We start from the raw sequence: 57,671 nt of genomic DNA on the forward strand, positions 1-57,671 counted from the left end.
CGCGGCCCTGGCCGGGGCCCTGGTCAACGTCGACGGTGAGGACCAGCTCGCCGTCCGGGAGGCCGGCGTGCACACCCGGCGGCTGGTCCGCGACACCGGGCTGCCGGCGGCGGGCGACGGCTACCGGCCGAACGGCACCGTCCTGCTCACCGGCGGGACCGGCCCCCTCGCCCGGCACACCACCGACTGGCTGGGCCGCCACGGCGCCGAGGTGCTCCCGCTGGCCGAGCCGGCCACGGGCAAGCTCGGCGACCTGATGGAGCGGCTCGCCGCCGAGGAACGGCCGGTGACCGCGCTCGTGCACGTCCCGGCCGAGACCGGCTCGGTGCCGCTGACCGAGCTGACCCTCGCCGCCCTGGCCGCCGACCTGGCCGCCACCGTCGGCGACGTCCCGAGGTACGCCGACGAGCTGGCCCACCGCCCGCTCGACGCGTTCGTGCTGTGCACCTCGACCACTGGGGTGTGGGGCGCGGGCGGCCGGGCCGGCCAGTCCGCCGGCGACGCGCTGCTGCACGCGCTCGCGGCGAGCCTGCGCCACGGGGGACTGGCGGCCACCGCCGTGGCGTGGGGACCGTGGCGCGACGATCCCGAGTCGGCGGAGCAGACGCAACTGCGCCGGCGGGGCCTGCCGGGCCTGCCCCCGGAGCTGGCCGTCGAGGCGTTCGGGCAGGCGCTGCGCGCGCAGGGGGCGCTGATCGTCGCCGACGTGCGCTGGGACCGGTTCGTGCCGACGTTCGCGTCGATGCGGCAGTGCCCGCTGCTGACCGGCGTCCCGGAGGCGGGCGCGGCGATGCCCGCCGACGACGAGCGCCGGCCGGCTGACGACGAGGCGGCGACCGCGCTGCGGGAGCGGCTGCGTCCGCTGAGCCCCGCCGACCGCGAGGGCGTCCTCGTCGACCTCGTGGGCGGCCTGGCGGCGACCGTGCTCGGCCACGGCGGCGACGCGGGGCTGGAGCCCGACCGGGCGTTCCGCGAGGTCGGCTTCGACTCGATGACGGCCGTGGAGCTGCGCAACCGGCTCCGCGCCGCCACCGGCGTCCATCTGCCCGCCGCCGTGGTGTTCGACTACCCCACGCCGGCGGCCCTCGCCCGGCACCTGCGCGACCGGCTCGCCGAGGACGGCGCCGCCGCGGCGGCGCCGCTGCTCGCCGAGCTGGAACGGCTCGACGGCGCCTTCGCGGCCGAGGCGCCGGACCGGCTGACCCGGCAGAAGCTGCTGGTGCAGCTGCAGGCGTTCGTCGCCCGGTGGGGCGACGACCGTGGTCCCGCCGAGGAGAAATCGGCCACGCACACCCTCGACGACGCCACCGACGCCGAGATCTTCGATTTCATCCACCGCGAGCTGGGTGGCCCCGGCGGCAATTTGCCAGGGATCTAGAAATGGTGTCGTACGACCGTTGTCGGCGGTCGTGACACGCCGGGCCGGGCGGGTCCGCGCACTCGCCCGGCCGCACCCCGCGAGGGCGGTGCGCCGCACCGCTCGCAGGGCGGGTCGGCCCAGCCTGCGCCCCCGCCACCTAGGGGCACCCGTAGGGGCACGCTAGGGGTTGTGACCGCCGTCCGGCGACAATTACCTTTCGTCCGGCGCGTAAGACCTGGTGGGGGGCTGAAACGCCATTTTGTCTGGCAATTCGTGGTCGGCTGAATGGGTTTGGATCTTCGCGGCTTGTGGCGTCCGTGGACGGTATTGGGTCGCTGTTTCTCTCCGACCCGAAGAGGTGGCGTCAATGGCGACTGAAGATACGCTCCGGGAGTACCTGAAATGGGTGACGGCGGACCTTCACCAGACCCGGAGGAAGCTCGGCGAGCTTGAGGCGGCCAGCCGCGAGCCGATCGCCATCGTCGGCATGGCCTGCCGCTTCCCGGGCGGGGTGGGCTCGCCCGAGGAACTGTGGGAGCTCGTCGACTCCCGCCGCGACGCCTACTCCGCGTTCCCCGCCGACCGCGGCTGGGACCTGGCGCGGCTGTTCCACCCGGACCCCGACCATCCCGGCACGTCGTACGTCGCCGAGGGCGGCTTCGTCGACTCCGCCACCGAGTTCGACGCCGCGTTCTTCGGCATCTCGCCGCGCGAGGCGCTGGCCATGGACCCCCAGCAGCGGCTGCTGCTGGAGACCTCGTGGGAGGCGTTCGAGCACGCCGGCATCGACCCCTCGACGCTGCGAGGCCACCAGGTCGGGGTGTTCGCCAGCACCACCGGCCAGGACTACGTGGGGCTGCTTCAGCAGCCGCCACCCGGCACCGAGGGCTACATCCTCACCGGCACCGCGGCCAGCGTCGTGTCCGGCCGGATCTCGTACGCGCTCGGCATCGAGGGGCCCGCCGTCACCGTCGACACCGCCTGCTCGTCGTCGCTGGTCGCGCTGCACCTGGCCTGCCAGGCGCTGCGGCAGGGCGAGTGCACCCTGGCGCTGGCCGGCGGCGCCACCGTCATGTCCACCCCGTCCGCGTTCATCGGCTTCAGCCGCCAGCGCGGCCTGGCCCTGGACGGCCGGGTCAAGTCGTTCGCCGCCGCTGCCGACGGCACCGCCTGGGGCGAGGGGGCCGGCCTGCTGCTCGTCGAGCGGCTCTCCGACGCCCGCCGCAACGGCCACCCCGTGCTCGCGGTCGTACGCGGCAGCGCCGTCAACTCCGACGGCGCGAGCAACGGCCTGACCGCCCCCAACGGCCCGTCCCAGCAGCGGGTAGTGCTCCAGGCGCTGGCCAGCGCCCGGCTCGCGCCCGAGCAGGTCGACGTCGTGGAGGCGCACGGCACCGGCACCACCCTCGGCGACCCGATCGAGGCGCAGGCGCTGCTGTCGACGTACGGGCAGGGCCGGCCGGCCGACCAACCGCTCTGGCTCGGCTCGGTCAAGTCGAACATCGGCCACACCCAGGCCGCCGCCGGCGTGGCCGGCGTGATCAAGATGGTGATGGCGTTGCGGCACGACACCGTGCCCGCCACCCTGCACGTCGACGAGCCCACCCCCAACGTGGACTGGACGGCCGGCGCGGTCGCGCTGGCCACCGAGCCGCGGCCGTGGCCCGCCGGGGAGCGGCCCCGCCGCGCCGGCATCTCCTCCTTCGGCATGAGCGGCACCAACGCCCACGTGATCATCGAGGAGGCACCCGCCGCCGACCCGGCCCCGGCGGACGCCCCGGACGGCTCCGCCTCCGAGACCGACCCGGTCACGGCGCCCGGCACCGCCCCGGTCGACGGGGCCGGACTCGTGCCGGTGCTGGTCTCCGCCCGCGACGCCGGATCCCTGACCGCGCAGGCCACCCGCTGGGCCGACTGGCTCGACGACCGCCCCGGGCTGCGGCTGACCGACGTCGGCTGGTCGTCGGCGAGCACCCGGGCCGGCCTGGAGCACCGCGCCGTGCTGCTCGCCACCGACCGCGCCGACCTGGCCGCCGCCCTGCGCGCGCTGGCCGCCGGCGGCGACGCCCCGGGCCTGGTCACCGGCGCGGGTCCGCGCGGCGGCAAGCTCGCGTTCCTCTTCTCCGGCCAGGGCGCGCAGCGCAGCGGCATGGGCCGCGAGCTGGCCGCCGCGTTCCCCGTCTTCGACCGGGCACTGGCCGAGGTCTGCGCCGAGCTGGACCGGCACCTGCCCCGCCCGCTCGCCCCGGTGCTCTTCGCGCCCGAGGGCGACGAGGCGGCCGGGCTGCTCAACCAGACCCTCTACACCCAGGCCGGTCTGTTCGCCGTCGAGGTCGCGCTGTTCCGGCTCCTGGAGAGCTGGGGGGTCGTCCCGGACGTGCTGCTCGGCCACTCGATCGGCGAGCTCTCCGCCGCGCACGCGGCCGGCGTGCTGTCGCTGCCCGACGCCGCCACGCTGGTGGCCGCCCGGGGCCGGCTGATGCAGGCCCTGCCGGCCGGCGGCGCGATGCTGGCCGTCCAGCTCCCCGCCGACGCCGTCCGGTCCGCTCTGGCCGACGTCGAGGACCGGGTCGCCGTGGCCGCCGTCAACGGGCCCACCGCCGTCGTCGTCTCCGGCGCCGCCGACGCCGTCGAGGAACTCGAACGCCGCTGGGCCGACCAGGGCGTACGCACCAGGCCGCTGCGGGTCAGCCACGCCTTCCACAGCCCGCTGATGGAACCGATGCTCGCCGAGTTCGCCGCCGTGGTGCGCCGGCTGGAGCTGCACCCGCCGGCGCTGCCGATCGTGTCGAACCTGACCGGCGCCGTCGCCGACCCCGACGAGATCCGCACCGCCGAGTACTGGGTGCGGCACGTGCGGGAGGCGGTCCGCTTCGCCGACGGCGTCGAGCAGCTACGCGCCCTGGGCGTGCGTACGTTCCTGGAGGTCGGCCCCAGCGGAGTGCTCACCGCGCTGACCCGCGACGTCCTGGCCGACGACGAGACCTCCGCCGTGGCGCTGCTGCGCCGCGACCGCCCCGAGCCCACGTCGGCGCTCACCGCCCTCGCCGAGCTGCACGTCGGCGGGGTGGAGGTCGCCTGGACGAGGCTGTACGCGGGAGCCGACACCGCGCGGGTGCCGCTGCCCGGGTACGCCTTCCGCCGCCGGCGCTTCTGGCCCGAGCCGCCGCCCGCCGGCCCCGGCACCGCGTCCTCCGACGGCGACGACGAATTCTGGACCGCCCTGGAGCAGGCGGACGTCGACACGCTGCGCGGCGAGCTGGGCGACGACGAGCAGGTACGGGCGCTGCTGCCGACCCTGCCCGCGCTGTCCTCCTGGCGTCGGTCCCGGCGGGAACGCTCCCTCGTGGACGGGTGGTCGTACCAGGTGAGCTGGCAGCCCGTGCCGGTCGAGGACGGCGACGCCCCGGCGGGCCGCTGGCTGGTTGTGCTGCCCGCCGAGGACGCGCCGGCGTGGGCCGACGGCCTGGCCGGGCTCTTCGGCGACGCCGAGCCGCTGGTGCTGCGCGTCGGCGCCGCGGACCTGGACCGCGCGGCGCTCGCCGCCCGGCTCCGGATGCTGACCGGCGACCGCGGTGTCGACGGCGTGCTCGCCGTCGTCGCCGGCCAGGACCGGCTGCTGCCCGAGCACCCCGGCGTGACCCTCGCCGCCGCCGGCACCCTCGCCCTCGTCCAGGCGATGACCGACCTGGACCTGGTGGCGCCGCTGTGGTGCGTCACCAGCGGCGCGGTGGCGGCGGCCCCGGGCGACCGGGTCGCGCACCCGCTGCAGACCGAGGTCTGGGGCCTCGGCCGCGCGGCGGCCGTCGAGCAACCGCACCGCTGGGGCGGCCTGGTCGACGTGCCGGCCACCGTCGACGCCGCCATCACCCGGCGGCTCGCCGCCGTGCTGGCCGGCCACAGCGGCGAGGACCAGGTGGCCGTGCGCCCCGGCGGAACCTGGGCCCGGAGGCTCACGCCGGCCCCGCCGACGACCGACGAGAACCCCGCCGGCGACTGGTGGTCCGGCGCCGTCCTGGTCACCGGCGGCACCGGCGCCCTCGGCGGCCACGTCACCCGCTGGCTGCTCGACCGGGGCGCCGGGCGGGTGGTCCTGGCCAGCCGCCGGGGCGCCGCCGCCCCCGCCGTGGCGGACCTGCTCGACCGGTACGGCGCCGACGGGCGGGTCACCGCCGCCACCTGCGACGTCACCGACCGGCGGTCCGTGGCGGACCTGGTCGGCTCGCTGCCCGACCTGACGGCGGTCGTGCACGCCGCCGGCACCGACCAGCTCACCCCGATCACCGACACCACCCTCGACGAGTTCTCCCACGTCGTCGCGGGCAAGGTGCTCGGCGCCCTGCACCTCGACGCCTGCCTCGCCGAGCGCGACCTCGCCGCGTTCGTCATGTTCTCCTCCATCTCCGGCGTGTGGGGCAGCGCCGGGCAGTGCGCGTACGGCGCCGGCAACTCTCTGCTGGACGGCCTGGCCGTCAACCGGCGCGACCGGGGCCTGCCGGCCACCGCCGTGTCCTGGACGGCCTGGGGCGGCGCTCACGGCATGGCCGCCGAGAACGTCGCCACCGAGCAGCTCAACCGGATGGGCCTGCCGCCCGTCGACCCGGAGAAGGCGCTCGTCGCCCTCGACCGGGCGCTGCGCCGGCCCACGCCCTGCGTGACAGTCGCCGACGTCGACTGGAGCCGGTTCCACCCCGCGTTCACAGTGGCCCGGCCCAGCCCGTTCCTCGGCGACCTGCCGCAGGTGCGGGCGCTCGTCGCAGAGGAGGAGGCCGCCACGCCGGCGGACGGGGTCGCCGCGCCACTGCGCCACCTCGCGGCGCTCCCGGCCGCGGAGCAGGAGCGGGAGCTGCTGCGCCTGGTCAACGAGCAGACCGCGGCGGTGCTGGGCCACGCCACCCCCGACGAGCTGCGCGGCCGCCCGTTCAAGGACCTCGGCTTCGACTCGCTGACCGCCGTGGACTTCCGGGGACGGTTGAACGCGGCCACCGGCCTGCGGCTGCCCACCACACTGGTCTTCGACTACCCGACCCCCGCCGAGCTGGCCGCGCACCTGCGCGAGCTGGTCTCCGGCGCCGCCCCGGCCGCCGCCCCGCAGACCGTCGTCGTCGATGCCGACGAGCCCGTCGCGATCGTCGGCATGGCCTGCCGCTACCCCGGCGGCGTCGACGGGCCGGAGGCGTTCTGGCGGCTCGTCGCCGACGGCGTGGACGCCATCTCGCCGTTCCCCACCGACCGGGGCTGGGAGATACCCGAGCCGGCCGAGGGGACGCACCCGCCGGCGGGCGGCTTCCTCCACGACGTGGCGGACTTCGACCCCGCCTTCTTCGAGATCTCGCCCCGCGAGGCCCTCGCCATGGACCCGCAGCAGCGGCTCACCCTGGAGACGTCCTGGGAGGCACTGGAGCGGGCCGGGGTGGACCCCGCGTCGCTGCGCGGCAGCCGTACGGGCGTCTTCGTGGGCGCTTCCACCTCCGGCTACGGCACGGGCCTGACCGAGGTCCCCGAGGGCGTCGAGGGCTACCTGATGACGGGCGCCGCGCACAGCGTCATCTCCGGCCGGGTCGCGTACGCCCTCGGGCTGGAGGGCCCCGCCGTCACCGTCGACACCGCCTGCTCCTCGTCGCTGGTGGCGCTGCACCTCGCCGGGGCGGCGCTGCGGCGCGGCGAGTGCGACCTGGCGCTGGCCGGCGGCGTGGCCGTGATGGCCACCCCGACGGCGTTCCAGGAGTTCTCCCGCCAGGGCGGCCTCGCCTCCGACGGGCGGTGCAAGTCCTTCGCCGCGACGGCGGACGGCACCGGCTGGTCCGAGGGCGTCGGCATGCTGCTCGTGCAGCGGCTCTCCGACGCCCGGCGGCAGGGCCGCCGCGTCCTCGCCGTCGTCCGCGGCTCCGCCGTCAACTCCGACGGCGCGTCGAACGGCCTGACCGCCCCCAACGGCCCCTCCCAGCAGCGGGTGATCCGGCAGGCGCTGGCCGGCGCCGGGCTGGCGGTCACCGACGTGGACGTCGTCGAGGCGCACGGCACCGGCACCGTCCTCGGTGACCCGATCGAGGCGCAGGCGCTGCTGGCGACGTACGGGCAGGACCGGGGCGACGCCGGCCCGTTGCTGCTGGGCTCGGTCAAGTCGAACATGGGCCACGCGCAGGCCGCGGCCGGTGTGGCCGGCGTGATCAAGGTGGTGCTGGCGATGCGGGAGGGGACCGTACCGGCGACGCTGCACGTGGACGAGCCGTCGCCGCACATCGACTGGTCGGCCGGCGACGTGGAGCTGGTGACCCGGTCCCGGCCGTGGCCGGCCGCCGACCGGCCCCGCCGCGCGGCGGTCTCCTCGTTCGGCATCTCCGGCACGAACGCCCACGTGGTCGTCGAGCTGCCCACCGACGCGCCCGCCGACGCCGAGCCGGGCGACGCACCGATGCCGCCCGCAGCCGCTGCGGAGGGGGAACGCGCCGCCGGGCTGCTCACCGCCGACGTGGTGGCCTGGCCCGTCTCGGCCCGCTCCACCTCGGCCCTGGCCGCGCAGGCGTCCCGGCTGGCCCGGCACCTGCGCGCGCACCCCGGCCTCGCCCCGGCGGCGGTCGGCTGGTCGCTCGCCGCGACCCGCTCGGCGTTCGACCGGCGCGCCGCCGTGCTCGGCGCGACCCCCGGCGAGCTGCTGGCCGGCCTGGACGCGCTCGCCGCCGGCACCCCGGCCGGCAACGTCGTGACCGGCACCGTCGCCAACCACGGCGCAGGCCCGGTGTTCGTCTTCCCGGGCGCCACCCCGGCGGGGGCGGTGACCGCACTGGTGGGCCGCTGCCCGGTCTTCGACGACACCCTCGCCGAGTGCCGGCAGGCCCTCGCGCCCTGGGTCGACGTCGATCCGGCCGCCCTGCTCACCGGCGCGGACGCCTCCTGGGGCGAGCGGCCGGAGCTGGCCCGGCCCGTGCTGTTCGCCGTCGGGGTGGCGCTCGCCGCCGTCTGGCGGCACGCCGGCGTCACCCCCGCCGCTGTCGTCGGCACCGGCGACGGCGAGGTCGTGGCCGCGTACGTGGCGGGCCTGCTGTCCCTGCCCGACGCCGCCCGCACGGTGGCGTTGCGGGCCCGCGCCGCCGCCGGCCACCTGGACCACGACGGCCTCCGCGCCGCCCTCGCGGGGCTCGCCCCGCAGCCGGGGACCGCCCGGCTGGCCTCCACGTTCACCGGCGACTGGGCCGATTCGGCCCGCCTCGGTGTCGACCACTGGGCCGACCTGAGCGGCCTTGGTGTCGACCGGGCGGGCCCCGGTGCCGACCCGGCCGGCGTCGGAGCGGCGCCGACCGCCTCCGGTGCCGACCGCCCGGCCGATATCGCCGGGGGACCGGAGCGGCTCGACGCCGCCCTGCGCGCCGCCGTCGCGGCCGGACACGTGACATTCGTGGAGATCTCGCCGGAGCCGGCGCTGACCGACCGGGTCGCCGCCGTCCTCGACGCGACCGGCGTCACCGGCCACGTCCTGGAGACCCTCGCCGGGTCGGACGACGCCGCCACCCGGCTGCTGACCGGCCTCGCCACCGCGCACACCCTCGGCCTGGCGGTGGACCACCGCCGGCTGCTGCCCGAGGCCGAGCCCGTCGACCTGCCCACGTACGCCTTCGACCGGAACCGCTTCTGGCTGGAGCGCACCGGCGCGCACCGCTCGGTCCTGCCCGCAGTGGGCCTCGACGTGGTCGACCACCCGCTGCTCAGCGCGGTGGCCGACCTGCCCGGCGACGAGGGCCTGCTGTTCACCGGCCGGATCACCCTCGCCACCCACCCCTGGCTCGCCGACCACGCCGTGCTGGGCACGGTGCTGCTGCCCGGCACAGCCCTGGTGGAGCTCGCGTCCTGGACCGGCCGGCAGGCCGGCACGGCGACCGTCGCCGAGCTGAACCTGGAGGCGCCGCTGGCGATCCCCACCGAGGGCGGAATCGACCTGCGGGTCCGCGTCGGCCCGCCGGACGAGACCGGGCACCGGCCCGTCGCCGTCCACACCCGGCGCGACGACGACACCGGACCCGACGGTTCCCGGGCCTGGCAGCGGCACGCCTCCGGCCAGCTCGCCGACACCGTCGACCCGGACCCCGTGCCGGCCGCCGTGTGGCCGCCCGCCGACGCCGAGCCGATCGCCCTCGACGGGCTCTACGCCCGGCTCGCCGCCCAGGGCTACCACTACGGCCCCACCTTCCGGGCGCTGCGCGCCGCCTGGCGCTCGGGCCGGGACATCCTCGCCGAGGTCGCCCTGGACGCCGACGCGTCCACCGACACCACGGCCTTCTCCGTGCACCCGGCCCTGATGGACGCGGCGCTGCACGCCATCGGCGCCAGCGCCACGGACGGCGCCACCGACGCCACGGCCGGCGACCCCGCCGGTGGCGCGTCGGGCACCGAGGGCGGCCCCGACATCCGCCCGGGCCTGCCGTTCACCTGGTCGGGCGTCACCATCCGACCCACCCGCGCCCGCGAACTGCGGATCCGGCTGCGCGCCACCGACGCCGGCTCCGTGGCCCTGACCGTGACCGACACCGGCGCCACCCCGGTCGCCTCCGTCGACGGTCTGGTCCTGCGGCCCATCTCCGGCGAGCAGCTCAGCGCCGCCCGCCGCTCGGCCAGCCGGTCCCTGCACCGCCTCGACTGGGTCGCCCCCGCCACCGGCCGCGCCGACGCCACCTCCCGGCTCGTCGTCCTCGGCGCCGACTGGCCCGGCGCCGACCGGCACCCGGACCTGTCGACGCTCGTCGCCGACGTACGCGCTGGTGCCGCCGCACCCGACGCGGTGGTGGTGACCTGCGCCGGAACCGCCGCCGGCGAGCCACACCCGGCCGCCCAGGCGCACCGGGTCGCCCACCGGATGCTCGCGCTGGCCCAGCAGTGGCTCGCCGAGGAGTCCCTGACCGCCGCCCGGCTGGTGGTGGTCACCCGCGGCGCGGTCCGGGTCGACCCGGACGAGCGGATCGCCGACGTGCCGGCCGCCACCGCCTGGGGCCTGCTGCGCTCCGCCCAGTCGGAGAACCCCGACCGGATCGTGCTCCTCGACGTCGACGACGACGCCCCGGCCGCCGCGCTGCTGCCGGCGGCCCTGGCCACGGGCGAACCCCAGCTCGCCGTACGTGCCGGGCAGCTCCGGGTGCCCCGGCTGACCCGGCTCGGCCCGCCCCCGGCCGAGGCGCCCGGCCCCGACCTGGCTGCCGGCACCGTTCTGGTGACCGGGGCGACCGGTCTGCTCGGGCGGCTCGTGGCACGGCGGCTCGTCACCCGCCACGACGTACGGCACCTGCTGCTGGTCAGCCGCAGCGGGGCGGACGCACCGGGCGTCGCCGCGCTGGTCGACGACCTGGCCGGGCTGGGTGCCACCGCCCGGGTGGCCGCCTGCGACGTCACCGACCGCGACGCGCTCGCCCTGCTGGTCGATGAGCTCCCCGCCGACCAGCCGCTGACCGGCGTGGTGCACGCCGCCGGGGTACTCGACGACGGCGTCCTGCCCGCGCTCACCCCGGAGCGCTTCGACGCCGTGCTGCGTCCCAAGGTCGACGCGGCGTGGCACCTGCACGAGCTGACCGAGAAGCTGGACCTGGCCGCGTTCGTGCTCTTCTCCTCGGCGGCCGGCCTGTTCGGCGGCCCCGGGCAGGCCAACCACGCGGCGGCGAACTGCTTCCTCGACGCCCTCGCCCAGCACCGGCGCGACCGGGGACTCCCGGCGCTCTCGCTGGCCTGGGGCCCGTGGGTGAACGACACCGGCGACGGGCGGACCGGGCACGTCGACGAGGCCCGGATGAACCGGGGCGGCTTCGTGCCGCTCGGCGCCGAGGAGGGCATGGACCTGTTCAGCGAGGCCCTGCGCTTCGCCGAGCCGGTGGTCGTACCGGTCAACCTGGACCTCGCGTTGATCGGCCGGCACGGGCCGGCGGCGGTCCCGCCGGTGCTGCGGTCGCTGGTCCGGCCGGCGACGACCGGCGCGGTACGGGCCGCCGAACGCGATCCGGCCGAGGCGCTGCGGGAGACCCTCGCCGCCACGGCGGAGGCCGACCGCGACCAGGTGCTCTCCGATCTGGTCCGCACCCACGCCGCCGCGGTCCTCGGCTACGCGTCGATCCGCTCGATCGACGTCGAGCGCGGCTTCGTCGAGCTGGGCTTCGACTCGCTGACCGCGGTCGAGTTCCGCAACCGGCTCAACGCGGCCACCGGGCTGCGGCTGCCGTCCACGCTGATCTACGACCGGCCGACCACGGCCGCGCTGGTCGAGTACCTGCGGGGCGCGCTGCTGGCGGAGCGGAGCACCTCCGCGCTGACGGTGCTCGGCGAGCTGAACAAGCTGGAGCACGCCATGCGGGCGGTGGCCTCTGCCGACACCGACCGGGCCGCCGTCGGCGCCCGGCTGCGTGAACTGCTCTCCCTGTGGACCTACACCGAGTCCGGTGCGGACTCCGCCGCCGACGAGGGCGCCAGCCTCGAGTCGGCCTCCGCCGAGGAGATCTTCAGCCTGCTGGACGAAGAGTTCGGCTCGGCCTGACCGGCATGTCGCACACCTCGAACCCCGATACGGAGTGGCCCGATGCCCACTGAGGCAGAGTTCCTCGACTACCTCCGGCGTGCGACTGCCGACCTGCGCGACGCGCGTCGGCGGGTGCGAGAGGTGGAGGCCAAGGACCGCGAGCCGATGGCAGTCATCGGCATGGCGTGCCGGTTCCCGGGCGGCGTGTCCAGCCCGGCGGAGCTGTGGGACCTCGTCGACCGGGGCGGCGACGGGGTGGGCGACTTCCCGGCCGACCGGGGCTGGGACCTGGAGCGGCTCTTCGACGTCGACCCGGACAACCCGGGCACGTCGACCAGCAGCCAGGGTGGCTTCCTCTACGACGCGCCGCAGTTCGACCCGGGCTTCTTCGGCATCAGCCCCCGCGAGGCCCTGGCGATGGACCCGCACCAGCGGCTGCTGCTGGAGACCTCCTGGGAGGCGTTCGAGCACGCCGGCATCGACCCGCAGGCGCTGCGCGGCAGCCGGACCGGCGTCTTCGCCGGGGTCATGTACCACGACTACGCGTCGCGGGTGCTGGACCTGCCCGACGGCGTCGAGGGCTACATCGGCACCGGCAACTCCGGCAGCGTGGTGTCCGGGCGGGTGGCGTACACATTCGGGCTGGAGGGCCCAGCGGTCACTGTGGACACGGCGTGCTCGTCGTCGCTGGTCGCCGTGCACCTCGCCACGCAGTCGCTGCGCCAGCGGGACTGCGACTTCGCCCTCGCCGGCGGCGTCACCGTGATGTCCACCCCTGGCACGTTCGCCGACTTCTCCCGCCAGCGTGGCCTGGCCTCGGACGGCCGCTGCAAGTCCTTCGCCGCCGCCGCCGACGGCACCGGCTGGTCCGAGGGCGTCGGCGTGCTGCTCCTGCAACGGCTCTCCGACGCTCGCCGCGACGGCCGCCGGATCCTCGCCGTCGTGCGGGGCAGCGCCGTCAACCAGGACGGCGCCAGCAGCGGGCTCACCGCGCCCAACGGACCGTCACAGGAGCGGGTCATCCGGCAGGCTCTCGCCAACGCCCGGCTCTCGCCGGCCGACATCGACGTGGTCGAGGCGCACGGCACCGGCACCACCCTCGGCGACCCCATCGAGGCACAGGCACTGCTGGCCACGTACGGGCAGGACCGGGGCGACGGCGGGCCGCTCTGGCTGGGCTCGGTCAAGTCGAACCTGGGCCACACTCAGGCTGCCGCCGGTGCCGCCGGCCTGATCAAGATGATCGAGGCGATGCGGCACCGCACCATGCCCGCCACCCTGCACGTCGACGAGCCCTCCCCGCACATCGACTGGTCCGCCGGGCAGGTCTCGCTGCTGACCGAGGCACGCACGTGGTCGGCCACCGACCGGCCGCGCCGGGCCGCCGTGTCGTCCTTCGGCATCAGCGGTACGAACGCGCACGTCATCCTGGAGGAGGCGCCCGTCGACGACGCCCCGTCCACGGAGGAGGCCCCGTCCGCCGCCGACGCGCCGGTGGCGCTTCCGCTCGCCCCGGTGTTCCTCTCCGCCCGTACGCCCGAGGCGCTCGCCGGGCAGGCCGGCCGCTGGGCCGACCACCTCGCCCGCGTCGACTCCCCGCGCCCGGTCGACGTCGCGGCCTCCTCGGTCAGCCGCGCGGGACTGGAGCACCGCGCGGTCGTCCTGGCCGGCGACGCGGACGACCTGCTCGCCGGGCTGCGGGCCCTCGCCGCAGGCGAGCCGGCCGGCACCGTCACCACCGGTGCGTCGGCGCCGCGCGGCCGGGTGGCCTTCCTCTTCTCCGGTCAGGGCGCGCAGCGCGCCGGTATGGGTCGTGAGCTGTACGGGGCGTTCCCGGTGTTCGCCGCGGCCCTGGACGAGGTGTGTGCTCACCTGGATCCGCTGCTGCCGCGTGCGCTGCGGGAGGTGTTGTTCGCCGGGGCGGGTACGCCTGAGGCGGGGCTGCTGGACCAGACGGTGTTCACCCAGGCGGGGCTGTTCGCGGTCGAGGTGGCCCTGTTCCGGTTGGTCGAGTCGTTGGGTGTCGTGCCGGACCTGGTGGCCGGGCACTCCATCGGTGAGATCGCGGCGGCGCATGTGGCGGGTGTGTTCTCCCTGGCCGACGCGTGTGCGCTGGTCGCGGCGCGGGGTCGGCTGATGCAGGCCCTGCCGGCGGGCGGCGGCATGCTCGCCGTGGCGGCCGACGAGGCCGCGGTGGCCGCCTCCCTGGCGGGGCTGCCCGGCCGGCTGGACGTGGCCGCCGTGAACGGCCCCGCCGCCGTGGTGGTGGCGGGCGACGCCGAGGCCCTCGACGAGGTGCAGCGGGTGTGGTCCGAGCGGGGCGTGCAGACCCGCCGCCTGCGGGTCAGCCACGCCTTCCACAGCGCGCGGATGGACCCGATGCTGGCCGAGTTCGCGGCCGTCGCCGAGGGGCTGACGTTCCGGCCGCCGACGATCCCGGTGGTGTCGAACCTGACCGGCCGCGTCGCCGACGCCGACCAGCTCTGCGACCCGGGCTACTGGGTGCGCCACGTACGCGGCACGGTGCGCTTCGCCGACGCCGTCGACTGCCTGCGCGCCGGGGACGTCGACACCTACCTCGAGGTCGGACCGAACGGCGTCCTGACCGCCATGGCGCAGAACTGCCTCGCCGAGCGCTCGGACGACGAACCGGCGCCCCTGCTGGTGTCCGCGTCGCGCCACGACCGCCCCGAGCCGCAGGCCCTCCTGGAGGCCCTCGCAGCGCTGCACGTGCATGGCGTGACCGTCGGCTGGGCGGACCTGCTCGGCCGGGCCGGCGGCCGGCACCTGGACCTGCCGACGTACGCCTTCCAGCACCAGCGCTACTGGCTGGAGCCGGCGGGCCGCTGGACGGACGTGTCCGGGGCGGGCCTCGGCGTGGCCGGGCATCCGCTGCTCGCCGCGGCCGTCTCCGTGGCCGGCGCGGACATGGTGGTGCTGACCGGCCGCCTGTCGACGTCGACGCACGCGTGGCTCGCCGACCACGTCGTCTCCGGCGCGGTGATCGTGCCGGGCGCCGCCCTGGTGGAGTTGGCGGTGCGGGCGGGTGACGAGGTGGGTGCGTCGCGGGTGCGGGAGTTGACCGTGGCCGCGCCGCTGGTGCTGCCGCAGGCGGGTGCGGTGCGGGTGCAGGTGCGCGTCGGCGCGGCCGACGAGACCGGCGTGCGATCGGTGACCGTGCACTCGCAGCCCGAGGAGGCCGCCGACCCGGAGTGGGTCCGGCACGCGGAGGGTGTGCTGGAGCCGGCGTCGGCCGACGAGCCGGGCGTGGGGGAGTGGCCGCCGGTCGACGGCGTCGAGGTGGACGTGGCGGGCTGGTATCCGGTGCTGGCGGAGCACGGCCTGTCGTACGGGCCGGTGTTCCGGGGGCTGCGCCGGGTGTGGACCGTCGGCGAGGACGTGTACGCCGAGGTGGCGTTGCCGGACGAGGTGGCCGGTGACGCCGCGGGGTTCGGCGTGCACCCGGCGCTGCTGGACGCCGCGCTGCATCCGATCGGGTTGCTGCCCGGCTTGGAGGGCTCGGGTGGGCCTCGGGTGCCGTTCGCGTTCGAGGGTGTGCAGGTGTATGCCTCGGGCGCGCGGGTGCTGCGGGTGCGGTTGTCGCGCGCGGGTTCGGCGGTGCGGCTGGTCGCGTGCGACGAGTCGGGCGCGGCCGTGGTATCGGTGGACACCCTCGCCCTGCGCGAGCTGACCGGGGTGTCGTCGTCCCCGGACGCGTCGGCCCGGTCGCTGTTCGAACTCACCTGGCAGGCCCAGGAGGTCGCCCCAGCCGGGGACGCCTCCGGGTGGGCGCTGCTGGGCTCGCCCGCCGCCGCCGCCGCCGACCTGCCGGCCGTCGCTGAGCTGCCGGTGTACGCCGACGTCGAGGCGGTCGCCGTGGCGTCGGGTGTGGCGCCGCGTCTGTTGCTGGTGCCGGAGGGTGGCCTGCGCCGGGCCCTTCACGTCGGGACGGAACCTGCTTCGGCCCCCGGTGAGATGCCCGCCGCCGCCGTCGACAACGGCCCCGAGTCGGTGCGGGCGGCGACGTCGCAGATGCTGGCGACGGTGCGGTCCTGGCTGGCGGCCGACGCGCTGGCGGAGTCGCGGTTGGTCGTGGTGACCCGGGGTGCGGTGTCGGTCGGGGACGGAGACCGGGTCACCGACCTGGCCGCAGCGGCGGTCTGGGGTCTGCTGCGCTCGGCGCAGTCGGAGCACCCGGGTCGCATCGTCCTGGCGGACGTCGACGGTGACGTGGACGCCGGGCTGCTGGGTGTGCTGACCACGGTGGCCGACGAGCCGTCGACGCACGGTGGTCAGGTCGCGGTGCGTGCGGGCGAGGTGTTCGTGCCGCGTCTGGTGCGTGCGGTCGCTGCGGCGTCGGTGGAGACGCCGGTCGTGGGTGACGGTGCGGTGCTGGTGACCGGTGGTACGGGTGCGCTCGGGGCGTTGGTCGCGGAGCATCTGGTGTCGGCGTACGGCGTGCGGTCGCTGGTGCTGGTGTCGCGTCGTGGCGCGGCGGCTGCGGGTGCCGGTGAGTTGTCGGAGCGGCTGACCGCGCTGGGTGCGTCGGTGCGGGTGGTCGCCTGCGACGTGACGGACCGGGATCAGGCGTCCGCCCTGGTGGCGGAGGTTTCCGCTGAGGGCCGGCTGGCGGGTGTGGTGCACACCGCCGGTGTCCTGGACGACGGCGTAGTCGAAGGGCTGACCGCCGAGCGGCTTCGTGCGGTGCTGGCGCCGAAGGTGTCGGCGGGTTGGTTCCTGCATGAGGCGACGGCGGGTCTGGGTCTGGATCTGTTCGTGGTGTTCTCGTCGGTGGCGGGTGTGCTGGGTTCGCCGGGTCAGTCGGCGTACGCGGCGGGTAACGCGTTCCTCGACGCCCTGGCGGTCTACCGGCGGCAGCTCGGGTTGCCTGCCGTCAGCCTCGCCTGGGGCATGTGGGACACCGCCGGCATGGCCGCGTCCCTCGACGACGCCGACCGGGCGCGATCGGCGCGGGGCGGCCTCACGGCGATGAGCGCCGAGACCGGGTTGCGCCTGTTCGACGCGGCGCTCACCGCAGACCGCCCCGCCCTGGTGCCCGCCGTGATCGACCTGGCCGCCCTCCGGGCCGCCGTCGGCGCCGGCCCGGTGCCGCCGATGCTCCGCAACCTGATCGGTACGACCACGATCCGGCGCCAGGCGGGACAGGGCACCACCTGGGCGACCCGTATCGGTGGCCTGACCGCCGATGAGGCGCGCGCCCAGGTCGACGTGCTGGTACGCGGCCTCGTCGCGCAGGTGCTCGGGCACGGCGGGGCGGAAGCCGTGCCTGCCGACCGGGCGTTCCGCGAGCTGGGCTTCGACTCGCTGACCGCCGTCGACCTGCGCAACCGCGTGAACGCGGCCACCGGCCTGCGGCTGCCCTCGACGCTGGTGTTCGACTACCCGACGCCGCAGGCGCTCGCCGTCCACGTGCACGCCGAACTCGCCGGTGCCGCCGGCGGTCCCGCCGCGCCGGGCGCGCGGACCACCACCCGCGCCGACGAGCCGCTCGCCATCGTCGGCATGGCCTGCCGCTACCCGGGCGGCGTCGAGACGCCCGACCAGTTGTGGGCGCTGCTGGCCGCCGGCGGGGAGGGGATCGGGGAGTTCCCCACCGACCGTGGCTGGGACCTGGAGAGCCTGTTCGATCCCGATCCGGACCACCCCGGGACGTCGTACACCCGGCACGGCGGCTTCCTGTATGACGCGGGTGCGTTCGACCCGGCGTTCTTCGGCATCTCGCCGCGTGAGGCCCTGGCGATGGATCCGCAGCAGCGGTTGCTGCTGGAGGCGTCGTGGGAGTCGTTCGAGTCGGCGGGGCTGGACCCGCAGCGGTTGCGGGGCAGCCGGACGGGTGTGTTCGCCGGTGTGATGTACCACGACTACGCGACGCGGCTGATGGAGCTGGCCGGCGAGGTGGAGGGCTACGTCGGCACCGGCAACTCGGGCAGCGTGCTGTCCGGGCGGGTGGCGTACACGTTCGGCCTCGAAGGCCCGGCGGTCACCGTCGACACGGCCTGCTCGTCCAGCCTCGTCGCGCTGCACCTCGCCGCGCAGGCGTTGCGGTCGGGTGAATGTGACCTCGCCCTGGCCGGCGGCGTGACGGTGATGGCGACGCCGGGGACGTTCATCGAGTTCTCGCGGCAGCGTGGTCTGTCGCAGGACGGCCGGTGCAAGTCGTTCGCCGCCTCGGCCGACGGCACCGGCTGGAGCGAGGGCGTGGGTGTCCTGCTCGTGCAGCGGCTCTCCGACGCCCAGCGGGAAGGCCGGCGCATCCACGCCGTCCTGCGTGGTACGGCCGTGAACCAGGACGGCGCGTCCAACGGCCTGACCGCCCCGAACGGCCCCTCGCAGCAGCGCGTGATCCACCAGGCCCTCGCGAACGCCCGCCTGACTCCGGCCGACGTGGACGCCGTCGAGGCACACGGCACGGGCACGACCCTCGGTGACCCGATCGAGGCGCAGGCTCTGCTGGCGACGTACGGGCAGGAGCGTCCGCAGGATCGGCCGTTGCTGTTGGGGTCGGTGAAGTCGAACATCGGGCACACGCAGGCGGCTGCTGGTGTGGCTGGTGTGATCAAGATGGTGTTGGCGATGCGGCACGGCGTCGTCCCGGCGACGTTGCATGTGGACGAGGCGTCGCCGCATGTGGACTGGTCGGCGGGGGCGGTGGCCCTGGCTACGGAGGCGACCCCGTGGCCGCGGGTGGACCGGCCGCGTCGGGCGGCGGTGTCGTCGTTCGGGATCTCCGGCACGAACGCGCACGTGATCATCGAGCAGCCGCCCGCCGAGGCGGTCGACGCACGCGCCGCCGACGGGCCGCGCGCCGGACTCGTACCCCTGGTGCTCTCCGCCGTGGACGCCCCGGCGCTGCGCGACCAGGCGGCCCGGCTGGGCGCGCACCTCGCGGCACACCCGGAGCTGGCGCCGGCCGACGTCGCACACGCCCTGGTCACCACCCGGACCGCGTTCGCGCACCGCGCCGTCGTCCTCGGCCGCGACACAGTCGGCCTGACGCGCGCCTTGGAGTCGTTCCACCTCGGCGGGGCCACCGCCGTCACCGGCGTCGCCGCGCGAGGCACCGACCCGATCCTCGTCTTCCCCGGCCACGGCGACCCGTGGCCCGCCGCGACGGTCGAGCTGCTGGACCGGGCACCGGAGTTCGCCGCCGTGATCGCCGCCTGCGAGGCGGCCCTCACCCCCCACGTGGACTGGTCGCTCACCGCCGTGCTGCGCGGTGCCGACGGTGCCCCGCCCGCGACGGACCCCCGGGTGACGCACCCCGTCCGGTGGGCCGTGGCGGTTTCGCTGGCCCGCTGGTGGCGTTCGCTCGGCGTCCGGCCCGCCGCCGTGGTCGGGCACGCCCACGGCGAGGTCGCGGCCGCCTGCGTGGCCGGCGCGCTGTCGCTGGAGGACGCGGCGAAGACGATGGCCCTCGCCAGCCGGGCGGAGGACGGCCCGGACGCGCCGGCCGGGATCACCCTCCGGGCGGCCGAGATACCGCTGTACTCGGCGATCGGCGGCCCGGTCGACACCGACGGCCTCGACGCCGCCCGGTGGTACCGGGAACTGTCCGCCGACGCCGACGCCGACGCCGACGCCGACGCCGACGCCGACGCCGACGCCTTACGCGTCCTGCTCGACGAGGGCCACCGGGTCTTCCTCGAGGCCGCTCCCGCGTCCGTGCTCGCCGCCGGCATCCGCGAGAGCGCGCGGGCCGACGACGCCGTCGTGGTGGCCGCCGAGGACACCCTGGCCGGTGGCTGGCAGCGCATGCTGACGGTCCTCGCCGGGCTGCACGTGCACGGCGTGCCGGTCGACTGGACGGCGATCCTGGGCGCCCCCACCGGCCCGCCGGTCGCGCTGCCCACGTACGCCTTCCAGCGCCAGCGCTACTGGCCGCAGCCGACGTCAGCGACCGCCCCCGCCCTCGCCGTCGCCGACGAGGCGGACCGGAAATTCTGGGAGGCCGTGGAACGCGCCGACGCGCAGGCGCTGGCCGCCGCGATGCGCATCGACGAGGCCACGGCCCGCTCCCTCGACCCCGCGCTGCCGCTGCTCTCCTCGTGGCGCCGGCGCCGCCGCGAAGAGTCCACCGTCGACTTGTGGCGCTACCGGGTGACCTGGAAGCCGCTGACCGTCGCGGAGGCCACCCTCGCCGGCACCTGGCTGCTGGTCGTGCCGGCCGCCGGCGTCGAGCACCCCCTGGTCGACGTCGTCGCCCGGGTGCTGGGCGAGGGCGGGGCCGAGGTCGTCCGGATCGACGCGACGGAGCCGGACCGGCAGGCGCTTGCCGACCGGCTCGCGCGTACCGGTGGGCCCGTCGCCGGCGTGCTCTCGCTGCTCGGCCTTGACGACGCGCCGCACCCGGCCCACCCGGTCGTCCCGGCGGGCCTCGCCGCCACGTACGCCCTGGTCCAGGCCCTCGGCGACGCCGGAATCACAGCGCCGCTGTGGTGCGCCACCGCCGGCGCGGTCTCGACCGGCCGGGCCGACCAGCTCGACCGCCCCCGGCAGGCGATGCTCTGGGGGCTCGGCCGGGTGGTCGCCCTGGAGCACCCGGACCGCTGGGGTGGCCTCGTCGACCTGCCCACGAAGCTGGACCCCCGGGACCGGGCCCGGCTCGTGGCGGTGCTGGCCGGCGTCGACGCCGAGGACCAGCTGGCGCTGCGCCCCTCCGGGGTGTTCGCCCGGCGGCTGGTCCGGGCCCGCGCCGACCGGACGGCGACCGGGGACTGGCGTCCCGCCAGCGGCGCCGTCCTGGTCACCGGCGGCCTCGGGTCGATCGGGGCCCAGGTCGCGCGCTGGCTGGCCCGCGAGGGCGTCGGCGAGCTGGTGCTGACCGGCCGCCAGGGGCCCGCCACGCCCGGCGCCGACGCGCTGGCCGACGAACTGCGCGCCGCCGGCGCCACCGTCACCGTGGCCGCCTGCGACGTCGCGGACCCCGCCGCCGTACGGGCCCTCGTCGAGCGGCTGGCCGGGCAGGGCACCCGCGTCGGGGCCGTGTTCCACACCGCGGGTGTGGCCCACGCCGCGCCGGTCGCGGCCACCGACGTGGCCGACCTCGCCGACGCCCTGCGGGCCAAGGTGGCCGGCGCGGTGAACCTGGACGAGGCGTGCGGCGACGACCTGTCGGCGTTCGTGCTCTTCTCCTCCGGCGCGGGCGTCTGGGGCGGCGGGCACCAGGGCGGCTACGCCGCCGCCAACGCCTTCCTCGACGCGCTCGCCGAGGACCGGCGACGGCGCGGCCGGGCCGCCACCGCCATCGCCTGGGGCGCCTGGGACGGCGGCGGCATGGTCGACGCCGAGGGCGCCGCCGATCAGATGTTCCGCTCGGGCGTCCGGGCCATGCGCCCCGACCTCGCGGTCTCCGTGCTGGCCGGGGCGCTCGACGACGGCGACACCACGCTCACCGTGGCGGACATCGCCTGGGACCGGTTCCTCCAGACCTACACGCTGGCCCGCCCCCGGCCGCTGATCGCCGACGTCCCCGAGGTGGCGCAACTGCTCGCCGCCGGGCAGCGCGACGCCGACCCGTCCGACACGGCCTCGCCGCTGCGCGGCCGGCTGGCCGGCCTCGCCGCGCCGGAGCGGCGCCGGGTCCTGCTCGACCTCGTACGGGTCCACGCGGCGGCGGTGCTGCGGCTGGCCTCGCCGCAGGCGCTCGCTGCGGACCGGTCGTTCCGGGAGATCGGCTTCGACTCGCTCAGCGCCGTCGAGATGCGCAACCGGCTCGCCGAGGCGGTGGGGCTGAACCTGCCGGCGACCCTGGTGTTCGACCGCCCGACGCCCGACGCCCTCGCCGAGCACCTGGCGGGCAGGCTCGCGGGCGACGACAGCCCGGCGGCGGTTCCCACCCGGGCCGCCACGGCGCTGGACGAGCCGATCGCCATCGTCTCGATGAGCTGCCGCTACCCCGGCGGCGTCGCCGGCCCCGAGGACCTGTGGCGACTCGTCGCCGAGGGGCGCGACGGCATCGCGGAGTTCCCGGCCGACCGGGGCTGGGACCTGGCGGCCATCTACGACCCCGACCCCGACCGGCCCGGCACCTCGTACGTGCGGGAGGGCGGCTTCCTCACCGACGCCGCCGGCTTCGACGCGGCCCTGTTCGGCATCTCCCCGCGCGAGGCGATGGTGATGGACCCGCAGCAGCGGGTGCTGCTGGAGAGCGCCTGGGAGTTGTTCGAGCGGGCCGGCACCGCGCCGGCCGACATGCGGGAGACCAACACCGGCGTCTTCGTCGGCACCAACGGCCAGGACTACGCGACGCTGCTGATGGCCGCCCGGGTCGAGACCGAGGGCTACCAGGCCACCGGCAACGTCGCCGCCGTCATCAGCGGTCGGCTGGCGTACCACTTCGGGTTGCGGGGCCCGGCCGTCAGCGTCGACACCGCCTGTTCGTCGTCGCTGGTGGCGCTGCACCTGGCCTGCCAGTCCCTGCGGCAGGGCGAGTGCGACGTCGCGGTCGCCGGCGGCGTGACGGTGATGGCCACCCCCGGCCCGTTCCTCGAGTTCGCCCGGCAGCGTGGGCTCGCCCTCGACGGCCGGTGCAAGTCGTTCGCCGGGGCCGCCGACGGCACCGGCTGGGGCGAGGGCGTCGGCCTGGTGATGTTGCAGCGGCTCTCCGACGCCCAGCGCGACGGCCGGCGGATCCTTGCCGTCGTCCGCGGTTCGGCCATGAACCAGGACGGCGCCAGCAACGGCCTGACCGCGCCCAACGGGCCCGCCCAGGAGCGGGTGATCAACCAGGCGCTGGCCAACGCGCGGCTGACCGCCGCCGACGTGGACGCCGTCGACGGGCACGGCACCGGCACCCGGCTCGGCGACCCGATCGAGGCGCAGGCGCTCCTGGCCACGTACGGGCGGGACCGGCCCGCCGACCGGCCGCTGCTGCTCGGCTCGGTCAAGTCGAACATCGGCCACACCCAGGCCGCCGCCGGGGTCTCCGGCGTGATCAAGATGGTGCTGGCGCTCCAGCACGACCTGCTGCCGCCCACCCTGCACGTGGACGAGCCGTCGCCGCACGTGGACTGGTCGGCGGGTGCCGTCGCGCTGCTGACCGAGGCGCAGCCGTGGCCGGACGTGGAGCGGCCTCGCCGGGCCGCCGTGTCGTCGTTCGGGGTCAGCGGCACCAACGTGCACGTCATCCTCGAACAGGCGCCGGCCGCGCCGCCGGCCGGCACCGGCACGCCCCGCCCCGCCGCCGGGCCGCCGGTGCTGCCCTGGGTCGTCTCGGCCGACACCGCCGACAGCCTGCGGGCCCAGGCGGCCCGGCTGGCCGACTGGCTGCCGCAGACCGCCGCGTCCGCCGCCGACGTGGCCCGGGCACTGGCGACCGGACGTTCCCCGCTGCGGCACCGCGCGGTGCTGCTCGCCGAGGACGCCGACGCCGCCCTCGGCGGCCTGCGGGCCCTCGCCGCCGGGCAGGAGCACCCCGGGCTCACCCGGGGCGTCGCCGAGCCCGGCGGGGCGCTGGCGATGCTCTTCTCCGGCCAGGGTGCCCAGCACGCCGGCATGGGCCGCCGCCTGTACGAGGCGTTCCCCGTCTTCGCGGCGGCCGTCGACGAGGCGTGCCAGCACCTGGACGCGTACCTGCCGCGGCCGCTGCGCACGGTGCTGTTCGCCGAGCCGGGCACCGCCGAGGCCGACCTGCTCGACCAGACGGTCTTCACCCAGGCCGGGCTCTTCGCCGTCGAGGTGGCGCTGTTCCGGCTGCTCGAACACTGGGGGATCCGGCCCGACTTCGTGGCCGGGCACTCCGTCGGGGAGATCAGCGCGGCCCACGTCGCCGGGGTGCTCGACCTGCCCGACGCCTGCGCGCTCGTCGGCAACCGGGGCCGGCTGATGCAGGCCCTGCCCGCCGGCGGCGGGATGCTGGCCGTCGCCGCGCCCGAGGTTGACGTGCTGCGGGCGCTGGACGGCACGCCGGGACAGGCGGCCGTCGCCGCCGTGAACGGGCCGGCCGCCGTCGTCGTCGCCGGCGCCGACGGGGCGCTGGCCGGGTTGGCCGCTCACTTCGCCGACCTCGGCGTACGCACCAAGCGGCTGCGGGTCAGCCACGCCTTCCACAGCCCGTTGATGGAGCCGATGCTCGCCGAGTTCGCGGCCGTCGCGGCGACCCTGTCGTACGCCCCGCCGACGGTGTCGCTGGTGTCGAACCTGACCGGCGCGGTCGTCGACGCCGAGCAGCTCTGCACCCCCGGCTACTGGGTGCGCCACGTCCGGGAGGCGGTCCGCTTCGCCGACACCGTCACCCACCTGCACGCCCACGGGGTGACCCGGTTCCTGGAGGTCGGGCCGGACACCGTGCTGACCGCACTGACCGCCGACGCGCTGCCGGTGGACGCCCCGATCGTCGTGACCGGCGTGCAGCGGCCCGGCCAGGACGAGGTGACCACCCTGCTCGGCGCGGTGGCCGAGCTGTACTGCCACGGCATGCCCGTACGTTTCCCGGCGCTGCTTCCCGGTGGCGGCCACGTGGACCTGCCCACGTACGCGTTCGCCCACCAGCGGTTCTGGCCGACCCTCGACGCGGCGCCGGGGCCCGCCCCCGCCACCACCCCCGACGACGTCGACTCGGCGTTCTGGCGGGCCGTGGCATCGGGCGACGGCGACGAACTCGCCAGCCGGCTCGGACTCGACGCGGACCGGCCGCTGCGGAAGCTGCTGCCGGACCTGGACCGGTGGCGGCGCCGGCAGCAGGAGGACACCCTCGCCAGCGGCTGGCGCTACCGGATCACCTGGCGTCCGCGGGCCCTCGCGGCGGGCGCCGTCGAGGGCACCTGGACCCTTGTGCACAGCGGCACCGGCCAGCCGGTCGCCGACCGGCTCGCCGAACTGCTCACCGCCCGGGGCGGTGACGTGCGGCAGATCGTCGTCGATCCGGCGACGATCGACCGGAACGCGCTCGCCGGGCAGCTCGCCGCCGCGGCACCCGCCCGGATCGTGTCGCTGCTCGCCCTCGACGAGCGGGCGCACCCCGAGCGCCCGGCCGTGCCGCTGGGCCTGACCGCGAACCTCGCCCTCGTGCAGGCGGTCACGGACGCCCTGCCCCCGGCACCGTTGTGGCTGCTCACCCGGCAGGCAGTCGCCACCGGCGCCGACGACCCCGTCGCCCGCCCCGCCCAGGCCACCACGTGGGGCCTCGGCCTGGTGACCGCGCTGGAACACCCCCGGCACTGGGGTGGCCTGCTGGACCTGCCCGCCACCCTGGACACCGCCGCCGCCGAGGGAGTCCTGGCGGCCCTCACCGCCGCCGGCGACGAGGACCAGCTCGCGGTGCGCGAATCCGGGACGTACCTGCGGCGGCTGGAGCGCGCGCCCCGCGCCGAGGCACCGGCCGGCTGGCAGGCACCGGGCACCGTCCTGGTCACCGGCGGCACCGGCGCCGTCGGCCGGTACGCCGCAGGCTGGTTCGCCCGGCACGGCGCGCGGCGACTGCTGCTGGTCAGCCGGCGCGGCGCGGCCGCCCCCGGGGCCGACGAGGCGGTGGCGGAACTGGCCGCCCTCGGCGCCGAGGCCCGGGTGCTGGCCTGCGACCTGGCCGACCGGGACGCCGTCGCGGACCTCGTGCGCTCCCTGCGCGCCGACGGCGAGACCGTGCACGCGGTGGTGCACGCCGCCGGGGTGGGCCGGCTCAACCCGGTCGCCGCCGTGACCGAGGCGGAACTCGCCGACGTCGTCTCCGGCAAGATCGCCGGCGCCCGGCACCTCGGCGAGCTCCTCGACCCGGAGCCGCTCGACCTGGTCGTGCACTTCTCCTCCATCGCGGCCGTCTGGGGCGTCGGCGACCACGGCGCGTACGCCGCCGGCAACGCCTTCCTGGACGCCTGGGCGCAGTCCCGGCCTGCCGGGCGGGCCCGGCACCTCTCGGTGAACTGGGGCCCCTGGGCCGGCGGCGGCATGGTGACCGACGCGCACGCCGCGGCCATGAGCCGGCGCGGGGTGTCCCTGCTCGACCGGGAACCGGCGATGGCCGCCCTGCGCGCCGGCCTCGACGGCGACGACACCGCCCTCACCGTCGCCGACATCGACTGGGACCGCTTCGCGCCGGTGTTCGCCTCCGCCCGGCCCCGGCCGCTGATCAGCGAGATCGCCGAGGTGGCCGCCCAGGCCGCGGCGGCGCGTGCCACCGCCGAGGAGGGCGACCAGGTCGCCGGCGAACTGCGCAAGCGGCTCGGCGAGCTGTCGCAGGCCGAACAGGTACGGCTGCTGGTCGACCTCATCCGCACCGCCGCGGGCGAGGTCATCGGCCACGACACCCCGTACGCGGTGGAGGCCGGGCGGCCCTTCCGGGACCTCGGCTTCGACTCGCTCACCGCCGTGGAGCTGCGGGGCCGGCTGGCCCGCTCGACCGGGCTGAGCCTGCCCAGCTCGGTGGTGTTCGACCACCCGACCCCGCAGGCGCTGGCCGAGCACCTGCGGGCCGAACTGCTCGACGAGGCGTCGGTGGAGGCGCTGCCCACCCTCGCGGAGCTGGACCAGTTGGAGAGCGTCCTCGCGCTGCGCGACCCGGACGACATCGGCCGGGTGCGGATCACGATGCGCCTGCACAGCCTGCTCGAACGGCTCGGCGTCGCGGAGGAACGCCGGGAGGAGACCGCCGAGGTGGCCGGCCGGCTGCGGGCGGCCAGCAACCAGGAGCTGTTCGACCTCATCGACCAGGACCTCGGGCTCTCCTGAGCCGTACGGGGACCTGTGGTGTCACGAGAAAGCGAGATGTCATGGCGGACGAAGAGCGGCTGCGCGAATACCTGACGCGCGTCGTCGCCGAGCTGCAGCAGACCCGCCAACGGCTGCGCGAGGTCACCGCCGAGGAGTCCGAGCCGGTGGCGATCGTGGCGATGAGCTGCCGCTACCCGGGCGGCATCAGCTCGCCTGAGGAGCTGTGGGAGTTCGTCTCGTCCGGCGGGGACGCCATCGGCGACTTCCCCACGGATCGCGGCTGGGACCTGAAGCGGCTCTACCACGCCGATCCGGACAACGCCGGCACCTCGTACACCACGGCCGGCGGGTTCCTGCGCGACGCGGGGGAGTTCGACGCCGCGCTGTTCGGCATCTCGCCGCGCGAGGCGGTCGCCATGGACCCGCAGCAGCGGCTGCTGCTGGAGGTCACCTGGGAGCTGTTCGAGCGCGCCGGCATCGCCCCGCTGTCGCTGCGCGGCAGCCGCTCCGGCGTCTTCGTCGGCACCTCCGGGCAGGACTACGCCGCCGTGCTGCACCGGGCGCCCGGCGTCGAGGGGTACGTGCTGACCGGCACCGCCGCCAGCGTGGTCTCCGGCCGGCTGGCGTACACGTTCGGGCTGGAAGGCCCGTCGGTCACCGTGGACACCGCCTGCTCGTCGGCGTCCGTCGCCATCCACCTCGCCTGCCAGGCGCTGCGTCAACGCGAGTGCGGCCTCGCCCTGGCCGGCGGCGCGACCGTGCTGGCCACCCCCGGCCCGTTCGTCGAGTTCTCCCGGCAGCGCGGCCTCGCCGCCGACGGCCGGTGCAAGTCGTTCGCCGCCTCCGCCGACGGCACCGGCTGGTCCGAGGGCGTCGGCATGCTGCTGCTGGAACGGCTCAGCGACGCCCGCCGCAACGGCCACCCCGTACTCGGCGTCATCCGCAGCTCGGCGGTCAACTCCGACGGCGCGTCCAACGGGCTCACCGCCCCCAACGGCCCGTCCCAGCAGCGGGTCATCCGGCAGGCCCTGGCCGGCGCGAAGCTCACCCCCGACCTGGTCGACGTGGTCGAGGCACACGGCACCGGCACCACCCTCGGCGACCCGATCGAGGCCCAGGCGCTGCTCGCCACGTACGGCCGGGAGCGGGGCGACGCCGCGCCGCTGCTGCTCGGCTCGATCAAGTCGAACATCGGCCACACCCAGGCCGCCGCCGGCATCGCCGGGGTGATCAAGATGGTGGAGGCGATGCGGCACGGCATCGTGCCGGCCACCCTGCACGTCGACGAGCCCACCCCGCACGTGGACTGGGCCGCCGGAGCGGTCACCCTGGTCACCGAGGCCACGCCGTGGCCGGCCGTGGACCGGCCGCGCCGGGCGGCCGTCTCGTCGTTCGGAATGAGCGGCACCAACACCCACCTCATCCTCGAGCAGCCCGAGCCGGCCGGCGCCGAGGCGGACCGCCCGGCGGCGCCCGCGCCCGCGCCGGTGCTGCTCACCGGCCGCACCCGCACCGCCCTGCGCCGCCAGGCCGAGCGCTGGTCGGCCTGGCTCGCCGACGACCCGGACGCACGTCCGGCCGACGTCGCCCGGACGTCTGTGCTCTCGCGCTCGCCCCTGGAACACCGGGCGGTCGTCCTCGCCGACGACCGCGACGGCCTGCTCGCCGCCCTGCACGCCCTCGCCGACGACCGGCCCGCCCCCGGCCTGGTCACCGGCGCCGCCGCCGAGCGGGGCGGGGTCGCGTTCCTCTTCTCCGGCCAGGGTGCCCAGCGCGCCGGCGCCGGCCGGGAACTGTACGAGGCGTACCCGGTCTTCGCGGAGGCGCTCGACGAGGTCTGCGCCCACCTCGACCACCGGCTGCCCCGGCCGCTGAAGCCGCTGCTGTTCGCCGGGCCCGGCACCGCCGAGGCCGACCTGCTCGACCAGACCGTCTTCACCCAGGCCGCGCTGTTCGCCGTCGAGGTGGCGCTGCACCGGTTGCTCGGCTCCTGGGGACTGGCCCCCGACATGGTCGCCGGGCACTCCGTCGGCGAGCTGACCGCCGCCCACGTGGCCGGCGTGCTCAGCCTCGACGACGCGTGCGCCCTCGTCGCCGCCCGGGGGCGGCTCATGCAGGACCTGCCCACCGGCGGCGCGATGCTCGCCGTGGCCGCCGACGAGGCCCGGGTCGCCGAGTCGATCGCCGCGCTGACCGACCGGGTCGCCGTCGCCGCCGTCAACGGCCCCGACGCCGTCGTCGTCTCCGGCGAGGCGGCGGCCATCGACGAGCTGGCGGGACTTTGGACCGACCGGGGGGTGCAGGTGCGGCGGCTGCGGGTCAGCCACGCCTTCCACAGCCCGCTGATGGAGCCGATGCTCGCCGAGTTCGCCGCCGTCGCGGCCCGGCTCGACCTGCGCGCCCCCACCCTGCCGGTGGTGTCCAACGTGACCGGTGAGCTGGCCGACCCGGCGCAGCTCACCGACCCGGACTACTGGGTGCGCCACGTCCGGGAGGCGGTCCGCTTCGCCGACGGCGTACGCGCCCTGCGCGCCCACGGCGTCGGTACCTTCGTGGAGGTCGGACCGGACGCCGTGCTCACCGCCGGCGTCCAGGAGACCCTCGCCGGGACCGAGACCGAGACCACCGACGCGGCCCCCGCCGTGGTGGTTCCGGTGCTGCGCCGGGACCGCCCGGACCGCCGTACCCTGCTCGCCGCCCTCGCCCAGCTCCACGTCGCCGGTACGCCGCCGCGCTGGGCGGACGTTCTCGCGGACCTGCCCGGCCGGCTCGTCGACCTGCCCACCTACCCGTTCGAGCGGCAGCACTACTGGGTGCCGGCCGAGGCGCCCGCCGACGACACCACGACGGGCGGGGCCGGCGCGCTCGACCGGCGGTTCTGGGCCGCCGTCGAACGCGCCGATCTCGACGCGCTGCGCGACACCCTCGCCGTCACCGACACCGCCGCCGCCGAGTCGCTGCGTACCCTGCTGCCCGTCCTCGCCGACTGGCGGCGGCAGCGGCAGGAACACTCGGTCCTCGACGGCTGGCGGTACCGGGAGGAGTGGCAGGTGGCCCCCGAGCCCGCCCCCGCCCGGCTGACCGGCACCTGGCTGCTGGCGCTGCCCGCAGCCGACGCGGACAACCCGGCGGCGCGGGCCGTCCGGGCTGCGCTGACCGACGCCGGCGCCGACGTGCGGCCCCTGACCGTCGAGCCGGACGCCGACCGGGCAGCCCTCGCGGCAGCCCTCGCCGGCACCGAGCCCGCCGGCGTCGTCTCCCTGCTCGCCGGGGAACCGCGCACCGGCGGCACGGTCCTGCCCGGCCTGACCGCCACCCTCGCGCTCGCGCAGGCGCTCGGCGACGCCGGCGGGGCCACGCCGCTGTGGCTGGTCACCCGGGGCGCGGTCGCCGCCGCCTCGTACGACCGGCTCGTCGACCCGGCGCAGGCAGCGATCTGGGGCCTCGGCCGGGTCGTCGGCGTCGAGGCGCCGCACCGCTGGGGCGGCCTGGTCGACCTGCCGTCCGACCCCGACGACCGGGCCGTCGCCCGGCTCGCCGCGATCCTCACCGGATCGACCGGCGAGGACCAGCTGGCGGTACGCGGCCCCGGGGTCTTCGCCCGCCGCCTCGTCCGCGCCGCCCTCGGCGACCGTACGCCGGCGCGCCGGTTCACGCCCACCGGCACCGCAGTGGTCACCGGCGGCACGGGCGGGCTCGGGGCCCGCGCCGCCCGCTGGCTCGCCGCCGCCGGAGCCGAACACGTCGTGCTGGTCAGCCGGCGCGGGCCCGACGCCCCCGGCGCGGCCGCGCTGGAGGCCGAGCTGACCGCCCTCGGGACCAGGGTCACCGTCGCCGCCTGCGACATCGCCGACCGGGCCGCCGTCGCCGACCTGCTCGACCGGGTCGAGGCCGCCGGCCCGCCGGTGCGTACGGTCGTGCACACCGCCGGCGTCGCGCAGGCCACCCCGCTGGCGGAGGTCACCCCCGCCGAACTGGCCGAGGTCACCGCCGGCAAGACCGCCGGGGCCACCCACCTCGCCGACCTGCTCGCCGACCGGGAACTGGACGCCTTCGTCGTCTACTCGTCCATCGCCGCCACCTGGGGCAGCGGCGGGCAGGCCGGATACGCGGCCGGCAACGCCTACCTCGACGCGCTCGTGCAGCGGCGGCGCGCCGACGGCCGGTCCGGCACCGCCATCGCCTGGGGGCCCTGGTCCGACGGCGGCATGCACGCCGCCGACGCCGAACGGAACCTGCGCCGTCGGGGCCTGCCCGCCATGGACCCGGCCGTCGCCACGGCCGCGTTGCAGCAGGCCCTCGACCACGACGACGTCACCGTGACGGTGGCCGACGTGGACTGGGCCCGGTTCGCCCCCGCGTACGCCTCCGCCCGCCGCCGGCCACTGCTAGAGGGCGTACCGGAGGCGCGGGCCGCCCTCGACGGCGGCGCCGCAGCCGACGACGGCGACGACGGCCCGGCGGCGACCCTGCGCCGGCGCCTTGCCGCGCTGGCACCGGCCCGACGCGAGGAGACCGTCGCCGAGATGGTCCGCGAACTCGCCGCCGACGTGCTCGGCCACGACGGCGGGGCCGCCGCCGTCGGCGCGACCACCGCGTTCCGCGACCTCGGCTTCGACTCGCTGACCGCTGTGGAGCTGCGCAACCGGCTCGTCGCCGCCACCGGGCAGGCGCTGCCCACCACCCTGGTCTTCGACCACCCGACCCCGGCCGTGCTGGCCCGCTTCCTGCTCACCGGCCTCTTCGGCGCCGGCGCCGCGGCGGTTCCGGACGCCGCCCCGGCCGCCGTGGGCGACGACGAGCCGGTGGCCGTCGTCGCCATGGCCTGCCGCTACCCCGGCGGCGTCAACGACCCCGAGCAGCTGTGGCGCCTCGTCGCCGACGGCGTCGACGCGATCGGAGACTTCCCGACCGACCGGGGCTGGGACCTCGACCGGCTCTACGACCCCGACCCGGCCAACCCCGGCACCACGTACGCCGACAAGGGCGGCTTCCTGCACGCGGCGGGCGAGTTCGACCCGGGCTTCTTCGGGATCTCGCCCCGCGAGGCGGCGGCGATGGACCCGCAGCAGCGGTTGTTGCTGGAGGTTTCGTGGGAGGCGGTCGAGCGGGCAGGGGTTGAGCCTGGGGTTCTTCGGGGTTCGCGAACAGGGGTGTTCGTGGGCACGAATGGTCAGGACTATGGGGCCCTGCTCATGGCTGCGGGGGAGCAGGCCGAGGGGTTCGGGGCCACGGGGAACGCCGCGAGTGTGGTGTCGGGTCGGGTGGCGTACGCGTTGGGGTTGGAGGGGCCGGCGGTGTCGGTGGACACGGCGTGTTCGTCGTCGTTGGTGGCGTTGCACCTGGCGGTGCAGTCGCTGCGGCGTGGCGAGTGCGACCTGGCCCTCGCCGGTGGCGTCACGGTCATGGCCACCCCCGGCACCTTCTTCGAGTTCTCCCGGCAGCGGGGCCTGGCGGCCGACGGCCGGTGCAAGGCGTTCGCGGCGGGTGCCGACGGCACGGGCTGGGGTGAGGGTGTTGGTGTGCTGGTGGTGGAGCGGTTGTCGGACGCGCGGCGTAACGGTCACGAGGTGCTGGCGATCGTGCGGGGCAGTGCGGTCAATCAGGATGGTGCGTCGAACGGGCTGACGGCCCCGAACGGTCCGTCGCAGCAGCGGGTGATCCGCCAGGCGCTCGCCGGTGCCCGGCTGGGCAGCGCGGATGTCGACGTGGTGGAGGCGCACGGTACGGGCACGACGCTGGGTGACCCGATCGAGGCGCAGGCCCTGCTGGCGACCTACGGGCAGGGCCGCGAGGGACACGAGCCGCTGCTGCTCGGCTCGATCAAGTCGAACATCGGCCACACCCAGGCCGCCTCGGGTGTCGCCGGTGTGATCAAGATGGTGCTGGCGATGCGGGAGGGCGTGGTCCCGGCGACGCTGCACGTGGACGAGCCGTCGCCGCACATCGACTGGACCTCCGGTGCGGTGGAGCTGGCGACGCAGTCGCGGCCGTGGCCGGCGGTGGAGCGGGCGCGTCGGGCGGCGGTGTCGTCCTTCGGCATGTCCGGCACGAACGCCCACGTGATCATCGAGCAGGCCGACGAGCTGTCCGTCGCTCCGGTCGAGCACGGCCCGGGCCTGGTGGCCTCCGATGTCGTGGTGTGGCCGGTGTCGGCGCGGTCGAAGGGCGCGCTCGCGGGGCAGGCGGCCCGCCTGGCGGACTTCCTGCGCGGGCGCGGCGCCGGCGGCGCCGGGCACCTCCAGCGGGCCAACGAAGCCGTGGTGGATGTGGCGGCGGTGGGCTGGTCCCTGGCTACGACCCGGTCGGCGTTCGATCACCGTGCCGCTGTCGTCGGGTCGGGCACTGAGGAGTTGCTGGCGGGGCTGGAGGCCCTGTCCGCCGGTACCCCGGCGGGGAACCTCGTGACGGGTGCGGTTTCCGGCACCGGTGCGGGTGTGGTGTTCGTGTTCCCGGGTCAGGGTGCGCAGTCGGCGCGGATGGCGGCCGGCTTGGTGGGTCGTGCGCCGGTGTTCGACGCGCGTCTGGCGGATTGCCAGCGGGCCCTGGCCCCGTACCTGGATGTCGATCTGGTGTCGGTGTTGACCGGTGAGGACGAGTCGTGGTTGGAGCGGGTGGAGGTCGTGCAGCCGGTGCTGTGGGCCGTGGGTGTGGCCCTGGCGGCGGTGTGGCAGCACGCCGGGGTCACCCCGGCGGCGGTGGTCGGTCACTCGCAGGGCGAGATCGGCGCGGCGTGCGTGGCCGGGATCCTGTCTCTGGAGGACGCGGCGAAGGCCGTGGCCCTGCGCTCGCGGGCGCTGACGGTCCTGCGGGGCACCGGCACGATGGCGTCGGTCGACCTGTCGGCGGAGGCGGTGGCCGAGCGGCTGCCGGCGTTCCCGGGTGTCGGGGTGGCGGCGGTGAACGGTCCGTCGACGGTGGTGGTGTCGGGTCCGCCGCGGCCGGTTGCCGATCTGGTGGAGTCGTGTCAGGCCGATGGGGTGCGGGCGCGGTTGATTCCGGTGGACTATGCGTCGCATTCGGTGGCGGTGCAGGATGTCGCGGAGCAGTTGCGCGCGGATCTGGCGGGCGTGAGCCCTCAGGCCGGTCACACGCGGCTGGTGTCGACGCTCACCGGGGACTGGGTGGACCCGTTCTCGATGTCGGCGGACTACTGGTACGACAACCTGCGGCAGACCGTCCAGTTCGACGCCGCCGTCCGGGTGGCCGTCGCCGCCGGGCACACCACGTTCGTGGAGATTTCCCCGCATCCGGTGCTGGCGATGCCGGTGACGGCGATCCTGGACGACGTCGGCGTGAGCGGGCACGTGCTGGGCAGTCTGCGGCGGGGTGACGACGACGCGACGCGGCTGCTGACGAATCTGGCCACCGCCCACACGATCGGCCTGCCCGTCGACCTGACGGCCGTACTCGCCGAGACCGGCACCGTCGCGCTGCCCACGTACGCCTTCGAGCACGGACGCTACTGGCTGGACGCCCCCGCGCACCGCGTACGTGACGTCGGCTCCGCCGGCCTCCAGGACATCGGGCACCCGCTGCTCAGCGCGGCCGTACCCGTCGCCGACGACCGGACGGTGGTGCTGACCGGGCGGCTGTCGGTGCGTACCCACCCGTGGCTGGCCGACCACGCCGTCGGCGGGGCAGTGATCGTCCCCGGCACCGGCGTCATCGACATGGTGGTCCGGGCCGGCGACGAGGTCGACGCCGGCCAGGTGGGCGACCTGACGCTGATCAACCCGCTGGTGCTCCCCGCGACCGGCGCGATGCAGGTGCAGGTCCGCGTGGGCCCGCCCGCCGACACCGGCGAGCGGAGCGTCACAGTGCACTCCCGCCCCGAGGAGGACGCCGACGCCGAGTGGACCCGGCACGCCGAGGGCCTCCTGCTGCCGCAACTGCCCGACCCGGCCGCCGTACCAGGGCAGTGGCCGCCGGCCGGCGCCGTCGAGATCGACGCCGACCTGGACGCCTGGTACGCACAGATGGCCGAGGGTGGCCTCGGCTACGGCCCCGCCTTCCGAGGGCTGCGCCGGGTGTGGCGCGGCGACGGCGAGGTCTACGCCGAGGTGGCCCTCCCCGAGGAGGCGAGCGCCGACGCGTCCCGCTTCGGGCTGCACCCGGCCCTGTTCGACGCGGCCCTGCAGGCCAGCGGGGTCACCGCCCTGCTCGGCGACCCGGCGGACACCTCCGGGGCGGGCTGGATGCCGTTCGCCTTCCGCTCGGTCGCCCTGCACGCCCACGGGGCCACCCGGCTGCGGGCGCGGCTGCGCTCCCTCGGCCCGGACACCGTCGCGGTCACCCTCGCCGACACCGCCGGCCAGCCCGTCGCCACCGTCGAGTCGCTGACGTTCCGCCCCGTCGCCGCGGGCCGGGCCGACGAGGCGGCCGCGCTGCGCCGCACCTCGGTGTTCCACCTGGACTGGACGCCGCTGCCGGGTGCCGACGCGGCGGCGGGGCAGACGGTCAGCTGGGCGCTGCTCGGCGACGACACCCTCGGCCTCACCGGTGCGCTCACCGCCGCCGGGCACCCGGTGCGGTCCCACGCCGACCTGGCGGCGCTGGTCGCCGAGATCGGGGAGTCCGGGGACGTACCCGATACGGTGCTGGACCTGCGCTCCGGCGCGGAGCCGGACCCGCAGCGGGCCGGCGAGGCCGCGCACGACGCGGCCCGCGACGCGCTCGCGCTGGTGCAGCAGTGGCTGGGCGAGTCCCGGCTGGAGCGGTCCCGGCTGGTCCTGCACACCCGGGGCGCGGTCGGCGCGGCCCCGGGCGAGGCCCCCCGCGACCTGGCCCGGGCGAGCCTGTGGGGACTGGTCCGCTCCGCGCAGTCCGAGCACCCCGGCCGGTTCACGCTGCTCGACACCGACGACGCCGCCGCCTCCCTGGCGGCCGTCCCGGCGGCCGTCGCCTCCGGCGAGCCGCAGCTCGCGCTCCGCGACGGCGCGCCGCTCGTGCCGCGGCTGGCCCGGGCCCGCGACGCCGGGGTGCTGCCGCTGCCCGCCGGCGAGGTGCCATGGCGCCTCGACGTCACCGAGAAGGGCACGCTGGAGAACCTCGCCCTGCTGCCCGGCCCCGAGACGGCCGGGGAGCTGCCGGCGGGCCACGTCCTGGTCGGGATGCGCGCCTCCGGGCTGAACTTCCGCGACGTGGTGCTGGCCCTCGGCATGGTCCCCGACCAGGAGGTGCTGGGCAACGAGGGCGCCGGCGTGGTGCTCGGCGTGGGGCCGGGCGTCACCGACCTCGCCCCCGGCGACCGGGTGGCGGGCATCTTCTCCGGCTCGTTCTCCTCGGCGGCGGTCACCGACCGCAGACTGCTCACCCGCATCCCCGACGGCTGGTCCTACACCGACGCCGCCGCCGTGCCCGTGGTCTTCCTGACCGCCTGGTACGGGCTGGTGGAGCTGGCCCGGCTGCGCGCGGGCGAGTCAGTGCTCGTCCACGCGGCGGCCGGCGGCGTCGGCATGGCCGCCGTGCAGATCGCCCGCCACCTCGGCGCGGAGATCTACGGCACGGCCAGCCCCGGCAAGTGGCCGGCGCTGCGCGCCACCGGCTTCGACGACGCGCACCTCGCCTCCTCCCGCAGCCTCGACTTCGCCGACGAGTTCGCCCACCGCACCGGTAGCCGGGGCGTCGACGTGGTGCTCAACGCCCTGCGCGGCGAGTACGTCGACGCGTCGCTGCGGCTGCTCGCCGACGGCGGCCGGTTCGTCGAGATGGGCAAGACCGACAAGCGCGACCCGCAGCAGGTCGCCGCCGACCACCCGGGCGTCAGCTACCAGGTCTTCGACCTCATCGAGGCCGGCCCCGGGAAGATCGGCGCGATGCTGGGCGAACTGATGGCGCTCTTCGCCGCCGGTGCGCTGCGGCCCCTGCCCCGGCGCACCTGGGACGTCCGGCGCGCCCCCGAGGCGTTCCGCTTCCTCAGCCAGGCCCGGCACGTCGGCAAGCTCGCCCTGAGTATCCCGCAGACGCCCCGGCTCGACGGCACGGTCCTGGTCTCCGGGGCGACCGGCACCCTCGGCGCGCTGCTCTGCCGGCATCTGGTCACCGCGCACGGCGCCCGGCAACTGCTGCTGGTCAGCCGGCGCGGCCCGGACGCCGAGGGCGCCGACGACCTGCTCGCCGACCTCAAGGCCCTCGGCGCGGACGTGTCGATCGTCGCCGCCGACCTGGCCGACCCGGACGCCGTGGCGGACGTGCTGTCCACGGTGGACCGGCGCCACCCGCTGCGCGCCGTCGTGCACGCCGCCGGCGTCCTCGACGACGCCACCGTCGAGTCGCTCACCCCCGACCGCCTCGCCGCGGTGCTGCGGCCCAAGGTCGACGTGGCGTGGAACCTGCACCGGGCCACCCTCGGCCACGAGCTGAGCGCGTTCGTGCTCTTCTCCGCCGCCGCGGGCGTGTTCGGCGGTCCCGGCCAGGGCAACTACGCCGCCGGCAACGCGTTCCTCGACGCCCTCGCCGAGCACCGGCGGGCCCTCGGCCTGCCGGCCGTCGCGCTGGCGTGGGGCCGCTGGGCGCAGGCCAGCGGCATGACCGGTCACCTCGACTCGGCCGACATCCGCCGCCTCGACCGGGGCGGCATGGCCGCCCTCTCCGACGCCGAGGGGCTCGCCCTGTTCGACGCGGTCTGGCGCTCGGAGCGGGCGACACTCATGCCCGCCAAGATCGTCACCGGCGTGGCCGCGCCCGGGTCGCCCGTACACCCGCTGCTGACCAACCTGGTCCGCGCCGCCGGCCGCCGGGCCGCGGCCGGGGCGGCCACCGACGGGCAGGCGTACGCCGAGACGCTGCGCGCCCTGCCCGACGACAAGCGGGCACGCGCCCTGCGCGACCTGGTGCTGTCGCACGTGGCGGTCGTCCTCGGCCACGGCGACCCGGCCGGCATCGAGCCGACCCGGGCGTTCCGGGAACTCGGCTTCGACTCGCTCACCGCCGTCGAGCTGCGCAACCGGCTCGGCGCGGCCACCGGGCTGCGGCTGCCGGCGACGCTGGTCTTCGACAACCCGACGCCCGAGGCGCTCGCCGCCCACCTGGGCGGGCAGTTCGTCCCGGCGAACTCGGCGGGCGAGCCGTCGGGGGCGGGCCGGGAACTCGACCGGCTGGAGGCGGCGCTCGTCGGGCTGGACCCGGCCGACGACGAGTTCCGCCGGATCACCGACCGGCTGCACGGCCTGCTGGGCCGGCTGACCGAGCGGCAGGCGGACGCGGACGGCGACGACGACCTGGAGTCGGCCACCGCCGCGAACATCTTCGACCTGATCGACCGCGAGCTGGAGACGTCGTGACCACCAGCCGCAACGACATCGGCATGCCGAGTGAGGTAGGTCCACGGTGAGCAACGAGGACGAGAAGTACGTCGAGTACCTGAAGCGTACGACCTCGGAGCTGCGGCGTACCCGGCGTCGGCTGCGCGAGCTGGAGGCCCGCGACGCCGAGCCCGTCGCCATCGTGGCGATGAGCTGCCGTTACCCCGGCGGGGTCGACAGCCCCGAGGCGCTGTGGCACCTCGTGCACGACGGCGGCGACGGGATCGGGCCGTTCCCCGCCGACCGGGGCTGGGACCTGGAGAACCTCTTCCACCCCGACCCCGACCACCCGGGCACCAGCTACGTGCGCGAGGGCGGCTTCGTCTACTCCGCCGCCGACTTCGACGCCGACCTGTTCGGCATCTCGCCCCGCGAGGCCGTCGCCATGGACCCGCAGCAGCGGCTGCTGCTGGAGACGTCCTGGGAGGCGTTCGAGCGGGCCGGGCTGCCGCTGCCGGCCGTCCGGGGCAGCCGCACCGGCGTCTTCGTCGGGGCGTCGTCGCACGGCTACGACGGCATGATGGCGCAGGCCGAGAACGGCGAGGGGCACCTGCTCACCGGCAACGCCACGAGCGTCATCTCCGGCCGCGTCGCGTACACGCTCGGGCTGGAGGGGCCGGCGGTCACCGTCGACACCGCCTGCTCGTCCTCGCTCGTCGCCCTTCACCTGGCCGCGCAGGCCCTGCGCAACGGCGACTGCGAGCTGGCCCTCGCGGGCGGCGTGACGGTGATGCCCACCCCGGCGGTCTTCGTCGGCTTCAGCCGGCAGCGCGGCCTCGCCGCCGACGGCCGGTGCAAGGCGTTCGCCGCCGGCGCGGACGGCACCTCGTGGTCCGAGGGCATCGGCATCCTGCTGCTCACCCGGCTCTCCGACGCGCAGCGGCACGGCCACCCGGTGCTCGCCGTGATACGCGGCAGCGCGGTCAACCAGGACGGCGCGTCCAACGGGCTCAGCGCCCCGCACGGCCCCTCCCAGGTGCGCGTCATCCGCCAGGCCCTGGGCAACGCCCGCCTCACGCCCGAGCAGGTCGACGTGGTGGAGGCGCACGGTACGGGCACCCGGCTCGGCGACCCGATCGAGGCGCAGGCGCTGCTGGCCACGTACGGGCAGGACCGCGACGAGGCCGCACCGCTGCTGCTCGGGTCGGTCAAGTCGAACATCGGGCACACGCAGGCCGCCGCCGGCGTGGCCGGTGTGATCAAGATGGTGATGGCGATGCGGCACGGCGTGGTGCCGCCCACCCTGCACGTCGACGAGCCGTCCCCGCACATCGACTGGACCGCCGGGGCGGTCACCCTCGCCACCGCCGCGACGCCCTGGCCCGCCGTGGACCGGCCGCGCCGGGCCGCCGTGTCGTCGTTCGGCGTGTCCGGCACCAACGCGCACACCATCATCGAGCAGGCCCCGGCTCCCGCCGAGGTCGAGGTCGAGGCCGAGGCCGAGCCGACCACGCCGCAGGCCCGCACGGTGGCCCCCGTGCTGCTCTCCGCCCGCTCCGACGCCGCGCTCGCCGCGCAGGCCGGCCGCTGGGCCGCCCGGTTCGCCGCCGACGAGACCCTCCGCCCGCTCGACGTGGCCTTCTCGTCGGTCACCTCCCGCTCCACCCTGGACCGTCGGGCCGTGCTGTCCGCGACCGGCCGCGACGACCTGCTCGCGGGGCTGCGCGCCCTTGCCGCCGGGGAACCGGCCGGTACCGTCGTGACCGGTGCCGGGGCGCCGCGCGGCCAGCTCGCGGTGCTCTTCTCGGGTCAGGGCGCGCAGCGCGCCGGCATGGGCCGGGAGTTGTACGCCGAGTTCCCCGTGTTCGCCGCCGCCCTCGACGAGGTGTGCGGGCACCTGGATCGAGCCCTGCCGCGCCCCCTGCGTGAGGTGCTCTTCGCCGCCGACGGCTCGGCCGACGCCGGCCTGCTGGACCAGACGGTGTTCACGCAGGCCGGTCTGTTCGCGGTCGAGGTGGCGCTGTTCCGGCTGGTGGAGTCCTTCGGCGTCGCCCCCGACCTGGTCGGCGGTCATTCGATCGGCGAGGTCACGGCCGCGTACGTGGCCGGGGTGCTGTCGCTGGAGCACGCCTGCGCGCTGGTGACGGCGCGGGGCCGGTTGATGCAGGCGCTGCCCGCCGGGGGTGGGATGCTGGCCGTCGCGGCCACCGAGGCCGAGGTGGCGGCCACGCTGGACGGGCTGGCCGGCGTGGGGATCGCGGCGGTCAACGGTCCGCAGGCCGTCGTGGTCTCCGGCGCCGTCGAGGCCCTCGACGAGGTGGAGCAGGTCTGGCGTGAGCGGGGCGTACGCACCCGCCGGCTCACCGTCAGCCACGCGTTCCACAGTCCGCTGATGGAGCCGATGCTCGCCCGGTTCCGCGCGGTGCTCGACAAGCTCACCTTCGCCGCGCCGTCGCTGCCGGTGGTGTCGAACGTGACCGGGGCGCTCGCCGACGCCGACGAGATCCGCACCGCCGACTACTGGGTGCGTCACGTCCGCGAGGCCGTCCGCTTCGCCGACGGGGTCACCGCGCTGCGCGCCGCCGGGGCGGACACGTTCCTGGAGGTCGGGCCGCGCAGCGTACTGACCGCGATGGTCGGCGACGCCCTGTCGGACGGGGCCGGCGTGCTCGCCGTGCCGGCGCAGCGCGGGGACCGGCCCGAGGCGCACGGGCTGCTGGCCGGGCTGGCCGAGCTGCACGTGCGCGGGGTTGCAGTCGACTGGCGGCAGTGGTTCGCCGACACCGGCGCGCGGCGGGTGGACCTGCCCACGTACGCCTTCCAGCACCAGCGCTACTGGCCCGAGGCCGGCGGCACCGCCGTGGCGGCCGCGCCGGGCGACGCCGCCGAGGGGGACTTCTGGGCGGCCGTGGAGCGCGGCGACCTGACCGGGGTCGCCGCCCACCTGGCCGTGCAGGACGACCCCGCCGCGGTCGAGGCCCTCGCCCCGGCCGTACCGGTGCTGTCGTCGTGGCGACGGGCCCGGCAGCGCGACGCCGTGGTGGACGGCTGGACGTACCGGATCGACTGGGAGCCGGTACGCCCCGCCGCCGCGCCCGCGCTGACCGGCCGCTGGCTGGTCGTCACCGCCGACGCCGACGACGCCGGGGCGGCCGGCACGCTGACCGGCGCGGGCGCCCACGTCGACACGCTCACCGTCGCCCCCGGCGTCGACCGTGCCGAGCTGACCGGGCTGCTGCGCGGCCACGGCGAGCAGGGCTGGACCGGCGTGCTCTGCGTGCTCCCCGCGACCGACCGGGCGCTGCCGGACGCCCCGGCCGTCTCCGTCGGCGCCGCGCTGCTGCTCACCCTCACCCAGGCGCTCGCCGACGCCGGCCTGCCCGGCCGGCTCTGGTGCCTCACCCGGGGCGCCGTGCGCGTCGGGGCCGGCGAGACCCTCACCGATCCCTGGCCCGCCCTGGCCTGGGGCCTGGGCCGGGTCGTCGCGCTCGAACAGCCCGACCGCTGGGGCGGCCTGATCGACCTGCCCGCCCGCGCCGAGCGCACCGCGGCGGACGCGCTGCTCGCCGTCCTCGCCGACGCCGGCCACGACCAGGTGGCGATCCGCCCGCAGGGCGTCTTCGGCCGGCGGCTGGTGCCGGCCGCGCCGCCCGCGGGTGCGGGCTGGCGGCCTGCCGGGACGGTGCTGGTGACCGGCGGTACGGGTGCCCTGGGCCGGCACGTGGCGCGTTGGTTGCTGGCCAACGGGGCGGCCGAGGTGGTGCTGGCCTCGCGGCGGGGTCCGGCGGCGCCGGGCGCGGCCGAGCTGGTCGACGAGTTGGGCGCGGTACGCGTGGTGGCGTGCGACGTCACCGATCGGGCGGCCGTCGACGCCCTCGTGGCCGGCCTGCCGGAGTTGACCGCCGTCGTGCACACCGCCGGCGTGATCGACGACGGCGTCCTCGACGGGCTCGACCTGGGCCGGATGCAGACCGTCCTCGACGGCAAGGTCCGCGCCGCCCGGGTGCTGCACGAGGCCACCGCCCACCGCGACCTCGATGCGTTCGTGCTCTTCTCCTCCCTCGCCGGGGTCATCGGCAGCGCCGGACAGGGCAACTACGCGGCGGCCAACGCCTATCTCGACGCGTTCGCGGCCTGGCGCCGCGACCAGGGCCTGCCCGGCACCGCCATCGCCTGGGGCGCCTGGGCCGAGGACGGCATGGCCGCCGCGCTGACCGCCCGGCTCGCCCGGGGCGGGGTCGACGCGCTCCCCGTCGCCGAGGCCGTCACCGCCCTCGGCCGGCTGGTCAACACCGCCGATCCGGCCGTCACCGTCGCCGCCGTCGACTGGGGACGCCTCGCCGCCTCCTGGGGCCGCCCGACGCCACTGATCGCCGCCCTGCCCGGGGTGCCCGCCGTGCCCACCGGTCCCGTCCGCGCCGTGGTGGTCGGCCGGTCCCTGCCGCAGCTCGCCGACCTCGTACGCACCCAGGCCGCCGTCGTGCTCGGCTACCCGGCCGGCCGGCCGCTGCCCGAGCGCACCTTCCGCGACCTCGGCTTCGACTCGCTCACCGCCGTCGAGCTGCGCAACCGGCTCACCGCCGAGACCGGTATGACCCTGCCCGCCACGCTGGTCTTCGACCACCCCACGGTCGCCGAACTCGCCGCCCACCTGCACGGCCTCACCGCCGGGCACACCACCGGCGAGGTGGTCGCCGACGGCACCGGCCGCGACCGCGAACCGATCGCCATCGTCGCCATGAGCTGCCGCTTCCCCGGCGGGGTCACCTCACCCGAGCAGCTCTGGGACCTCCTCGCCACCGGCACCGACGCGCTGAGCCTGATGCCCGGCGAGCGCGGCTGGAACCTCGCCGAGCTGTACCACCCCGACCCCGAGCACCTCGGCACCAGCTACGTCCGGGAGGGCGGCTTCGTCGCCGGAGCCGGCGAGTTCGACCCGGCTTTCTTCGGCATCAGCCCCCGCGAGGCCCTCGCCATGGACCCGCAGCAGCGGCTGCTGCTGGAGACCACCTGGGAGGCGTTCGAGCGGGCCCGGATCGACCCGACCGCCCTGCGCGGCAGCCGCACCGGCGTGTACGTCGGCACCAACGGCCAGGACTACGGCTCGCTGCTGATGGCCACCGGGGACGTCGACGAGAACTACCTCGCCACCGGCACCTCCGCCAGCGTCATCTCCGGACGGCTGGCGTACACCTTCGGGCTGCACGGCCCGGCGGTCACCGTCGACACCGCCTGCTCGTCGTCGCTGGTCGCGATGCACCTGGCCGCGCAGGCCCTCCAGACGGGCGAGTGTGACCTCGCCCTGGCCGGCGGCGCCACCGTGATGGCCACCCCCGGCATCTTCGTCGGCTTCTCCCGCCAGCGTGGCCTCGCCGCCGACGGCCGGTGCAAGCCGTTCGCCGGAGCCGCCGACGGCACCGGCTGGGGCGAGGGCGTCGGCCTGCTGGTGCTCCAGCGGCTCTCCGACGCCCGCCGCGACGGCAACCCGGTCCTCGCCGTGCTGCGCGGCAGCGCCGTCAACCAGGACGGCGCCTCCAACGGTCTCACCGCACCCAACGGCCCCGCCCAGCAGCGGGTGATCCGGCAGGCCCTCGCCAACGCCGGACTCACCGCCGAGCAGGTGGACGCCGTCGAGGCGCACGGCACCGGCACCACCCTCGGCGACCCGATCGAGGCGCAGGCCCTCATCGCCACGTACGGCCAGGACCGGCCCGCCGACCGGCCGCTCTGGCTCGGCTCGATCAAGTCGAACATCGGGCACACCCAGGCGGCGGCCGGCGTCGCCGGGGTGATGAAGATGGTCCTGGCGATGCGGCACGGGGTGCTGCCGCCCACCCTGCACGTGGACGAGCCCACCCCGCACGTCGACTGGACCGCCGGCAGCGTCGAGCTGCTCACCGCCGCCCGGCCGTGGGAGCCCGCCGACGGGGTACGCCGCGCCGCCGTCTCCTCGTTCGGGATCAGCGGCACCAACGTGCACACCATCCTCGAACAGGCCCCCGCCGACGAGCCGGAGCCCGGACCGGCAGCCGACGTGCCGACCGGGGAACTGCCCTGGGTCCTCTCCGGGCGCACCGTCGACGCCCTCGCCGCCCGCAGCCGGGACCTGCGCGAGCACCTCGGCACAGTGGACGACGACGCGCTCGCCGACGTCGGCTGGTCGCTGGCCGCCACCCGCGCGTCGCACGACCACCGGGCCGTCGTCTTCGCCGCCGACCGCGACGACCTGGCCGCGTCCCTCGACGCGCTCGCCGCCGGCCGGCCCGGCCCGCAGACCGTCACCCGCGTCCCCGGCACGCCGGGCGAGGTCGCGTTCGTCTTCCCGGGCCAGGGCTCGCAGTGGGCCGGGATGGCCGCCGAGCTGCTCGACACCGCCCCCGTCTTCGCGGAGACGTTCGCCGCCTGCGCCGAGGCGCTGCGCCCGTACGTCGACTGGTCACCGACCGACGTGGTGCGCGGCGCGCCCGACGCCCCGTCGCTGGAGCGCGTCGACGTCGTGCAGCCCACCCTGTTCGCGGTCAGCGTCTCGCTCGCCGCGATCTGGGAGTCGTACGGGGTGCGCCCCGCAGCCGTCGTCGGGCACTCCCAGGGCGAGATCGCCGCCGCGTACGTCGCCGGTGGCCTCACCCTCGACGACGCGGCGGCCGTGGTCGCGCTGCGCAGCCGGATCATCGCCGGCATCGCCGGGGACGGCGGCATGGTCTCGGTCGCCACCACCGCCGACGAGGCCACCGCGACGATCGCCCGCTGGGCCGGCCGCATCGCCCTGGCCGCCGTCAACGGACCCACCTCCGTCGTGGTCTCCGGCGACGGCGCCGCCCTCGACGAGCTCGTCGCCCACTACGAGTCCCGCGAGGTGCGGGTGCGCCGCGTGCCCGTGGACTACGCCTCCCACTCCGCCCACGTCGAGCAGCTGCGCGAGCAGCTCCTGGAACTGCTCGCCGGGCTGCGGCCCCGCACCGGCGAGGTCCGGTTCCGCTCCACAGTCGAGGGCGACTGGCTCGACACCGCCGCCCTCGACGCCGACTACTGGTACCGCAACCTGCGGCAGACCGTCCGCTTCGACGAGGCGGTACGCAGCCTCGTCACCGCCGGCTACCAGACCTTCGTCGAGGTCAGCGCCCACCCGGTGCTGACCATGGCCGTGCAGGAGAGCGTCGAGCTGGCCGCCGCCGACCCGGACGCGGTCACCGTCACCGGCAGCCTGCGCCGGGGCGAGGGCGGCCTCGGCCGCTTCCTGCGCGCCCTGGCCGAGGTCTGGGCCGGGGGTACGGCCGTGGACTGGCGGCCCGCCTTCGCCGGCCTCGCCGGGCGTCGTCTCGACCTGCCCACGTATCCGTTCCAGCGGCAGCTCTACTGGCCGCAGCCGTCAACCGCGCCCGCCCCCGCGGCCGCCGGTCCCGTGGCCGACGACGAGGTCGACGCCCGGTTCTGGGCGGCCGTCGAGGCGGAGGACCTGACCGCGCTCACGGCCGAACTCTCCGCCACGGCCGAGTCGCGGCCCGTCCCGGAGACGGCGTTCGCCGACGTGCTGCCGGCGCTCGCCGCCTGGCGTCGCCGGCACCGCGACCAGGCCACCGTGGACTCCTGGCGGTACCGGGACAACTGGACGCCCGTCGCTCCCGACGCCTCCGGCGAGCCGGCCGCCACCGGCACCTGGTGGCTGCTCACCGGCCCCGACGACACCGGCGCGGCCGAGGCCGACTTCTGCACCGACGCATTGCGGCGGCACGGTGGCACCGTCGTACCGCTGGCGCTGGACGCCGACCGCACGGACCGCGCGGCGCTCGCCGCTCGGCTGCGCGACCTCGCCGACGGCGGCCCTCGCCCCGCCGGGATCGTGTCGCTGCTGCCGCTCGACGAGACGCCTGCCCCGGCGCACCAGTCGGTGCCGGTCGGTTTCGCCGGCACCGTCACCCTCGTGCAGGCGCTCGGCGACGCCGGAGTCCGCGCGCCGCTGTGGTGCCTCACCCGGGGTGCCGTCGCCACCGGCCCGGCCGACCCGCTGCCGCACCCGCTCCAGCAGCTCACCTGGGGCTTCGGCCGGGTCGCCGCACTCGAACACCCGGACCGCTGGGGCGGCCTCGTGGACCTGCCCGACGAACTCGACGACGCGGCCGGCCGACGGCTGGTACGTGTCCTCGCCGGCGCCGACGGCGAGGACCAGGTCGCGCTGCGGTGGGCCGGCGCCTTCGGCCGGCGACTGCTGCACGCCCCGCTCGGCGACGCCCCCGCCCCGCGCACCTGGCGGCCCTCCGGCACCGCCCTGGTCACCGGCGGCACCGGCGCGCTCGGCGGACACATGGCCCGCTGGCTCGCCGCCAACGGCGCCGCGCACCTGGTGCTGGTCAGCCGGCGCGGCCGGCAGGCCGAGGGCATCGCCGACCTCGAGGCCGAGCTGGTCGCACTGGGCGCCCGGGTCACCGTCGCCGCCTGCGACGCCGCCGACCGGTCGGCGCTCGCCGCCGTCCTCGCCGACCTGCCGCCCGAGCACCCGCTGACCACAGTCGTGCACACCGCCGCCGTCCTCGACGACTCGGTGATCAACTCGCTGACCCTGGAGCAGGTCGACTACGCGCTCAGCGCGAAGGTCACGACCGCGCTGAACCTGCACGAGCTGACCCGCGAGCTGGACCTCGACGCGTTCATCCTGTTCTCCTCGATGGCCGGCACCGTCGGCAGCTCCGGCGTGGGCAACTACGCCCCCGGCAACGCGTTCCTCAACGCCCTCGCCGAGCACCGGCGCGCCCTCGGCCTGCCCGCCACCTCCATCGGCTGGGGCGCCTGGGGCGGCGGCGGCATGGCCGACGGCGAGTTCGGCCGGATGCTGCACCGCCACGGCGCGCCCGAGATGCCCCCGCGCCTCGCCGTCGCGGCCCTGCACCAGGCCGTCGAGCACGACGAGACCTTCCTGACCATCTCGAACATCGCCTGGGACCGGTTCTTCGTCGCGTTCACCGCCACCCGGCCCGGTCCGCTGATCTCGGAGATCCCCGAGGCGCAGCGGTTGCAGGCCACCAAGGGCCTCGCCGAGACGAAGGAGACCGACGAGGCCGGCCCCGCCGGCGCGTTCACCCGGATGAGCGCCGCCGAGCGCCAGCAGGCGCTGCTCGATCTGGTCCGCGACCAGGCGGCCGCGGTCCTCAAGTACGCCGACGGCCAGGCCGTCGACCCGCACCACGCGTTCCGGGACCTCGGCTTCGACTCGGTGACGGCGGTGGAGCTGCGCAACCGGCTCGCCACCGCCACCTCGCTGCGGCTGCCGGTGACCCTGGTCTTCGACTACCCGTCGCCGACCGCGCTCGCCCGGCACCTGCACGAGGAGTTGGGCGGCGAGGCCGCCGTGGCCGTCGAGGCCGCCCCGGTGACGCTCGGCGACGACGAGCCGGTGGCCATCGTCGCCATGTCCTGCCGCTTCCCCGGCGGGGCCAACGACCCCGAGCGGTTCTGGCAGATGCTGCACGCCGGCCGTGACGCCGTGTCCGACCTACCCGGCGATCGGGGTTGGGACGTCGAGAAGCTCTACGACCCCGACCCCTATTCCACCGGCACCTCATACGTCCGCAGCGGCGCCTTCCTCTACGAGGCGGCGGAGTTTGATGCCGGTTTCTTCGGGATTTCCCCCCGTGAGGCCTTGGCGATGGACCCGCAGCAGCGGTTGTTGCTGGAGGTTTCGTGGGAGGCGGTCGAGCGGGCAGGGGTTGAGCCTGGGGTTCTTCGGGGTTCGCGAACAGGGGTGTTCGTGGGCACGAATGGTCAGGACTATGGGGCCCTGCTGATGGTGGCGGGGGACGAGGTGGAGGGCTTCGCGGGCACGGGCAACGCCGCGAGTGTGGTGTCGGGTCGGGTGGCGTACGCGTTGGGGTTGGAGGGGCCGGCGGTGTCGGTGGACACGGCGTGTTCGTCGTCGCTTGTGGCGTTGCACCTGGCGGTGCAGTCGCTGCGGCGTGGCGAGTGCGACCTGGCCCTCGCCGGCGGCGTGACCGTGATGGCGACGCCCGGGCTGTTCGTGGAGTTCTCGCGGCAGCGGGGCCTGGCGGCCGACGGCCGGTGCAAGGCGTTCGCGGCGGGTGCCGACGGCACGGGTTGGGGTGAGGGTGTTGGTGTGCTGGTGGTGGAGCGGTTGTCGGACGCGCGGCGTAACGGTCACGAGGTGCTGGCGATCGTGCGGGGCAGTGCGGTCAATCAGGATGGTGCGTCGAACGGGCTGACGGCCCCGAACGGTCCGTCGCAGCAGCGGGTGATCCGTCAGGCGCTGGCGTCGGCCCGCCTCACCACGGCCGACGTGGACGTGGTCGAGGCGCACGGCACGGGCACCACCCTCGGTGACCCGATCGAGGCCCAGGCCCTGCTCGCCACGTACGGGCAGGAGCGCGACGAGCCGCTGCTGCTCGGCTCCGTGAAGTCGAACATCGGCCACACCCAGGCCGCCGCCGGCGTCGCCGGTGTGATCAAGATGGTGCTGGCGATGCGGGAGGGCGTGGTCCCGGCGACGCTGCACGTGGACGAGCCGTCCCCGCACATCGACTGGAACTCCGGGGCCGTCGAGCTGGCGATCGAGTCGCGGCCGTGGCCGGCCGTGGGCCGGGCGCGCCGGTCGGCGGTGTCCTCGTTCGGCATCTCCGGCACCAACGCCCACGTCATCATCGAACTGCCCGAGGACCTCCCCGCCGAGAGCGTGGAGCCCGACGGCGAGGCCGCCGAGGATCGCAGCCCGGGGCTCGTGGCCTCCGACGTCGTCGTCTGGACGGTGTCGGGGCGGTCGAAGGGCGCGCTGGCCGGTCAGGCCGCCCGCCTGGCCCAGCACGTCCGCGCGCACGCCGACCTCGACGCGGCGGCGGTGGGCTGGTCCCTCGCCGCCACCCGGTCGACGTTCGACCAGCGGGCCGCCGTCGTCGGGGCCACCGTGGCCGAGCTGGTGGCGGGCCTGGACGCCCTGTCCGCCGGCGCGCCGGCGGGGAACCTCGTCACGGGTACGGCCTCCGGAACCGGTGCGGTGTTCGTGTTCCCGGGTCAGGGTGCGCAGTCGGCGCGGATGGCGGCCGGTCTCGCCGGTCGTGTGCCGGTGTTCGACGCGCGGCTGGCGGAGTGTCAGCGGGCCCTGGCGCCGTACCTGGATGTCGATCTGGGGTCGGTGTTGACCGGTGACGACGAGTCGTGGCTGGAGCGGGTCGAGGTCGTGCAGCCGGTGCTGTGGGCCGTCGGCATGGCCCTGGCGGCGGTGTGGCAGCACGCCGGGGTCACCCCGGCGGCGGTGGTCGGTCACTCGCAGGGCGAGATCGGCGCGGCGTGTGTGGCGGGGATCCTGTCCCTGGAGGACGCGGCGAAGGCGGTCGCGTTGCGGTCGCGGGCGCTGACGGTGCTGCGGGGCACCGGGACGATGGCGTCGGTCGACCTGTCGGCGGAGGCGGTGGCCGAGCGGCTGCCGGCGTTCCCGGGCGTCGGTGTCGCGGCGGTGAACGGTCCGTCGACGGTCGTGGTGTCGGGTCCGCCGCGGCCGGTTGCCGACCTGGTGGAGGCGTGCCAGGCCGACGGGGTGCGGGCGCGGTTGATCCCGGTGGACTACGCGTCGCACTCCGTGGCGGTGCAGGATGTCGCGGAGCAGTTGCGCGCCGACCTGGCCGACGTGACGCCGCAGCCGGGCCACACCCGACTCGTGTCGACGCTCACCGGGGACTGGGTGGACCCGTCCTCGATGACGGCGGACTACTGGTACGACAATCTGCGGCAGACCGTCCAGTTCGACGCGGCGGTGCGGGTGGCCGTCGCCGCCGGGCACACGACGTTCGTGGAGATCAGCCCGCATCCGGTGTTGACGATGCCGGTGACGGCGATCCTGGACGACGCCGGCGTCACCGGGCACACGTTGGGCAGCTTGCGTCGTGGAGACGACGATCCGATGCGGTTGCTGACGAACCTGGCCACCGCGCACACGATCGGTCTGCCTGTCGACCTGACGGCCGTACTCGCCGAGACCGACACCGTCGCACTGCCCACGTACGCCTTCGACCGCAGCCGCTTCTGGCCGACCGCGGCGACCCGGCAGGAGGACACCGAGGAGACCCCGAGCGGCGTCGACTCCGCGTTCTGGGCGGCCGTCGAGAGCGAGGACCTGGCCGCGCTCGCGGAACTCACCGAGCAGGACGCGACGGAATCCCTGGAACGGCTGGGCGCGGCCCTGCCCGTGCTCGCCTCCTGGCGACGCCAGCAGCGCAACCGCTCCGCCCTGGACGACCTGCGCTACCGCAGCGTCTGGCAGCCGTACACCGGGACGCCCGTCAGCTTCCTCCCCGGCGCCTGGTGGGTGATCGCCGACGCACGGCACCCGGAGGAGGGCGAGGCCGCCGTCGCCGAGCTGTCCCGCCGGGGCGCCGATGTCCGGCTGGTGTCGCTGCCGGAGAACCTGACCGACCGTGCCGCCCTCACCGCGCACCTGAGCGGTGTCACCCGTACCGCCGACGGCGGGCCGGCCCCGGTCGACGGGGTGCTGTCCCTGCTCGCCCTCGCCGACGGCCCGGTCGACGACACCCAGCCGGTGCCGCCGTTCCTCGCACGGTCGCTCGCGCTGATCCAGGCGCTCGGCGACCTCGACGTCGCCGCGCCGCTGTGGTGCGTCACCCGGGGCGCCGCCGGCACCACCCGGAGCGGCACGCCCAGCCGACCGGAGCAGTCGCTGCTCTGGGGCCTCGGCCGGGTCGTGGCCCTCGAACACCCCGAGCGGTGGGGCGGCCTGGTCGACGTACCGGCCACCCTGGACGACCACGGCTGGGACCTGCTCTGCGCCGCCCTCGCCGGACTCGACGGCGAGGACCAGCTCGCGGTCGACGGCGCCACCATCCTGGTCCGCCGGCTGGTGCGGGCACCCGGCGGCGAGGCGCCCGCCGACGACGCCGGCTACCCGGGCACGACGCTGGTCACCGGCGGCACCGGCGCGCTCGGCGCGGAGGTGGCCCGCTGGCTGGCCGCCCGGGGCGCCGAGCACCTGATGCTCGTCAGCCGCCGTGGCGCGGACGCCCCCGGCGCCGCCGAACTCGTCCGCGAGCTGACCGGGGCGGGCACCCGGGTGACCGTCGCGGCCTGCGACGTGGCCGACCGGGCCGCGCTGGCCAAGCTGCTCGACGAGGTACCCGCCGACGCGCCGCTGACCAGCGTCGTGCACGCGGCCGGCGTCCTCGAGGACGGGGTGCTCGACGGGCTCACCGCCGACCGCCTCGCCACCGTCCTGCGCCCCAAGGTGCTCGGTGCCCTGCACCTGCACGAGCTGACCGTCGGGCGGGAACTGCGCGCGTTCGTGCTGTTCTCCGCGCTGGCCGGGCAGCTCGGCGCCGCCGGTCAGGGCAGCTACGCCGCCGCCAACGCCTACCTCGACGCCCTCGCCGAGCAGCGGCACCGGCAGGGCCTGCCGGCCACCTCGGTCGCCTGGGGCCCCTGGGCGGCCGGCGGGATGGCCACCACCGACCATGCCGTGGAGGAGCGCCGCCGGCGTACCGGCGTGGCCCGCCTCGACACCGCGCCCGCGCTCACGGCGCTCGCGCAGTGCGTCGCGCGGGGCGAGCCGGCGACGATGGTGGCCGGCATCGACTGGGCCCGCTACGTGCCCGGCTTCGTCGCCGTGCGGCCCAGCCCGCTCATCGCGGGCGTGGCCGAGGCGCGGCGGGCCGTCGCCGAGCGGGCCGAGGACACCGGCGTCTCCGCGGAGTCCCTGGCCGCCCTGCTCGCCGGGCAGACCGACGCCGAACGACGCAAGACCCTGCTGGAGCTGGTACGCGGGCAGGCCGCCGCGGTGCTCGGCCACGCCTCGATGGACGCCGTCGAGCCGGACCGGGCGTTCCGCGAACTCGGCTTCGACTCGCTGACCGCCGTGGAGCTGCGCAACCGGCTCACCGCGGCGACCGGCGTCCGGCTGCCCGCCACGGTCGTCTTCGACTATCCGACCGCCGCCGGGCTGGCCGAGTACGTGCGGGCCGCCGTCGTCGACGGCGGGGTGGTCGGGGTCGCACCGGTCTTCGGCGAGCTGGACAGGTTGGAAGCGGCGCTCTCCGGCTCGGCGCCGGACCGCAGCGCCCGAATTCGGATCACCGAGCGGCTGCGGGCGCTGCTGGCCTCCCTCAACGAGGCCGACGCCCCGGCGGACGGCGACACCGTCGCCGAGAAGCTCCAGGACGCGACGCCGGACGAGGTCTTCGACTTCATCGACCGCGAGCTGGGGATGTCCTGACGTGATCGCTGCTGCGACGACGGGTCAACACAAGGAGTGCGCGGTCCATGGCTGACGAGGCGAAGCTTCTCGACTACCTCAAGCGGGTCACCGCTGACCTGCACCAGGTGCGCCAGCGCCTGCGCGAGGTGGAAGCCGGTGAACAGGAACCGGTCGCCATCGTCTCCATGAGCTGCCGCTTCCCGGGCGGGGTGCGCTCGCCCGAGGACCTGTGGGAGGTGGTCGCGTCCGGCCGGGACGTGGTCTCCGACTTCCCGACCGACCGCGGCTGGGACGTCGCGTCGCTCTACGACAGCGACCCCGAGCAGGCCGGCACGTCGTACACGCGGCAGGGTGGCTTCGTCCACGACCTGGCCGACTTCGACCCGGGGTTCTTCGCGATCTCCCCCCGGGAGGCGCTGGCGATGGACCCGCAGCAGCGCTGGCTGCTGGAGACCTCGTGGGAGGCCCTGGAGCGGGCCGGCATCGACCCGCACTCGCTGCGCGGCAGCCGCACCGGCGTCTTCGCCGGTAGCACCGGCCAGGACTACGGCACCGTGCTGATGGGTGCCGCGCAGGGCCTGGAGGGGCACCTGATGACCGGCAACGCCGGCAGCGTGGTGTCCGGCCGGATCGCCTACACCTTCGGGTTGGAGGGGCCGGCCGTCACCATCGACACCGCCTGCTCGTCCTCCCTGGTCGCCCTGCACCTCGCGGGCCAGGCGCTGCGGCAGCAGGAGTGCACCCTGGCCATCGTCGCCGGCGTCACCGCCATGTGCACCCCGGCCGCCTTCGTCGAGTTCTCCCGGCAGCGCGGCCTCGCCGCCGACGGCCGGTGCAAGGCGTTCGCCGCCGCCGCCGACGGGACCGGCTGGTCCGAGGGCGTCGGCGTCCTGGTGCTGGAACGGCTCTCGGACGCGCAGCGCAACGGCCACCCCATCCTCGCCGTGGTACGGGGCAGCGCGGTGAACCAGGACGGCGCCTCCAACGGGCTGAGCGCCCCGAACGGGCCGTCGCAGCAGCGGGTGATCCAGCAGGCCCTGGCCAACGCCGGCCTCGCCGCCGGCGGCGTGGACGTGGTGGAGGCGCACGGCACCGGCACCCGTCTCGGCGACCCGATCGAGGCGCAGGCGCTGCTGGCCACGTACGGGCAGGAGCGGGGGGACTCCGCGCCGCTGCTGCTCGGCTCGGTCAAGTCGAACATCGGCCACGCGCAGGCGGCCGCCGGGGTGGCCGGCGTCATCAAGATGGTCATGGCGATGCGGCACGGCGTCGTACCGCCCACCCTGCACGTCGACGAGCCGACGCCCGAGGTCGACTGGTCAGCCGGCGACGTCTCGCTGGTGACCGAGGCGACGCCGTGGCCGGCGGTGGACCGGCCGCGCCGCTCGGCGGTCTCCTCGTTCGGGGTGTCCGGCACCAACGCGCACACCATCCTGGAGCAGGCCCCGGCACCGCAGCCGGCCCCGTCGGCCGCCGTGCCGGTGGTCGAGCGGCCGGTCGTACCGGTGCCGCTGTCGGCCCGGGACGCTGCCGGCCTCGCCGCGCAGGCGGCCCGCTGGGCGGCCCGGATCGCCGCCGACGAGACCCTGCGCCCCCTGGATGTGGCCTTCTCGTCGGTCACCTCCCGGTCCACCCTGGACCACCGCGCCGTGGTCCACGCGACCGGCCGCGAGGACCTGCTGGCCGGGCTGCGCGCCCTCGCCGCCGGTCAGCCGTCCGGCGCGGTCGTCGCCGGGCAGGCCGGCGGCCGGGGCTCGGTCGCGGTGCTCTTCTCCGGCCAGGGCGCGCAGCGCGCCGGCATGGGCCGGGAGTTGTACGCGGGCTTCCCGGTGTTCGCCGCCACGCTGGACGAGGTGTGCGTGTACCTGGACGCGCTGCTGCCGCGTCCGCTGCGGGAGGTGCTGTTCGCGCTGGAGGGTTCCGCCGAGGCGGCCCTGCTGGACCAGACGGTGTTCACGCAGGCGGGCCTGTTCGCCGTCGAGGTGGCGCTGTTCCGCCTCGTCGAGTCGTTCGGCATCGCGCCGGAGTTCGTGGGCGGTCACTCGATCGGTGAGGTGACGGCCGCGTACGTGGCGGGCGTGCTGTCGCTGGCCGACGCGTGTGCGCTGGTGGCGGCGCGGGGCCGGTTGATGCAGGCCCTGCCGGCCGGTGGCGGCATGCTCGCGGTGGCCGCCGACGAGGTGGCGGTGGTCGAGTCGATCGCCGGCTCGACCGACCGGGTCGGGATCGCGGCCGTCAACGGGCCGACCTCGGTCGTGGTCTCCGGTGCCGTCGACGCCCTCGACGAGGTGGAGCGGGTCTGGCGGGACCGGGGCGTGCGTACGCGCCGGCTGACCGTCAGTCACGCGTTCCACAGTCCGCTGATGGAGCCGATGCTCGCCGAGTTCCGCGCCGTCCTCGACGGGTTGACGTTCTCCGCGCCGTCGCTGCCGGTGGTGTCGAACGTGACCGGTGCGCTGGCCGACGCCGACGAGATCCGCACCGCCGACTACTGGGTGCGCCACGTCCGCGAGGCCGTCCGCTTCGCCGACGGGGTCACCGCCCTGTGCGAGGCGGGGGTGGACACGTTCCTGGAGGTCGGGCCGCAGAGCGTCCTGACCGCGATGGTCGGCGAGATCCTGCCGGGCGACGACGTCGTGCTGGCCGCCGCCGCGCAGCGCAAGGACCGGTCCGGGGCGCACGGGCTGCTGGCCGGGTTGGCCGAGCTGCACGTGCACGGCGTTGCGGTCGACTGGCTGCAGTGGTTCGCCGACACCGGCGCCCGGCGGGTCGACCTGCCCACGTACGCCTTCCAGCACCAGCGCTACTGGCCCGAGGCGGGCGCCGGGTGGACCGGCGACGTCACCGCGGTCGGCCTGCGCCCCGCGCAACACCCCCTGCTCGGAGCCGCCGTCGGCGTCGCGCACGCCGAGGGCTTCCTCTTCACCGGCCGGCTGGCCCGGCGTACCCACCCGTGGATCTGCGACCACGTCGTCTTCGACACCGTGCTGCTGCCCGGCACGGGTTTCGTCGAACTCGCCCTCCAGGCGGGTGGGCACGTCGGCGCGGACCACGTCCGCGAACTCACCCTGGAGTCGCCGCTGATCCTGCCGGAGACCGGGGGCGTCGACATCCAGCTCTGGATCGGCCCGGCGGACGAGACCGGCTGCCGTTCCGTGTCGCTGCACTCCGCGCAGGACGGCGAGCCGGCCGAGGGCACGGGTGAGCGGGCCTGGACCCGCAACGCCAGCGGCGTGCTGGCCAGCGGCCCGGCCGTGCCGAGCGGTCCCGCCGGCTGGTCCGACCTGACCACCTGGCCGCCGCCGGGCGCGACCGAGGTCGGCACCGACGACCTCTACCTGAACCTCGCCGCCCAGGGCTACGACTACGGCCCGTCGTTCATCGCCCTGCGCTCCGCCTGGCGGCGCGGCGACGACCTCTTCGCCGAGCTGGCGCTGCCCGAGGCCCCCGCCGCCGAGGCCGCCGGGTACGGCCTGCACCCGGCCCTGCTCGACGCGGCGCTGCACACCCTCGGCCTGACCACGCCGGCCGGGGAGCCCTCCGGGGCGGGCATGCCCCCCGGATTCGGCCGCCTGCCGTTCTCCTGGAACGACGTCGCCCTGCACGGCGCCGGGGCCGCGGCGGCCCGCGTCCGGGTCTCGCACACCGGCCCCGACAGCATCTCGCTGCTGCTCACCGACGTCACCGGCGCGCCGGTCATCTCCGTCGGCTCCCTCGTCCTGCGGCCGGTCTCCGCCGACCAGCTCCGCACCGCCTCCGGCGGCGGCACCGAGTCGCTGTTCCGGGTCGAGTGGGCCCCGCTCGTGCTTCCCGCCGGCCCGTCCACGGTCGACTGGGCGGTGCTCGGCGACGCCGCGGCGCTCACCGACGCGGTCGCCGCCACCGGCACGGCCGTGGCGGCGTACCCCGACCTGGCGGCCCTGGCCACGGCGATGGACGGCGGGACGGACGCGCCCGGCGTGCTGGTCCTGCCGTTGCTCGACCCGCCCGCGTCGGCGGACGTGCCGCGCGCCGTCGCCGAGGCGACCCACCGGGTGCTCGCCGTGCTCCAGCAGTTCCTCGCCGAGGAGCGCTACGCGGTGTCCCGACTGGTGGTGCTGACCTCGGGCGCGGTCGCCACCGACCGGGACACCGACCTGACGGACCTGGCCGGCGCCGCCGTGATCGGCCTGCTGCGCTCCGCCCAGTCGGAGAACCCCGACCGGTTCGTGCTGGTGGACGTCGACGACGTGGCCGGCTGCGCCGCCGCGCTCGTCCCGGCCGTCGCGACCGACGAGCCGCAGGTCGTGATCCGCGCGGGCGTCGCCGCCGGCGCCCGGCTCACCCGGGTCCCCGCCCCGACCGAGCCGCCGGCAGCCCCGTTCGACTCCGACGGCACCGTCCTGATCACCGGCGCCACCGGCACCCTCGGCCGGCTGATGAGCCGGCACCTGGTCAGCACGTACGGCGTCCGGCACCTGATCCTCACCAGCCGGCGCGGTCGCGCCGCCGGGGGCGTCGCGGAGCTCTGCGCCGAGTTGGAGGCGCTCGGCGTGAGCGTCACCGTCGCCGCCTGCGACGTCGCCGACCGTGGCGCCGTGGCCGAGCTGCTGGCCGGCATCCCGGCGGAGCACCCGCTGACCGCCGTCATCCACGCCGCCGGCGTCCGCGACGACGGCGTCATCTCCTCGCTCACCCCCGAGCGGATGGACGGCGTGCTGCGGCCCAAGGTCGACGCCGCCTGGCACCTGCACGAGCTGACCGCCGACCTCGACCTGAAGGCGTTCGTCTCGTACTCCTCGCTGGCCGCCACCGCCGGCGGCCCGGGCCAGGGCAACTACGCCGCCGCCAACGCGTTCCTCGACGGGCTGGCCCAGCACCGCAAGGCGCGCGGCCTCGCCGCCCTCACCCTCGCCTGGGGCCTCTGGGCCGACCGCAGCGGCATGACCACCGAGCTGGACGACGTCCACCTCAACCGGATCTCCCGCTCCGGCGTCGCCGCCATGGAGGCCGAGGAGGGGCTCGCCCTCTTCGACGCGGCCTGCCGCACCACCGACGCCGCGCTCGTCCCGGCCCGGCTGGACCTCGCCGCGATGAAGGTGCAGTTCGCCGGCGGAAGCATCCCGCCGCTGTACCGGGCGCTGATCCGCACGCCCGCCCGCGCCGCCGCGGCCAGCACCGGCGCGTCGCTGGTGCAGCAGCTCGCCGGGCTCGGCGACGCCGAGCGGGCCGCCGCGCTGGTCGAGATCGTCCGGGGCCAGGCCGCCGCCGTGCTCGGCTACCCCGACCCGGCGGCCATCGAGCCGCGCCGGGCGTTCAGCGAGTTCGGCTTCGACTCGCTCACCGCCGTCGAGATGCGCAACCGGCTCAACAACGCGTTCGGGATGCGGCTGCCGGCCACCCTCGTCTTCGACTACCCGACCCCGCACGACCTGGCGGCCTTCCTGGGTACGGAGATCGCCGGCACCCCGGTTCCCATGCGACCCACGACGACCGCCGTGTCGGTCGGCGACGACGAGCCCCTCGCGATCATCGGCATGGCCTGCCGGCTGCCCGGCGGCGTGTGGTCGCCCGACGACCTGTGGCGGCTGGTGGTCGACGGCGTGGACGCGATCAGCGACCTGCCCACCGACCGTGGCTGGGACCTCGACAGCCTCTACAGCCCCGACCCCGACGCCCCCGGCACCTTCTACGCCCGCGGCGGCGGCTTCCTCAGCGGCGTCGACAGGTTCG

6 protein-coding genes (2 of these 6 running past the window's edge) are annotated in these 57,671 nt (G+C 76.2%); all 6 read left to right on the forward strand.

Annotated elements, in window-relative coordinates:
• Positions 1-1,378, forward strand: the 3' portion of a protein-coding gene (locus MICAU_RS12300) for a type I polyketide synthase (protein WP_013285633.1). Its footprint begins 28,433 nt before the window's first position; the window shows 1,378 of its 29,811 coding nt (coding positions 28,434-29,811); the start codon falls outside the window, past its left edge; its stop codon occupies positions 1,376-1,378.
• A gap of 349 nt (positions 1,379-1,727) precedes the next feature.
• Positions 1,728-11,867, forward strand: coding sequence for a type I polyketide synthase (locus tag MICAU_RS12305; protein ID WP_013285634.1), 10,140 nt, complete (start codon positions 1,728-1,730; stop codon positions 11,865-11,867).
• Positions 11,868-11,909: 42 nt separating this feature from the next.
• Positions 11,910-26,531, forward strand: coding sequence for a type I polyketide synthase (locus MICAU_RS12310; protein ID WP_013285635.1), 14,622 nt, complete (start codon positions 11,910-11,912; stop codon positions 26,529-26,531).
• 41 nt (positions 26,532-26,572) lie between these two features.
• Positions 26,573-37,798, forward strand: a complete 11,226-nt coding sequence (locus MICAU_RS12315; RefSeq protein ID WP_013285636.1) for a type I polyketide synthase — start codon at positions 26,573-26,575, stop codon at positions 37,796-37,798.
• Between the two features lie 46 nt (positions 37,799-37,844).
• Positions 37,845-51,977, forward strand: a complete 14,133-nt coding sequence (locus tag MICAU_RS12320) for a type I polyketide synthase (RefSeq protein ID WP_013285637.1) — start codon at positions 37,845-37,847, stop codon at positions 51,975-51,977.
• 47 nt (positions 51,978-52,024) lie between these two features.
• A protein-coding gene (locus MICAU_RS12325; RefSeq protein ID WP_013285638.1) for a type I polyketide synthase crosses the window boundary here: on the forward strand, positions 52,025-57,671 show its 5' portion. It continues 5,303 nt past the right edge of the window; only the first 5,647 of its 10,950 coding nucleotides appear in the window; it begins with the start codon at positions 52,025-52,027; the stop codon falls past the right edge of the window.

The organism is Micromonospora aurantiaca ATCC 27029 (assembly GCF_000145235.1).
Taxonomy (GTDB): Bacteria; Actinomycetota; Actinomycetes; order Mycobacteriales; family Micromonosporaceae; genus Micromonospora; species Micromonospora aurantiaca.

Coding starts and splice junctions, on each gene's coding strand:
- MICAU_RS12315 (WP_013285636.1), top strand. CDS start 26,573: ATGGCGGACGAAGAGCGGCTGCGCGAATACCTGACGCGCGTCGTCGCC.
- MICAU_RS12305 (WP_013285634.1), top strand. CDS start 1,728: ATGGCGACTGAAGATACGCTCCGGGAGTACCTGAAATGGGTGACGGCG.
- MICAU_RS12310 (WP_013285635.1), top strand. CDS start 11,910: ATGCCCACTGAGGCAGAGTTCCTCGACTACCTCCGGCGTGCGACTGCC.